Below are 55,710 nucleotides of genomic sequence, written 5' to 3'. Positions count from 1 at the left end.
GCGTCATGTATACCACAAAAAATATACTGAATAAAATGGGAATTCCGGTTCAGGGAACCACGGTAGCCATTCAGGGAATGGGAAATGTGGGCAGCATCACAGCCAAGCTGCTTCACAGGGAAGGAATGAAGATCATAGCGGTCAGCGATGTATCCGGTGGAATCTGTAATCCGGAAGGACTTAACGTACCGGCTATCCTGGAATACCTCTCCCTTAACAGAAAGAATCTGTTAAAGGATTACAATGAAGAGGGAATGAGCCGCATTACCAATGAGGAACTGCTGGAGATGGATGCCAGGGTACTGGTGCCAGCGGCCCTTGAAAATCAGATTAACGCTTCCAATGCACATAAAATCCGTGCGGAAATCATCGTGGAGGCTGCAAACGGCCCGGTGGCCGCAGACGCTGACGGGATACTCCAGGAAAGAGGCATTACTGTTGTGCCTGATATCCTGGCTAATGCAGGCGGCGTAGTAGTTTCTTATTTTGAATGGGTTCAGAATATACAATCCGTGAGCTGGACCGAGGAAGAAGTCAACGAGAAGCTGAAGGATATCATGGATCCTGCGTTTGAAGCAGTATGGGATATTGCAAAGAGACAGAATGCCACACTGCGCACCGGCGCTTACCTGATTGCCGTGAAGCGGGTAGTGGAGGCCAAGGCGGCAAGGGCAATCTGGCCATAAAGCGAATCACAGAAAAAATCATAGAATTTCCGAATAGCAGCAGTTACACAAAGACCAGGCACTGGGGATGCCTGGTCTTTTACTGTGTATAAAGGGGGATAAAATGTGTGAAAGGGGGAGGGCCCTTTCGGTTTCTGCAACAATTTATTTGCTGTGTTTTTCTTGCTTACAGGACACATTATAATACAGGTATATTGCAAAAACCATTGTCAGAAGACAAAGAAATATTGCAATTAGCACAAGCTGTGTTAGAATAGGGTTAAACGCACCTGCGGCTTGCGGCCGCGCAGGGCAGGGACGGCTGGGGACAGCCGGTATTTTTAAGGAGGAGATCCATGTACCAGGAAGAAAGTTTTAAGACGCAGAGGGTGGTATATGCCCATACGCGCAGCGATGAAGGGGATATGGAGTATAAAATGCACTGCCATGATGTATATGAGGTTTATTACATGATTTCAGGCAACGCAGAGTATCTGCTGGAGGGCAGGACCTACACACCCAGGCCCGGAAGCCTGATTATCATACCGCCGGGCTGTTTTCACGGGTTAAGGGTGCTGGATTCGGATGAATATAACCGGATACGTCTGCACTTTGCCGCCGAACTTCTGCAGGAAGAGGAACAGGCTCTTTTGCTGGAGCCTTTTGGAACCGGATGGTGCTGCTATGAGGAACAGTTTCAGCTGGAGTGGTATTTTCACTCCCTGGAGGAGTGTGGAAATTATGGAAAAGATTTACAGGATATTGCAATCCGCACACGGGTTCTGTCTCTTTTGACCAAGATTTTTGCAATATATAGGGAGGCTTCAGGAACTTCCAGGGGAAAGGAAGGACAGGTCCAGGAAATCATCCGCTATATCAACCAGAATCTGTCCGCTCCGCTGAGCCTGGAAGGGCTGGCACAGACCTTCTATATGAGCAAAAATCATCTCACAGCTGTATTTAAGAGGGCCACGGGAACCACGGTGGCCCGGTACATCCTATATAAGCGCATGGCCATTGTGAGAAAAGAGCTGTCAATGGGGGTGCCGGCAGCAGAGGCAGCGTCCAGAGCGGGATTTGGAGACTACTCCAGTTTTTTCAGGGCTTACAAAAAAATGTTTGGATGCGCGCCCTCTGATAAAAGCGCGCCGGGAATGCCTGAGATGGATAAGGGAAGTATGGTTTGAGAATGCGCGGGGACTCAAAAATAAGGTTTAAGAATGTACGTAAATAAATTCTTGACAGGAAAAAAATACCATGATATTATCAATTAAACCTATAGAAATAGTAGGAATTAAGAGACGGAGGACAATATCATGGGAGAGAAGCGTAAGAGATCAGACAGACATTTTAAATTTGAGACAACCCAGCTTCACGGAGGTCAGGAGCAGCCCGACCCTTCAACAGGGGCAAGGTCGGTACCGATTTACCAGACATCATCGTATGTATTTGATAACTGCGACCACGCGGCGGCACGATTCAATCTCAGCGACCCGGGAAATATATACAGCCGTCTTACCAATCCTACCCTGGATGTATTTGAACAGAGAATGGCGCAGCTGGAAGGCGGCGTGGCAGCCCTGGCCACGGCTTCCGGGGCTGCGGCCCTGTCCTATACCTTCCAGAACCTGACACGGGCAGGGGATCATATTGTGTCTTCCGGCCATATATACGGCGGCACCTACAATTACCTGGCCCACACCTTTCCGGAATACGGGGTGGAGACTACATTTGTGGATCCGGCTGATTTAGAGGCGGTAGAGGCAGCTATCAGGGATAATACAAAGGCTGTCTTTATAGAGACACTGGGAAACCCTAATTCCGATATCGCTGATATAGAAAAAATTGCTTCTATTGCACACCGGCATCAGATTCCTTTGGTAATAGATAATACCTTTGCAACGCCGTATCTTGTCCGTCCCATTGAGTACGGTGCTGACATCGTGGTACATTCAGCCACAAAGTTCATCGGCGGTCATGGAACTGCGGTGGGCGGCGTGATTGTGGACGGCGGAAGGTTTGACTGGGCTGCTTCCAAAAAATTCCCGGGACTTTCAGAGCCAAATGCCAGCTACCACGGAATCCGTTTTGCCCAGGATGTGGGAGCGGCTGCCTTTGTCACCCGGATACGGGCCATTCTTCTAAGGGATACAGGGGCGACCCTCTCACCCTTCCACGGCTTTTTGTTTTTACAGGGGCTGGAGACACTTTCCCTGCGGGTGGAACGCCATGTGGAAAACGCGCTTAAGGTGGTGGAATATCTGAATGCGCATCCCCAGGTGGAGGCGGTCCATCATCCCAGTGTGAGCCGGGATCCGATCCAGCAGCAGCTTTACAAAACGTATTTCCCCAGGGGAGGCGGCTCTATTTTTACGTTTGAAATAAGGGGCGGGGCTGAGAATGCCAGGAAATTCATCGACAACCTGGAACTGTTCTCCCTTCTTGCCAATGTGGCGGATGTAAAGTCACTGGTGATCCACCCGGCCTCCACCACCCATTCCCAGATGCATGAGAAGGAGCTTCTGGAACAGGGAATCCGTCCCGGTACCATCCGGCTGTCCATCGGGACAGAACACATTGACGATATTTTGGAGGATTTGGAGGAAGCGTTCCGGTCCGTATAGCATTCCGGTTCATTTCGTATTCCGGTCCATTTCGTACTCCGATCCGTTTAGCAAAGGTGGTTCAGATTAAATCCATGGGTACGGCCGGGGCTGCGTGCAGGGAAAAAATCAGCAGGTGAAAAACAGCAATACAGATTGAAACGCCGCGGGAATAAGGCTATAATGGATAGAAAATACACCGCTAAGGAGAAGGACATGGATTACAGGACATATTTGAAAAATTATCCGGATAAGGACGGCCGTTTCGGCGCTTACGGAGGCGCTTATCTTACAGAGGAGCTGATACCGGCTTTTGAGGAGATCGCGGATGCATACCAGACCATCTGCCATTCTTCCCAGTTTATCAATGAGCTGAGACGGATTCGCAAGGAATTCCAGGGAAGGCCCACTCCTGTTTACCACTGCGAACGCCTGTCCGGGAAAATAGGAAATTGCCAGATATATCTGAAACGGGAGGATTTAAACCACACAGGAGCCCACAAGCTGAATCACTGTATGGGGGAAGGACTTCTTGCAAAATTCATGGGTAAGAAACGCCTCATTGCAGAAACCGGAGCAGGGCAGCACGGGGTGGCCCTGGCCACGGCAGCCGCGTTTTTCGGTCTGGAGTGCGAGATTCATATGGGCGAGGTGGACATAGCAAAACAGGCGCCCAATGTCACCAGGATGAAGATTCTGGGGGCAAAGGTAGTGCCGGTTACCCATGGCCTTAAGACACTGAAGGAGGCAGTTGACTCAGCCTTTGAGTCCTATGCCAGAAATTACAAGGATTCCATCTACTGTATCGGATCTGCCCTGGGCCCCCATCCCTTCCCGCTTATGGTCAGGGATTTCCAGTCTGTTGTGGGATATGAGGCAAGGGAACAGTTCCTTGAAATGACAGGCATGATGCCGGACGAGGTCTGCGCCTGCGTGGGCGGAGGCAGCAATTCCATCGGTATGTTCATACCTTTCCTGGATGACCCGGTGGATATCACAGGGGTGGAGCCGTTGGGAAGAGGCGAGACGCTGGGAGATCATGCAGCTTCCATGAAATTCGGTGAAAAGGGAATTATGCATGGATTTGAGAGCATTATGCTGAAGGATGAAAAGGGAGAGCCTGCTCCTGTATACTCCATTGCCAGCGGACTGGATTATCCGTCTGTGGGGCCGGAGCATGCATTCCTTCACGATCTGGGCCGGGTTAAATACGATACGGTAAGCGACGAGGAGGCTATGGAGGCATTTTTCAAACTTTCCAGATATGAGGGAATCATACCGGCAGTGGAAAGCTCCCACGCGGTGGCATATGCCATGCGCAGGGCAAAGGAGATGCGGCAGGGATCCATTTTGGTGTGCTTAAGCGGCAGAGGCGATAAGGATATCGACTATGTGGTGGAGCACTATGGTTATGGGGATCAGTTTATGGATTAATTTGGCGGGGAGGCCGGAGGGCCTCCTGTCTGATTCGGAGAAGATGGAGAGCAGAGCCAGAAGGCGGTGGGGGTTCATGATGGTCTTGCTTTCAGGGCAGTATGGATTGAAATAAGGGCATCCGGACCAGCGGAATCATTCCGTGGACCGGATGCCCTTTAGACAATATAGTTTGTTTTACAGCCTCTTAGCAACAGCCTTAATAAAGTCCCCGCTGTTAAGTACAACTGGATTTGGAATGGTGGTAATCAGAGCCAGGTCTTTTGTCATCTCGCCGTTCTCAATGGTGTCAATGGTGGCCTTTTCCAGCCTGTCAGCAAATTCCATCAGCTCGTTGTTGCCGTCCAGCTCGCCGCGCTTGCGCAGTGCGCCGGTCCAGGCAAAGATGGTTGCCACGGAGTTGGTGGAAGTCTCCTCGCCCTTTAAGTGCTTGTAGTAGTGGCGCTGTACGGTTCCGTGGGCTGCCTCGTATTCATAGTTGCCGTCCGGGGATACCAGGACAGAGGTCATCATGGCCAGGGAGCCGAAAGCAGAGGATATCATGTCGCTCATGACGTCGCCGTCGTAGTTCTTGCAGGCCCAGATGTAACCGCCCTCGGATTTCATGACACGGGCTACGGCGTCGTCAATCAGGGTGTAGAAATAGGTGATGCCGGCAGCCTTAAATTTTTCAGCATACTCGCTGTCGAAAATTTCCTGGAAAATATCCTTGAAGGTATGGTCGTATTTTTTGGAAATGGTATCCTTGGTGGCGAACCAGAGGTCCTGTTTTGTATCCAGGGCATAGTTGAAGCAGCTTCTGGCAAAGCTTTCAATGGATTGATTGATATTGTGCATGCCCTGTACGATGCCCGGACAGGTGAAGTCGTGAACCAGTTCCCGGCTCTCGGAACCATCCCCGGCCGTGTAAACCAGCTCCACCTTTCCCGGACCCGGTATCTTCATCTCAGAACCCTTGTAGACATCGCCGTAGGCATGTCTGGCAATGGTGATGGGTTTCTTCCAGTTCTTAACACATGGTTCGATTCCCTTTACTACAATAGGGGCGCGGAACACGGTTCCGTCCAGGATGGCGCGGATGGTTCCGTTGGGGCTCTTCCACATTTCCTTCAGGTGGTATTCCTCCACGCGGGCGGCGTTGGGGGTGATGGTGGCACATTTAACAGCCACGCCGTACTTTTTGGTGGCATTGGCGGAATCAACGGTTACCTGGTCGTTGGTCTCATCCCTGTATTCCAGTCCAAGGTCATAGTACTCTGTCTTTAAATCTATGTATGGCAGCAGCAGGTCGTCTTTGATCATCTGCCAGAGAATTCGAGTCATCTCATCGCCGTCCATCTCAACAATCGGGGTGGTCATCTTAATCTTGTCCATACTGTATCCTCCTGAATTTTCGCATTATTTTATAGTATACGACGAATTGGGGTTTCGCACAAGAGAAAACTGTGTATCATCTGCCTGCAAACTGTGTATCATCCGCCTGCAAAACCATGTATTATCTGCTGGATAAAATGTAATATCAGGCAAAGGTTTCATCCGCCGGAAACACAATTCCCATCTGCTTTCTGGCCTCGTCCATGACCTGAAGGGCCATCAGGGAATACCGGTTATGTATATTGCTGCCGGGTCCCGCTGATATAAGGCGGAGCCATTCCGCTATCTCACCGGACATGTCCGCCTTGGCAGGACCCTGGTACAGGACCTGTCTGCCGCCTGCTCTGTCATAAAAAATAAGCTGGTGGGGGTGGTCGATTCCTTCGGTGGTAATGGTGCCGTTTTCACCCTGAATCTGGCTGGGAATACGGCTGCTGCTGATTTTGGAATACACCAGTTCAGCCTGCATATCCTTGTACACGCCAAGGATTGTCCCGGATCCGTCAATGCCGTTTTCCAGGAGGACGGCGTCTGTTTTGATTTTTTCCGGCATTCCAAACAGGCGCACAAGAGGATGTACGCAGTAAACGCCTATATCCATAAGCGCACCGTTGGAAAAGATGGGGTTAAATGCGTTTTCCACAATTCCGGATTTGAACTTGTCATAGCGCGAAGAATACTGGCAGAAATGGAAGCTGGCCCTGCGGATGGTTCCCAGTTTGGGAAGATGTTTTGCCAGGGCCTGGTAGCCGGGCGTAAAGATGCTGCGGATGGCTTCCAATAAAATCACGTTGTTTTGGCCGGCCAGCTGAATCAGGTGTTCCAGTTCCCTGGCATTGGAGGTAATAGGCTTTTCGCACAGAACATGCTTTCCATGGGATAATAAAAGTGCGGCCTGTTCATAGTGGAAGCTGTTTGGGCTGGCAATATAGACAGCGTCCAGGTCATCAGCGCAGGCAAAGGCATTCAGATCCGTGTATGTTGTTTCAACCCCGTATTTTGCTGCGAAGTTTCCGGCTGTTTCCTGATTTCTGGAATAGACAGCACTGTAATGAAGGCTGGGATTTTCCATTGCGGCTTCCTGGAAACGGTCCACGATAAAGTTGGTTCCTATGGTTCCATAGCGTATCATTGGCAGGTTTTCCTTTCTGTATGGCTCTGTGTCCTGTACTATTTTATCACAAACAGAGCCGTAAACACAGGATTTCATCCGAAATTAAGGTGGTAAATAAGAGGAAAATAAGGAGGGAGCCGCATTAATTTATGCTGCTCCCTCATGATCACTGACTAACTTCTCCGGTCTTCTACCAGAAGTGTCTGGATGGTATCCGCGGAGGGATTCCAGTTTAACACATACAGGGTATAAATCCGGGATGGATTTAATGTTACCGGCGTGGTAACCAGGGTGTTTTCTGGGCGGGCGGAGCGGGCCACACGCAGGGTATAGTTACCGGAGCTGAGCCGGCTGAAGCTGGCTGCATCGGCAAAGTTTACTGAGTTAAAATAGATATTGCCCAGGGAGGCATTGACTGGTCCGCTGTAATAGGCTAAATTGCAGACCCGGAAGCAGGAAGAGGTCCAGTCCGTGGGGCATGCCGTATCACGGATGGATACCAGGTCCAGGCCCGTGGAGGAGTTGACAATGGCGATGGTGGCCATTCCGTCACCCACATACATGGATTTGCGGAGATATACGTAACCGTTGGAGCCCATAATGGAGAATGTATGATAGCCCTGGGACAGCTGGCGGTACTGGGTCACTTCAGAAAAATCCAGTCCGGAGAAAACAGCCTGGTTATCTATATACACGGTAAATGGGTTATATCCGGTGGCGGCGTTTAACAGGCGTATTCCGCCGCGAATCCACTGGTTATTGTTGCAGAACACGCAGGGGATGGGATAATTGGGCCGTACAGGATAATTAGGGCGTACAGGATAATTAGGGCGTACAGGATAGTCCGGACGTACAGGGTAGTCCGGGTAGTAGGGTGGCATAACGGAAAAATCAGGGTCGATTTCATCGTCAGGAGATGGAATTACTACATCGGTATCAGGATATGTGAAACCTGGATCAATCGGGTCTTCTACCTGGGTCATCTTAAGTGATGGTACAGAGTAGGGATTATTGTTATTCATATACAATGGTCCTCGGTTAATGCTTTTATGATAATATATGTCTGATATGCCGAAGGGGTACGGTAAAAAGCAAAAAAAGCCGGGAGCAAGGTCAATTCATGGATGCAATTATAATTGTTCCGGCAATGGATCAGGCCAATATGGTATACTTATATCAGCCGCAAAAGAAAGGCAGTTGGGGAGGCCGTTATACGATGCAGCAGTAACAGGATGTCATTCTCCCTCGCTTTTTGCGGCGACAACCTTAGCGGCAGCGGCCTCTACCATATTGGTTATCTTTTTTTCGCTTCCGTCCATGCCCAAGGTCTGGATTTTTTAAGATTTAAAAACCCGATTGACATTTTCTTTTATATAAGGTATCATACCTCATGTTCATCGGAGGACTTATAATCGTAGTATAAGGCCGGATAAGATGTCGGATATAGTGGTTTTTTCGGAGGGCTGCGGTCACGTATGGCACAGCCGGATAAGAAAACTGTCTATGTTCGGTCTCTTATCCGGCTATTTTTATGCTTAAAGGAGGAAACATAAATGAATTTGTTAACTGGAAAAATTAAGCCGCTCTACCTGAAATATCTTGGCGCTGCTTTTGGCAGCGCGTGTATATCTTCTGTTTATGGACTTGTGGATATGGCTATGGTCGGCCAATATCACGGGCCGTCAGGAACAGCGGCCATGTCTGTTGTAATGCCAATCTTTAATATTATTTACAGTCTGGGGCTGTTTATGGGAATCGGCGGATCTGTCCTTTATAGTTCAGAAAAAGGACGGCGGGAAAATGGCTGCTATAACGAGTTTTTTTCCACGGCGCTCCTGGGCACAGCCGCCCTTGCCGCGATTGCTTGGACTGGTATTGTTTTCTTTGGAGAGCCTTTGCTTCGGCTGTTTGGCGCGGAACAAACACTTCTGCCATTGACAAAAGCCTATTTGTTCCCGATTAAGATCGTTATTCCTGTCTTTGTTTTCAACCAGATGCTGGCGGCGTTTCTTCGGAATGACAACGCACCCGGCCTTGCAACCGCGGCGGTCCTTGGCGGTGGTATTTTTAATGTTTTTGGTGACTATTTCTTTGTCTTTGCCATGGACATGGGGATTTTGGGGGCTGGCCTTGCAACCGCGGCGGGCGCGTGTATTACGCTGCTGATTATGCTGACTCACTTTTTCTCAAAACGCTGCACACTTAAATTTGTGAGTATTCACTATTTATTTATTAAAGTAAAGGGCATCTTGACAACAGGATTTTCAACATTTTTTGTTGACTTGGCAGTGGGAATCATGACAATGCTGTTTAACCGGCAAATTGTCCGGTATCTGGGAACAGACGCCCTTTCCGTTTATGGTCTGATCGTGAATATCAGTATGTTTGTCCAGTGCTGCGCATACAGTGTGGGGCAGGCTTCCCAGCCTATTTTTTCCATTAATTACGGGGCAGAACACTGGGGGCGTATGAAAGAAACACTGAAGTATGCTTTGGGTACGGTAGCCTTTTTTGGGATCTTCTGGACAACATTGGTGGTGCTGGTTCCAAATGGCTTTGTCCGTATTTTTATGAAACCGACAGAAGCGGTGCTGCAGATAGCTCCTTCCATCATGCGGTGTTATGGTATTTCGTTTCTGCTGCTCCCGCTTAATATATTTTCAACTTATTATTTTCAATCCCTGATGAAGCCGGCTGCGTCGTTTGTTGTTTCCGTCGGCCGCGGGCTGGTGATTAGCGGAGCGCTGATTATGCTGCTGCCAACGGTGGCCAAGGCTGATTTTATTTGGTTTTCTATGCCGGTAACAGAGATTGTGATTGCAGTTTTTGTGATATACATGATGGTTCGGTACACGAAAAGACTTGCAAAATAGCTTCCTGTATAATTTAAGTATAAGGAACCACGGGGAATGTGGCTGATAAAAAGATGCTAATCGTTCGACAAAAACAAAAAAGCCGAAAACCCAGTAAAACCAGGCTTTCGGCTCTGTATCCAGTGTTCCTGAGCGGATTCGAACCGCTGGCCTTCCGCTTAGGAGATGGACCCAGTGCATATATTCCCTATCAACGGAGATAAAGAAAATGCAGTTATATCAAGGCATTTCTCCACATTCACTGTAAACCTCGTACAAGCAAAATCAAGCAAAAACAAAGGATTTTAGCCCCCTATTGTTTGCACTCTGTTTGCAAAGGCGCGAATTTTAGCGTTAGCCAAAAGTTCAATTCCCGTCGGGACTTAATTATATTTATGGTCTCGTGGACATAGTCTACCATACATAGAGGCTCATTACAAGAGGTATTGAGCCAGTAAAAGTGCCTGTTTTATCTTTCCCAGGAAAGGTAGAGCAGGCACTTTTTTCATATCTAAACTTAGAAAGAAATGAGGTGAAATCATGAATACACAGATTATTGCCATAGCCAACCAAAAAGGTGGTGTCGGCAAAACAACCACTTGTGCCAATCTTGGAATTGGTCTGGCTCAGTCTGGGAAGAAAGTCCTTCTGATTGACGGAGACCCACAGGGAAGCCTGACCATCAGCTTGGGCAATCCCCAACCTGACAAGCTGCCCTTTACACTGTCAGACGCTATGGGCCGTATTTTGATGGATGAACCAATTCGTCCCGGCGAGGGTATCCTGCACCACCCTGAGGGCGTAGACCTGATGCCTGCGGACATCCAGCTATCTGGTATGGAGGTATCTCTGGTAAACGCTATGAGCCGAGAAACCATTCTGCGACAATATCTGGACACGCTGAAGGGGCAATACTCTCATATCCTTATTGATTGCCAGCCCTCCCTGGGTATGCTTACGGTCAATGCACTGGCTGCCGCTAATAGGGTTATAATCCCCGTCCAGGCAGAGTATCTTCCCGCTAAAGGTTTGGAGCAGCTTTTGCAAACTATCAATAAGGTTCGCAGACAAATCAATCCCAAGCTGCAAATTGATGGGATTCTGCTGACGATGGTAGACAGCCGAACCAATTTTGCCAAAGAAATCTCCGCTCTCCTGCGCGAAACCTATGGCAGTAAGATCAAGGTGTTTACATCAGAAATTCCTCATTCTGTCAGGGCTAAAGAAATCAGTGCTGAAGGAAAAAGCATTTATGCCCATGATCCTAATGGCAAAGTGGCTGAGGGCTACAAAAATCTGACGAAGGAGGTATTGAAACTTGAAAAGCAGCGCGAAAAAAATAGAGCTGGCCTCAGTAGATGACCTGTTTTCTACTGAAGAAAGTCGGCAAGACGAGCAACTGGAAAAAATTCAGGAAATTCCCCTATCTGAACTGCATCCGTTCAAGGATCACCCCTTCAAGGTCAAGGATGATGATGCAATGATAGAAACCGCAGACAGTATCAAAAAGTATGGAGTTTTGGTTCCTGCGATTGCCAGATCACTGCCTGATGGCGGTTATGAGCTGGTAGCCGGTCACAGACGCCGCAGAGCCAGCGAATTGGCCGGAAAAGAAACCATGCCTGTCATTGTGCGCGACTTGGATGACGATGCTGCCACAATTATTATGGTTGACAGCAATTTGCAGCGAGAAAATCTGCTCCCCAGTGAAAGGGCCTTTGCCTACAAAATGAAGCTGGAAGCCATTAAACATCAAGGAGCAAGAACAGACCTGACTTCTGTTCAAGTTGAACAGAAGTTGAGCGCCAGAGACCAGGTGGCAAAAGAAGCCGGTGAACGAAGCGGTATCCAGGTAATGCGATATGTTCGTTTGACTGAGCTGATTCCAGAGCTTTTGGATATGGTGGATGAAAAGAAAATCGCATTTAATCCAGCCTACGAACTCTCTTTTTTGAAACCGGACGAACAGCAAATGCTGGTGGAAACAATGGACTATGAGCAGGCTACCCCTTCTCTCTCTCAGGCTCAGCGAATGAAAAAGTTCAGCCAGGATGGGAAATTGTCAGAAGATGTGATGCTTGCCATCATGTCAGAGGAAAAAAAGAGTGATCTGGATAAAGTGACCTTGAGCAGCGATACCTTGCGAAAGTATTTCCCCAAAAGCTATACACCGGCCAAAATGCAGGAAACCATTATTAAACTGCTGGAACAATGGCAGAAAAAACGCCAACGAGATCAGGAACGATGAAGGGAGAGCCTATGAAAGATATTGCAGCAAGGGAGCTGAAAGGCCACAACATTCTTGCAGTGGAGCGATTTTGGGACAGCACTTGCTGGATGATTGAGTTTACTGTCTTGCGCCCTACTGCTTATGGAGAACCCGGTGACGAAATGAGGCTTTTTCTCACAGAGGACGGGTATCAGTCAGCTCTGCAAAGCCAGCAGCGTCGAGAAATCAAAATTAAGAGATATGCTCATGTTATTGAGGGGCATATCATCGACTTCAAGCCTAAAAAACACCGTCGTTCATAACCGATACAACGAAAGGAAAGGAATGAATATGTGTACTGTAAGAGAAATCCGAGAAGCTATTCAAGAAGATTGCCGCTCACAGCGTGATATGGAATCCACCGAGATTGACCGTGTTTTTCAAACCTTACCATTTTCTCAGGAAAGGGATCTGTTTGATAAACCACCAATGCCAAAACGCCCCTACCGACGCAAGAAAAAAGATACAGACAGACCCTAACCGCTGCCACAATTCTCTTATGAATTGCGGCTTTTTTCATACCTGAGAAATGAAAGGAGTGAAGTAAATGGCTGTTTTTCGTGTAGAACGCACTGGCGATTACACGGTTATGAGCAATTTCCATCTAAAGGATAAACGGCTTTCTTTGAAGGCAAAGGGTCTCTTGTCGCAGATGTTATCTCTGCCAGATGACTGGGATTATACGCTGTCAGGACTCAGCTATATCAATCGAGAAAGCAAAGATGCAATCCGCTCTGCTGTCAATGAGCTTGAAACAGCCGGATACATTCGGCGCAGACAGACAACTGATGCTTCTGGTAAATTCGCAGCCAATGAGTATACCATTTTTGAGCGTCCCATCGAGGGAGAACCGATGTTGGATAAGCCGTCGTCGGAAAACCCGATAACGGTAAACCCGTCAGCGGTAAATCCGTTACCGGAAAATCCAACACAATTAAATACTAAGAAATCAAATACCCAAAAACAAAATACTCATGGATCAAATACCGATTCCATTCCCTTCCGGGAAACAGCGGCGGCAATACCGCCGGAACGGAAAGGAAGGGATGCGATGTCTGTCACAGAGATAGAAAATTATCGGGAATTGATTTTGGAGAATATCGAGTATGACTGTCTGAAGCAGCGTTATCCTCTCTACCTGGATGACCTGAATGAGATTGTAGAGCTGTTGGTAGAAACGGTCTGTGCCAAACGAAAGACCACCCGGATCTCTGGCGCGGACTTTCCTCACGAGATTGTACGCTCCCGCTTTTTGAAGCTGGACAGCTCTCACATCGAGTTTGTCATGGACTGTCTGCAAAAGAACACCACCCAGGTACGCAACATCAAGCAGTACCTGCTTGCAGTGCTGTTCAACGCTCCTACCACCATGAATAACCACTACACTTCACTGGTAAATCACGATATGCACGCAGGCGGCTGGTAATCAGCCGCTTTTGTATTACACCAAAGGAGGCACAGCATGAATCAGATTGAAATTTTCAATAGTCCAGAGTTTGGAAGCATTCGAATAGTCGAGGAAAATGGGAAATACCTGTTCTGCGGCGCTGATGTTGCAAAATCGCTGGGATACAAAGATACAGTAAACGCCCTAAAGACACATTGCAGAGAAGATGGGGTGGCGTTTTACCACCTCACCGATAATTTGGGGCGTGAACAGAAAGCTAAATTCATCAGTGAAGGAAATCTGTATCGTTTGATTGTCCACAGTAAATTGCCATCAGCAGAACGATTTGAGCAATGGGTCTTTGACGAGGTTCTTCCTACCATTCGCAAGCATGGGGCCTATCTCACAAAAGAAAAGCTATGGGAAGTAGCTACTTCACCGGAGGCGCTGCTCAAGCTCTGCTCGGATCTTCTGGCTGAGCGAGAGGAGAATGTATCTCTGCGCATAGCAAACGCACAGCTGGAGGGTAAAGCCGCTTTCTATGACCTGTTCATTGATTTGGAGCATAGCACCAATCTCAGAACTACTGCCAAAGAGCTTGATGTACCGGAACGCCGCTTTGTCCGATTTCTTCTGGAAAAGCGTTTTGTGTACCGCACTGCGTCCGGCAATGTACTGCCCTATGCAAAGCCAGCCAATGAAGGGCTGTTTTGTGTAAAGGACTACTGCAATCACGGACATACCGGTTCTTATACGCTGATAACACCGCAAGGCAAGCTGTATTTTGCCGAACTGCGAGACAGTATCCTGATGGTGATATGATAAATCACTATTTTCTCCGGCGGCTGGTGGTCCCGCCTTAGAAAGAAGTGCACCACCCCTGCACATTTTGTGGAAAGGAGGCGATGAAAATGCAGGAAGAAGTGGAAAACAGGACTTTAACGCTGGTTGTCAGCGGAACAAAGTTCACCGGTCGGCTGCTCAAAGCCGCCATCAGCAAGTACATGGCCCACTGCAAGGAAAAGAAGCTGCAAAAGAAAAGAAGCCGTGATGCTCCTGTGACACCCCACGGAAAACAGACCGTCAAGCAGCTCATTGGTCAGAATCAGGGGATCTCCAATATCGAGATCACAGACCCTTCCATCAAGGAATTTGAGAAGATCGCCCGGAAATATGGTGTGGATTATGCGGTGAAGAAAGACCGCAGCAGCTCCCCACCCAAGTACCTGATCTTTTTCAAAGGCCGTGACGCCGATGCGCTGACCGCTGCATTTACCGAGTACACCAGCAAAAAGGTCAAGAAGGCCGAGAAAACGGAACGCCCGTCTGTGCTGGCAAAACTCAGTCAGTTCAAAGAGATGGTCAAAAATGCCGTGGTGGACCGCACCAAGCGAAAGGAGCTGGAACGATGAAAAAGCAGTTTGACACCAAAAAGCTCGTTTTGCTGAACCTGCCCTATCTCCTGATGGGGCTGTTTGCTACCAACTTCGGGGAGGCATGGCGATTGGCTCAGGGGGCAAATGCTTCAGAGAAATTCCTTTCTCTGTTTGCTGTCCTGCCTGGGGCGCTGCAAAGCTTCTGGCCCAGCCTGCACCCGTTGGATCTGCTGGTGGGGCTGTGCTGCGGTGCTGGCCTGCGTCTGGCGGTGTACCTCAAAAGTAAAAACGCCAAGAAGTACCGTCACGGTATGGAGTATGGCTCTGCCCGTTGGGGGACCCGTGAGGATATTGCTCCCTACATCGACCCGGTGTTCCAGAACAATGTCATTCTCACAAAAACCGAAAGCCTGACCATGAACAGCCGACCCAAGGACCCAAAGACCGCCAGAAACAAAAATGTGCTGGTGATCGGCGGCTCCGGTTCCGGTAAGACCCGCTTCTGGCTCAAACCGAGTGCGCCCGTAAGGGCGGTATAAATCCTACCTTGAGCAAGTAGTAGGTAAAAGTATCAAGCGGCATTGTGCCGCAACCTATCATTCCCCGTCTTACCCCAAAAGGGAAACCGGAGGGCGACCATAGCATGACGGAGGACACGGGGCGCTGAAGCCTCAGAAGCGCCGGCGTGACGGAATGAAAATCCACGTATGAGGATGGAAGCTAGACTGCTTGAATGACAGCCTGAAATCGGGACCAAGAGCGTACCCCTGACGTAGAGAGGTTGTACTCGTCAGTGTTCCTGACAGTCGCATTGTTTGGCTATGCGGCTGCTGATACTCGGAGCAGGTTCAGCCACGGGAAAGTGGAAAAAGGCGAACGTCACATACCGACAACGTGGAACGCTTGTTTATACCGTACTAAACGGGGATTGCCTAAAGTGAAATGCCGAAAGGCTATGAAAACGCTGAAATGCGGGGTTCTGAATATTCACCATGGCAACAGAGTTCCCATAGTAGTCTGCGGACGGGAAAGCCGTCTACATGGCAAAGGGGAACAGTGAATCATTTTCAAAACAGAAAGGATGGTGTGTGAGACACTATGAGAAATCCGATTCATGTCTTGAAAAGCCTTGAAGAAAAGGCAAGTGTAAGTAACAACAAATATGAAAGATTATATCGCAACCTATACAATCCAGAGTTCTATCTCCTTGCATATGCGAACATTGCGAAATCGCAGGGGAGCATGACGCAGGGGGTAGACGGGCAGACGCTGGACAACATGAGCCTGCCGAGAATTAACCGGATTATTGAATCCATACGCAACAGGACATATCAGCCAAAGCCTGCAAAAAGAAAGTACATTCCTAAAAAGAACGGGAAACTTCGCCCGTTGGGAATCACTTCTACTGATGATAAGTTAGTGCAGGAAGTGGTCAGAATGATTCTTGAAGCAATCTATGAGCCGACATTCAGCAACAATTCACACGGTTTCAGACCAAAAAGAAGCTGTCACACGGCACTTACGCAAGTGAAGAAAAACTTCACAGGTGTTACATGGATTGTCGAGGGAGACATTAAGGCGTGCTTTGATAACTTCGACCATCATGTGTTGGTTGAATTACTGCGGAAAAGGATTTCAGACGAGGCTTTTATCGGTCTAATCTGGAAGTTCCTGAAAGCCGGATATATGGAACAATGGCAGTACAACTGCACCTACTCCGGTGTTCCGCAGGGCAGCGGTATCAGTCCGATATGTGCAAACATCTACCTCAGCGAACTGGACAACTATATGCAGGAATACAAAGAAAAGTATGATTGCGAGCCAGAACGCAGAAGGACGACCAGAGAATACGAGCGGGCGTCCCGGAGATACAGAAAGGCACGTAAAGCGTTAATGGGCGCAGAAAAATCAACTCCTGAACTGGTAAAAGAATTTAAGGATTCCAGAAGGAAGAAGATGGATCAGCACTATTACAATCCGTTTGAGGAGGGCTTCAAGAAAATCCAGTACAACCGTTACGCCGATGATTTTGTAATTGGCGTTATCGGCTCCAAAAAGGACGCAGAAAAAATCAAGGAAGATGTAAAAATCTTTCTCCAAGAAAAACTGCATTTGGAAATGTCCGAGGAAAAGACGAAAGTCACCCATTCCAGTAAGCCGGTACGCTATCTGGGGTACGATTTCAAAGTAATCCATTCCAAGAACATGAAGCGTTGTAAAAACGGCGACATGAAACGGGTGTGGTATGGAAAAGTATTCCTGTATATGCCGAAAGAAAAATGGATTAAAAAAGCGATGGAACGGGGAGCGATACAGGTGAAACGCAACAATGACACAGGCAAAGAAATGTGGCGGCCTATGCCAAGGAAAGACCTGATGAACCGCAGCGATGCAGAGATTGTGTCTACTTTCAATTCCGAAATTCGAGGGTTATATAACTTCTATCGGATAGCAGAAAACGTAGGCGCATTGCACAAGTATTACTACATGGTGCGGTACAGCATGTTAAAAACTCTGGCAGGAAAGCACAGAACGAATGTCAGTGTTATTAAGAAGCGGCACATGGTAAACGGAGTACTGAGAATCCCATACGATACAACTAAGGGACGTAAATACTGCGAATTTTACCATGATGGATTCAGAAAGCACAGCGACGGCTATGACAATGTGGCAGACGTTATGCCGAGTTATAGGAAATATGACAGCAGGCACACGATAGTAAACCGCATAAAGGCCGGAGTATGCGAGATTTGCGGGGAACATGCAGACTATTTATGTATGCACCACGTAAGAACGCTGAAATCGCTGAAAGGCAGGGATATATTTGAGCAGAAAATGCTGAAAATAAGAAGAAAATCTCTGGCTCTCTGCCCTGACTGCTTTGAACTCTTACACGAAACCAAAGAATCAAGGTGATTCATGGAAAGCCGGATACGCTGAGAGGTGTACGTCCGGTTTGGGAGGCGGCTCCCTGAAACCTACTGATGAAAGTCAGCAAGGCGCAGGGTGCCTACCTCATATTTGATGCAGATGCACAGTTCTTATGTGGTCACAGACCCGAAGGGAACCATTTTGGTGGAGTGCGGGAAAATGCTCCAAAGGGGCGCACCCAAACTGGGAAAGGACGGAAAGCCCATGAAGGATAAGCACGGCAAGGTCATTTATGAGCCATACCGCATCAAGGTCCTAAATACCATCAACTTCCGAAAATCAATGCACTATAACCCTTTCGCCTATATCCATAGCGAAAAGGACATCTTGAAGCTGGTCACAACGCTGATCGCCAATACCAAAGGCGAAGGCAAGGCCGGAGACGATTTTTGGGTAAAAGCAGAAACGCTGTTGTACTGCGCGCTTATTGGCTATATCCACTATGAGGCTCCGGTGGAGGAGCAGAACTTCTCCACCCTCATTGAGTTCATCAACGCCATGGAAGTCCGGGAGGATGACGAGGAGTTCAAAAACCCCGTAGACCTGATGTTTGACGCATTGGAAGCCGAGAAGCCAAACCACTTTGCGGTGCGCCAGTATAAGAAATATAAGCTGGCCGCTGGTGATATATGCTCTAAGTGACTTCTTAATCATGATTTTGTCATGGTTAGTGAAGCAATCACTTAGAGCATTTTTGTTTCAGGAGGTACAGCCATGAGAAATGAAAAAATTACCCCACTGTACGAGCGCCTGAGCCGGGACGACGAGTTACAGGGCGAGAGCAATTCCATATCCAACCAAAAACAGATGTTAGAGGATTTTGCCCGCCGGAATGGGCTGCCAAACCCTACGCACTTTACAGATGATGGTATCTCAGGCACCCGTTTTGACCGCCCCGGATTTTTGGCGATGATGGAGGAAGTGGAGGCAGGGCGTGTAGAGGCAATCGTCATCAAGGACATGAGCCGGTTGGGGCGCGACTATCTGAAGGTCGGTCAGGTCATGGAGGTTTTGCGGCAACGCGGTGTTCGTCTGATCGCCATCAACGACGGTGTGGACAGTCTGAAAGGCGATGACGATTTTACCCCATTCCGCAACATCATGAATGAATTTTACGCCCGTGATACCAGCAGGAAAATCCGTTCTGTGTTTAAGGCAAAAGGTATGAGCGGCAAGCACCTGACCGGCACTGTGATTTACGGCTACTTATGGGACGAAAAACGGGAGCATTGGCTGGTAGATGAGGAAGCCGCCGAAGTGGTACGCCGTATCTTCTCCCTCACGCTGGAGGGATATGGGCCTTATCAGATTGCCTGCAAATTATCCGCAGATCGGATTGAAATTCCCGTCGTACACCTTGCCCGCTTCAACGAGGGTGTGAACCGTTCAAAGCCGGTCAAAGACCCCTATGGATGGGGATCATCTACCATCGTGAACATTTTGAAAAAACGAGAGTATTTGGGGCACACCATCAATTTCAAGACCCGCAAGCACTTTAAGGACAAGAAAAGCCACTATGTTTCTGAGGACGAGTGGACGATCTTTGAGAATACCCATGAAGCCATTATCGACCAGCAGACCTTTGATCTGGTGCAGAAAATCCGCAGCAATGTACGGCGTTATCCAAACGGCTGGGGCGAAGCAGCTCCCCTCACAGGCTTACTCTATTGTGCCGATTGTGGCGGCAAGATGTATGTCCACCGCACCAACAATGGCAAGCGGATTTCTCAATATACCTGTTCCAATTATACCAAAGTTCCGTGTGGGACACTATGCCTTACACAACACCGTATCAATGAGAGTGCTGTTCTGACATTGGTTTCCGACACACTCCGGGCTATCGCTGAATATTCGAGAAATGACCGGACGGAATTTATTCACACTGTTCAGGAGACGCAGGTTGCTCAACAGAGTGCCGATATATCGAAAAAGCGCAGGCATCTGGCTACTGCCCAAAAGAGAGCCGGAGAACTGGAAAAACTGATTTGCAAAATCTATGAGGATAACGCCCTCGGCAAGCTGCCGGATACACGATATAAGGCGCTTGATGCACAGTATGCCAAAGAGCAGGACGCACTTGAGATTGAAATTGCGGAGTTGGAAAAGGCTGTTACCGGCTATGAGCAGAGCCAGAAATCAGCAGAGAAATTTATAGCCCTGATTGATAAGTACGAGAATTTTGACACGCTGACAAATACCATGCTCAACGAGTTTGTAGAGAAAATCCTTGTCCATGAACGCTCCCGAAAAGGCAGTCAGGATACCACGCAGGAAATTGAAATCTACTTTAATTTTTTAGGACGCTATATTCCACCATCCTTACAGCCGGTTCCTTTAACCCCAGAGGAACAGGAAGAATTGCGGAAAAGAGAAGAACGCAAGGACAGGCTCCATCAGAACTATTTGAAGCGGAAAGCCAGCGGCGCACAGAAACGGTATGAGGACAAAATCAAGGCGAAGAAAAAAGCGGAAATGGACGCTAAGAAAGCCCTGATCCGGGCTGAGGATATGAAAAAAGGTGTTTTTTCTACTATCGGGCAGCTACCAAAAGAAGAACCGCGCAAAGGCAGCATAGCAGCCAGCGCAGCAGTCTAATCATCACGGAGCAAAGGAGCATGAATATGAGTAAGTTGACTTACATTCGTTGTGGAGATTATGATATACCCAACCTAAAACTTTCTGAACAGCCGGAAACTTCTATCGGCAAGTACGGCAGGATGCGAAAGTCCTACCTGAAGGAACACCGTCCTATTCTCTACAACCAACTGCTGATGAGCGAGAAACTGTATCCGCACCTGTTAGAGATTGATTGGACAGCGCAGGAGCGCGTGGACACCATGTTGCCTCACATGATGGAGGCTGCGGGTGTCACTGAGGAACTGAAAGCCTGTGATCCTATGCGCTGGGTAGGACTGATGAACACATTAACGGCACAGATTGAGGAAATTTTAATCAGGGAACTGATTTGCAGCTGAATGGGAGGTGCGGGAAATGCTGACCTTTGAAAAGGTTTTGAAAGTGTTTCAGGCATATCTGGATGATGATCCTCTGTATGAGGTGGTGCAGACCAGCCACGGTTATACATTGATGGCATGGGAACCTCACCGGAATGACTGGTACAGCGCCGAAATACAGAAAACTCCGGAGGATTTGCGAAACGCCTTGCTGGATACATACGCCAACTTTCTGGAAGATAAGATTACCGGAAATGACCGCGATCTGACTGTGACAGAAACCGGAGAAATCCAGCAGAGGTGCCGGGAACTTTGGGAAAAGTGCCGGGAAACTTGATATAGAAACGCCAGAAGGAGGCCGCGATTATGCGTCCTCCTTCTGCTTCGCAGTCTGTTCCATTTTGAGCGCCCCGTCTATGGCACCTTCGATAATCGGCAGGTATTCTTCAGGGCAAAGCTTCAGCTTGTGGCTGACTCGTTGCCGCTGTTCGCTTTCTTCCCGCATGATCTCCGGGTTAAAATACCGTTCCACGGGAAGTCCGCAGACCTTAATCAACTGGATCATCACAGGCAGGCTCGGAATCGCACCTTGATTCTCAATGTTGGCAAGATACCGCCATTCAATCCCAACCATTTCTGCCAATGTTTTTCGTGCCAGACGCTTTGCCTCTCGTGCGGCTTTGACATCTGCGCCGAAGGTTTCAAAACCGGGACAATCTTCAACTTTCGCCATATAACATCACCCAGTTACATTGTATAATTCATACTTTGCCTGTGGAATGTTGCTATATGCAGGTTGGTTGAAGTTTATAATTCACATTCCGTTTCTTGCATTGTTCGAGAAAGAGAACTATAATGTACTCTGTGGAGGTGCGAAATGGACTATATGACATTGAAAGAGGCCGCCGAGAAATGGGGCGTGACACCTCGTAGGGTAAATTATTATTGTGCCGGTGGGCGTATCCCCGGCGCTGTGAAAATGGCCGGTGTTTGGCTGCTCCCTAAAACTGCGGAGAAGCCGCTTGATGGCCGGACAAAACAAGGAAAGGAACTACGCCATGAATAAAATTTTGATTATAGATGATGACAGAGAACTGTGCGCTTTGATTAAACGCAGCGTACAATCGGAACATATAGAAGCCGATTTTTGTAATACCGGAAAAGAGGGCTTGCAGAAATTAAAAGAGCAGGAGTATCAGCTTGTGGTGCTGGATGTGATGATGCCCGGTATGGATGGCTTTGAAACGCTGGAAGAAATCCGCAAAGAGAACAGCCTGCCGATTTTGATGTTTACATCCAAAAATGACAGCATTTCTAAAGTGCGGGGCTTACGGGCCGGGGCGGACGATTATCTGACAAAACCGTTTGATATGGACGAACTGATTGCCCGTATTGCGTCCCTCATTCGCCGCTACACCCGCTTTAATCATCAAGCCGGAGCTGTGCAAAAACTGGATTTTGATGGATTGCAAATTGACCTTGAAAATCGTTCTGTTACGACGGAAAATGGCACTTTTGAACTTCCACCAAAGGAATTTGATCTGCTCCTGTACTGCGCAAAGCATCAAGGAAAAATTTTGACAAAACAGCAGATTTATGAGGAAGTTTGGGGCGAAGAATATTTCTATGATGACAGTAACATTATGGCGATTATCAGCCGGCTTCGTAAAAAATTAGAAGTCAATCCTTCAAGCCCAAAGTATATCCAAACGGTCAAAGGGATTGGCTACCGCTTTAATAAGGAGGTATAGCCAATATGGAAATCATCGTTTTCTTGTCCATTGTGATTGCTGTTGTGGCTGTGCTGACTTCCATCGTTCTCGTTCGGCGCGTAAAAAAACAAATCGCAGAAATGACCGATGTGCTGGTTGATGTGAAAAACGGAAATGGCAACCGGCGTATTCTGTCTGCAACAAATGAATTGACAGCACCTCTTGCCTATGAAATCAATGAGATTGTTGTGTCCTATGAAAGCAGACTTTCAACTGTACGGCAGACAGAAGAAACCAACCGCCAGCTTATGACGAGCCTTTCCCATGATGTTCGGACACCCCTTACCACTCTGATTGGGTATCTTGACGCTGCACACAAAGGACTGGTCACAGGAAAAGACCGGGATGATTATATTGAAACCGCCCGACGGAAAGCCCATGATCTGAAAGAATATATTGATGTGCTCTTTGACTGGTTCAAGTTAAATTCCAATGAGTTTGCTTTGGAAATCCAGAGCGTTGAGGCCGCAGAGCTGACAAGAAATATCCTGATTGACTGGATACCGATTTTTGAGGATAAACAGGTTGATTATGACATTGATATTCCCGAACAGCCTGTCCGGGTAAGATTGGATATGGACAGCTATATGAGGATCGTCAACAATCTCATTCAAAATGTAATCGCTCACAGCCATGCAGACAAAATCAAAATTGTCCTGTCAAAGAAGGAAAATAACATGGAGCTGCTGCTGGCGGATAATGGAGTAGGAATTGAGAAAGACGATTTGAAACACATATTTGAACGGCTTTATAAGTGTGATAAAGGACGCTCCGAAAAAGGAAGCGGACTTGGTCTTTCTATTGTCCATCAGCTTGTAGAAAAGATGGGTGGAAGCATAACAGTTGAAAGCTTTCCGGGAGAAGGAACTGAATTTATGTTGCTTTTTCCTTTGGAGATTTAAGCGGGTTCCCGTCTTTATGGCGGGAACCTTTGTCATTTTTGCCGGATTTCAAATTGCAAGGTTAATGCAAGGTTGCGGCAAGGTTAATGCAAGGTTGGCGTGATAGAATACCTTACAGAACAGGAGGTTTTGAATATGGATACAAATTACATCATTGAAACAAAAAATCTGACGAAGCAATATGGCTCACAAAAGAGTGTGGCTGACTTAAATATCCATGTGAAGCGTGGGAGAATTTATGGTCTGCTGGGCAGAAACGGAGCCGGAAAAACCACTACCATGAAAATGCTGTTGGGCTTAACGAAGCCGACTTCCGGGGAGGTCAAAATCTGGGGGAAACCCTTGCAGGGGAATGAAAAGAAATTGCTGCCCCGTATTGGTAGCTTGATTGAGTCTCCCGGCTTTTATCCCAATCTGACCGGCACAGAGAACCTGCGTATCTTTGCTACCCTGCGGGGCGTACCAAACAATCATGCCATCAAAGATGCTCTGGATCTGGTAGGACTGCCTTACAAAGATAAAAAGCTCTTTTCACAGTATTCTCTTGGTATGAAGCAGCGGCTTGCCATCGCCCTTGCCGTTATGCACGATCCAGAACTTTTAATTTTGGATGAGCCGATCAACGGTCTCGATCCTATCGGTATTGCAGAAGTACGCTCCTTTATTCGGGAGCTTTGCGACGCAAGAGGAAAAACCATTTTGATTTCCAGTCACATTCTTTCGGAGATTTCCTTGCTGGCTGACGATATTGGAATTATCGACCACGGCGCATTGCTGGAAGAAGAAAGCCTTGCTGAACTGGAGCAAAAAAGCAGTAAGCATATCCGGTTTACACTCTCTGATACTGCACAGGCGGCAAGAATTTTGGAACGCAATTTCCATGAAAACCATTTTTCCATACAGGACGACCACAATCTGCGCCTGCACAACCTTGATCTGCCTGTGGGGAAAATTGTAACTGCCTTTGTAGAAAACGGATTGGAGGTATCGGAGGCGCATACCTGTGAAGAAAGTCTTGAAGATTACTTCAAGCGTGTGACAGGGGGCGAAGGAATTGCTTAAACTAATCAAATGCGAATTTTTGAAATTAAAACGGAAGCCCTTGGTATTTATTTCTCTGCTGCTTTCTGTTTTCATGCCATTGGCTTATGCTTTCTTTCTGGCAGATGTAAACACTGATGTGGATGCTGTAAATGGAGTGATGTCCAGCCTGTTCCAGCTCAGTGCTTATTTGCTTTTGATGCCGCTCCTTGTGATACTGGCTTCCAATCTGCTGTTTGAGGAGCTGGACAATGACACACTAAAAAACCTTGTTACCATACCGATAAACAGAACCAAGTTGGTGCTGTCCAAGATGCTGGTTTTGCTATTGTTTGCCGTTGGCTTTATGGCAGTTGGAGGATTGGTAAATCTTGCGGTTTTGCTGTTTCAGGGCTGGGAGCCGGTTGGGTTTTGGACCTTGTTTGGCGTTGGGATAGAAGAAGGGCTGATTATGTGGGTAGGCGCACTTCCATGTATCCTGCTCGTTGTTCTTCTTAATAAAAACTATATCGTGTCGGTCGTGATTACCTTTTTCTATACGACTGCAAATTATATCCTTTCGATGAGCGATGCGTTCCTCACACAGCCTTTTGGTTTGAATATCGGAACCCTGTTTCCGGGACCGCTGGCTTTCCGCTGGACCTTCCAATTTTATGACCAAAGCCAGACCAGTGCGGAATTGGCAGACTTGTTGGAACGGATCAGTCCGTATTTTCTGAATGGTGTTCAGGTGTTCGGTGTGATTGTTGGGGAAGCCGTTGTATTTCTTGCGCTGATTGCGTTGGTTTACCGGCGCCAGGAAATCTAAGGGGGTGTAATTATGTGGAATTTATTAAAAGCAGAATTGCTCAAGCTACGCCGGTGCCAAATACTTTGGGTGGGGCTGGTGGCGCTTGCACTCTGTCCGTTGGTGCAATATGGGAGCCAGCTGATTGTGGAGGCGGAGTACCGAAATCCAAACTATGATTTTTCCACTCTGTTTGAGAATGTTGTCTGGGGCAATACGCAGATGTTTTTTCCGATTTCACTGGTGATGATTGGCAGCTGGCTGATTGACAGAGAATCCACCCATGATACGCTGAAAAACATCATGACAATTCCTGTTTCCATGCCGAAAATGCTGGGAGCTAAGCTCTTTTGGGTCGGGATTTTTGCAGTCCTGCTGGGAATATACAGCGTTGGCGTTACCTTGATTACTGGATTGACGGTTGGATTATCGGGACTGACAGTGGAAGTGTTTTTTCATGGAGGTACACAGATCGTGTTGGCAGCTCTGACGACCTATTTGGTCTGTATGCCGCTGATCTTGATTTTTGGGCAGATCCGAGGGGCATATCTGGGAGGTTCCATTCTGGCGTTTTTCCTTGGATATAGCATGCTGTTCTTCAAAGGCGGTATCCTTGCCAGCATCTATCCGTTTTCTGCTGCGCTGATTTTAGTGGGCTTTGACATGAGTGGATATGCCGGAACAACCACAGCCCCGAATCCTTTGCTGGCAGTCATTGGGGTTGGCATCATGGTTCTCTGGGCGGTGCTGTTGTTACTGATGTCCAGTAACAAAAAAGAAATAAAATCCCGTAAACAGGCAAATTCCAAGGGAAAAGGAAAGCGTGCTGTACGCAGGAAAGGAAGGTGATACCTGTGAAGAAAATAGTTCTATCATTATGCTTGATACTGTTGGGCGCTTCTGTGCTTTCCGGTTGTACAAAAGATGAAGTTCTCGATCAGTATAACAATATTGTTCAGTCTGCTGGTTCCATAGCACTTACCGGAAATTCATCCTTACAAGGTACGAAAGAAAAAGGAATTGATGATTATACAGGAAGCTATACAGCCAACTATGAGGATTTTTCAGATACAGAGTATTTGTTCGGCGGAACTTCCATAAAGCGTGAAGCGGGTAAGGATCTGTCTATTGACTGCGCGCTGGAGGTTACGGATGGAACTGCAAAAGTATTTTGGATTTCTGGAGCTGATGAAGAAGTCACTTTGCTTGAAACAACCGGAACATATAGTGATACAATTACACTCCCTGAAGGTGGAAACTATATCGGCATTGAATGTGAAAATTTCACTGGAAGCATTGAATTGAATATGGAGTAACATTCTGCCGGACGACGGCAAAAGAAAAAAAGCCGTCGTAAAGCAGACACATTTCCACGCGCCTATGAAGCGGTGGCTTTGATTTCAGAGCCGCCGTTTCTTTTCGTTTATCCTAAACCAACGACGACCTAACACCGTGTAAATCCACGGCGGCACATAGGAGGATGCCGCCGTGTCTATGTTTGCCTTTTTTCACAGTACCCATGACCTGCACCAGCTAAAAAAAGCCTGTTCCCAGCAGCGGAGCAATGCGGTCAGAAGTATGCACTATACCATGTAATTAAACAGCAAAATATATTCCATGACGCTCGTATGGCTTTATGCCGTCCGGGCGCTTTTTTGTCCCTATGGAGCCGGAACATCGGGTCAGCATGGCCCGAACTTTATCCCCGGTGCCGCGCCCCACCACCCCATTCAGATTTTCCCAAAAAAGTCTGAATGGAGGAAGGACAGATGGAAGTTACCATCAATTATAACGGACAAGCTGTGGCCGTGGAGGTCACGCTGGAAGTCTATGAATTTCTTGATCGGGCAGATCACAAAACGGAGAACCTGTTCCATGAACAGCGGCGGCATTGGGATGGCCGGGAGTTTGACGAGTACATCATTACCACCGAGGGTGTAGGAGCCTACGGCGAAACGCCGGAAGAATACCTTTGCCGCATGGAAACGCTACATGAGCTGATGGCAGTTCTGGACACCTGTACCGAGGCCCAGCGCCGCCGGTTCCTGCTCTATGCGCTTGACGGGCTGAGCCTTGCAGAGATCGGTGTGCTGTGCGGCTGCTCCAAAGTGGCTGTGTATCAAAGTGTGGAGGCGGTCAGAAAAAAATTTATAAATTTCTTTGAGAGCAGGCTTAACGAATGACCTGTTTTCTGGCTACCAAGTGAAAGGGATCATTTCCCTTATCTCAGCGAGGGGCGGACAGCGGACGAGCTGCCCGCCTCTCCGATTTTCAGGAGGTAAGCCTATGAAAACAATCAATCTGCGGTGGATGTATCCCCACTACCGGCATGACGAGTTTGTGGATGTTACGGACGAGGTATGGGCAGCGATGTATCAGGCCCAGCGGGAGATGGAGAACTATGAGCGTCGGAAAGTCTACCACCGCGCCTACTACTCTCTGGAGGCATACAGCTGGCTGGAAAATTACGCACTGGAACACAGCAGATCGCCGGAAGATATTTTGCTGGAACGAGAAGAAATGACCACCCGCCTGCACCTGATAGCAGCTCTGCCGGTGGCTCTGGCTCATGCCACTCCGACACAGGCCCGCCGTGTTCACGCCTACTACATTGCCGGTATCAAGCAGCCGGAAATCTCCCGGAGAGAGGGCGTCCACAGCAGCAAGGTCAGCGTTTCCATCCGTCGGGGTCTGCGGAATATGCGCCGCTGCTATGATGACCTTTTTCAAACAGAGTGAGGGCGTGCCTATGCAGACCATCAATCTCAAACAATATTATCCATTTTGCAAAGAGGACATTTTTGTGGAGGTGTCCGATGAGATCGTCGAAGCGTTTCTTCTGGATAAGAGAGCCGAGGCCGCCAGAGAACGCAAGATGTTCCGGTATAAGGCGTTTTACTCCCTCGATTGTAACGATGGAATCGAAAATGCTGCAATCGGCTGGGCGCAGCCATCGCCGGAGGATCATCTGATAGAAAAAGAAGAATTAGCCGAATACGAAGAACTGATACGGCGATTGTATGAAGCCATTTCTTCCCTGCCGCCTATGCAGGCTCGCCGTGTCCACGCCCGCTATATGCTGGGTATGAAAGTGAAAGATATTGCCGCAATGGAGGGTATCACACCATCACAGGCGGGAAAATCCATCCACGCTGCACTGCGGAGGCTGCGCCGGTACTTTGCGCGTCAGAAATGGACGGTCAATCTATAAGCGTTTCCAAAGAAAAGAGGTGCATGACATGAACGAAAAAATTACAGCCCAACCCCCAAAAGAAGAACGGCAGGAAGTCCTGAAGGAGATCCGGCAGCTTGAAAACCGCAAGAAGATTTTGGAGAACAAGCAACGAAACGAAGAACGCAGGGTTCGCACCCGCCGCCTGATTGAGCGCGGAGCCATTTTGGAGGGGATTTTCCCGCTGGCTTCCAGCCTTTCCGGCGCAGAGGTCAAAGCATTTCTGATTGCCCTGTCCTATCTTCCGGGGGCTGCGGAATTGACTGCAAACCTGCCAAAATCCGGGGATATGCCATAAGTCCCTTGTTTACAAGGGCGCACTTATACACCGTTGCCGGTGCTGTGCGCCCTGCCGGGGGCGTTGCGTACTTCGTCCGCGATGGGAAGCTACGCTCCCCAAACCCCTTGTGTGCTCTGCGCAGCCAAACACCCGCTTTGCGTTTGTCCGGCTCCACAGAGCCTGTTATCCCCTCACTGAAAGGAGGTGTTCCCCATAGATTTCTGTCATATCCCCGTCAGTATCATCAAGCGCAGCGCAGGCCGTTCAGCCGTTGCCGCAGCTGCTTACCGCAGTGGAACCAAGCTGACAAATGAATGGGACGGAATGATCCACGACTACACCCGGAAAGGCGGCATTGTCCATGCGGAGATCATGCTGCCTGCCCACGCCCCGCCGGAATTTGCAGACCGTTCTATCCTCTGGAACAGCGTGGAGCAAATCGAGAAAGCAAGAGACAGCCAGCTTGCCCGCGAGATTGAGGCAGCTTTACCCCGTGAACTGTCCGGCGAACAACAGCTTGCCCTTGTGCGTGCCTATGTGAAGGACAACTTTGTAGACAAAGGAATGTGCGCCGACTTTGCTATCCATGACAAGGGAACCGGCAACCCTCATGTCCATATCATGCTGACGCTCCGGCCGTTGAAAGAAAATGGACAGTGGGGCGCAAAGTGCCGCAAGGCATACGATCTGGACGAGAATGGACAGCGTATCCCGGATGGGAAAGGCGGCTGGAAAAATCATCGGGAGGATACGACCGACTGGAACGATAAAGGAAATGTGGAGATTTGGCGGGCAGCGTGGGCAGCCTACACCAACCGGGCACTGGAATCTGCCGGTAGACCGGAGCGTATTGACCACCGCAGCTACAAGCGGCAGGGCATTGATAAAATTCCCTCTGTCCATCTGGGGCCAGCTGCCAGCCAAATGGAAAAGCGCGGTATCCGCACCGACAAGGGGGAAGTAAACCGACAGATCGTCGCCGACAACAAGCTGCTGAAAGAAATCAAAGCTCGCATTACCCGTCTTTATCGCTGGTCGAAAGCGGAAGCGGAAAAACCACAAACGCAGCAAAGCAGCTTGACCGCCTTGTGGGAAGCCCAACAGCAGTTGAACGCTCCCCGCACCCGCACCGGCAAAATCCGGGCTTTGCAGGAAAGCGCTGCACTATTCAGCTTTTTGCAGGTAAACGGCATCCAGTCTATGCAGCAGCTTCATGAAAAAATCGCTGATATGAACAGCTGTTACTATGACCTGCGGGGAAAGATCGTCAAGGCTGAGCGCCGGATCGCCATTCTTACCGAACGCGGGGAGATGTGGGAACAGTACAACCAGTACAAGTCCATCCACAAGCAGCTTGCCAAAGTAAAACCGGAAAAACGGGAACAGTTTGAGCAGCGCCACAGCCGGGAACTGATCCTGTATGATGCAGCAGCCCGGTATCTGAAAGAACTGAAAGACAGCGGCGAGGGGATCACCCCGAAGGCATGGCAGCGGGAAATCGACCAGCTGGCCGCCGGAAAGCAGACGGACACGCTTGCCATGAAATCCATGCGGGAGGAGTTGAAAGCAGTGGAACGGCTCCGCAAAACCGCCGAGCAGCTGTCCCGACAGGAAAGGGACAAGTCTCACGACCGTGGGCCGGAGCGGTAAAGGCTACCGCGTTTTGGCGTACCCCTGTCAAGTGCGTCGCGTTTCACGACATACTTTTGCATACAGAAAAACCGTCGTACAGGTTTCCCCATACGGCGGCAGACTGTTTATTTGCCGAACAAGTCGCTGTGTGTGCCGGTGCGGGCCAGCGTCAGCACCAGAACATCATCCTCTATGCGATAGACAAGCAGCCAGTCCGGGAGAATATGACATTCCCGATGACCTGCCCAATCGCCGGACAGGTCATGGTCACGGTTCTTATCCGGCAGCGGTTCGCCCATTGCCAGCAATGCTACGACCTGCTCCAGCAGCTCAATCTTCAAGCCACGCTTGATGGCTCGTTTGTAGTCCTTTTTGAAACTGGTCGTGTACTTGACGGTATATTTGGTTTCTTTCATCTTTTCAGGTCAGCAAATAACTCGTCAAGGTCATTGTAGCCCTTTACAGACGGGTCTTTTGCAATCCTTTCCGCTTCCAGCATGGCAGCAACCGTTTCTTTGTTCGGCTGTTCCAGCCTTACTTCAAAGGGAATGCCGCCTTCACGAAGCGACTGGCGCACAAAGATGTTAAACGCCGTAGTCAGGTTCATGCCAAGTTCCGTAAACAGTGCGTCCGCCTGCGCTTTCAAATCTGCGTCCATGCGGATACTGATGTTTGTGGTATTTCCAGCCATACGATCAACCCCTTTCTGCTGGCAATTATAGTATATGCCATTTGCACGAAGAAAACAATACTTTGCACGAATATTTAACAATAAATTCATTCAAGGAGGTTACCTGCTTTATGAAAGAAATCATTTATGAAGAACAACAAGACTGAACCTATCCCTGTCATGGATTACCGCCAGTACCGCAGAGCGCGGAAACTGGTGCATGAGTGCTGCAACTACATTGCCGGAAACTGTATCGCCCTGGACGATGGGGAGGAATGTATCTGTGTCCAGTCCATTTCCTACTCCCTGTTGTGCAGGTGGTTTCGGGCGGCGGTATTGCCGCAGGATAAGGAACTGGAAACGGCGCTGTTCCACCGGCTGAATGCTAAGAAATGCGCCGTATGCGGGGCGCTGTTTACCCCCGGTTCTAACCGGGCTAAATACTGCCCGGAATGTGCCGCACGCATGAAGCGGATTAACGCCGCAAAGCGCAAGCGGAAACAACGGGAGAAATGTCACGCTTTAGGGGCTGAAAAACCCTTGTAAATCAAGGCTTTTTTTGAGGGTGTCAAAGGCAGTCTGATAGATTTATCCTCTGACCCCTAAAATAGCCTTAAAATGCGTACAGAATCCCAAAAGAACCCCTAAGGAGGAACCCTATGTCAGACAATCGAAAATATTATTACCTGAAACTCAAAGAAAACTATTTTGATGATGATTCCATCGTGCTGCTGGAAAGTATGCAGGACGGTGTGCTGTATTCCAACATTCTGCTCAAGCTGTACCTGAAATCGCTGAAACATGGCGGGCGGCTCCAGCTTGACGAGGACATCCCTTACACAGCGCAGATGATCGCTACCATTACCCGCCAGCAGATCGGCACTGTGGAGAGAGCCTTGCAGATCTTTTTGAAGCTGGGTCTTGTGGAAGTGCTGGACAGCGGCACATTCTACATGAGCAACATCGAACTTTTAATAGGCCAGTCCTCTACCGAGGCCGAGCGAAAGCGGGCTGCAAGGCTTCAAAATAAGGCTCTTTCTGCGCTCCGGACAAGTGGCGGACATTTGTCCGACATTCGTCCACCAGAGATAGAGATAGAGTTAGAGAAAGAGATAGAGATAAAGAGAGAGATAGAGAAGGTACGCCCTGAAACGGGGCACCCTTCCCACACCTATGGCCGTTACCAGAATGTTTTCCTGACGGATGAAGAACTGGCAGACTTGCAGGTCAGCTTTCCTGCTGTATGGGAACAGTACATCGAAAAGCTGTCCGAGTACATGGCTTCTACTGGCAAGCGTTATCAGAGCCATGCAGCGACCATCCGGCGTTGGGCCGGTGAGGACGCTAAAAAAACGGTCACACCCTCACGCAACCGGGATTACAGCGTAAAGGAGGATGAAACTGTATGATTGAGATTACCGCAGAAATCCGGGCATTCATCGACAAGGCAGCTGCCGGTGTGGAATTGGCTGAGGACGAGTATATAGACCCGTCAGACGGGCTCATTCACTGTAAGAAATGCGGCGGCCAGAGGCAGACCGTTGTGCCATGCTTCGGGAAATCCGGCTACTTTATGCCGCACTGCATCTGCCAGTGCCAGCGGGAGGCTGAGGAGCAGCGCAAGGCTGCTGAAGAACGGCAGCGCCGCATGGAGCGTATCAAACGCCGAAAGGCACAGGGCCTGCAAGACCGTTATCTGTACGACTACACATTTTCCAATGATAACAGGCAAAACCCATTGATGGACAAGGCTCATGCCTATGTGGAGAACTGGAAAGAGGCATATAAGAGCAATATCGGGCTTTTACTGTTTGGAGATGTGGGAACCGGCAAGTCTTTTTTCGCCGGATGTATTGCCAACGCTCTACTTGACCAGGATGTGCCGGTGCTGATGACGAACTTCCCCACCATTCTGAACCGCCTGACAGGGATGTTCTCTGAGGACAGGTCAGAGTTTATTGCCAGCTTTGACGAATATGACCTGCTTATCATTGACGATCTGGGTGTAGAGCGCAGTACCGAATATGCTATGGAGCAGATGTTTTTCGTCATCGACAGCCGCTATCGCAGCCGAAGACCCATGATTATCACAACAAACTTGAAACTGTCCGAGCTGAAAAATCCGCCTGATCTGGCCCACGCCCGTATCTATGACCGTATTTTGGAACGGTGTGCGCCGATCCTCTTTGACGGGAAGAATTTCCGGGAAGAAAATGCCGGTGTCACCCGACAGGCAGCAAAAGACATTGTAAACAGTAAGCACGATTGATTTTTTACCGGGCGGCACAGACCCGTTCGGAGAAAGGAGCGCTATGAACAAAGAACCCCGTACTATGCAGATGGCAGACGCCGCTGCTGCGGCCAGAGCGCCGGAAAACACGCCAGCGATGGTAAAGAAAATCGGCAAGACGACCTACAAGGTTCATGTCCATTTCAGCAATACCAGCACAGAAACCATGAGCGATAAAATCAAGCGTATGCTCAAAAATGAAATTCAGCAGATGTGACAGACTGATAAACTAAGCCGCCTTGTGCTAAACTGATGATGGTACGCACCAAAATTTTTGTCAAGGAGGACATGAAAATGCTTTACACAGAAAAAGAGAAACATGAAATTGAGCGAGTAAAGGAAGTCTTTGCGGAACATCTGCGGCAAAGCCCTGATTTTGAATTGCTCTGGTCGGACAAGGTGGGCTATGTCTGGCTGACGATTGGCGTAAATCCAGTCTATGTGGATACCGGTATCAGGATAGAATCTGCCGCCGATCTCTGCGGCAAGTGTTTGGATGATGTTGCTACGGATGTTTTATATATGACTGGCAACGATCATGCACTGGAAGCAGCCGACCCGCTGGAGTTAGCCGAAATCAAGCGGCTCTGGGAGCCATATATCAACCAGCTGCCAGACTATGCGTATCTCTGCAAAGACCTGCTGAACGGAAAAATGTAATCTGTTAAATGAGGTGTCAGGAGCCATACAGTGCTTCTGGCACCTTTTGTGAGTTTTCTGTGAATTTGATTAAAAAGTCCTTGACAATTTGTCTCTGGAAAAACAGCCAAGTCGATCCTGATTTCCTGTGGTGCGCGCCTTGCGGTATTCGACATTGCAGAGCTGCGTGAGGTCACGGCCTATGATGAGCTGGAGCTGGACACTCTGGGAGACCGGAAAACTGCCCTGTTCCTCATCATGAGTGATACTGACGATAGCTTCAACTTCCTTATTTCCATGTGCTATACCCAACTTTTCAACCTGCTCTGCGAAAAAGCCGACGATGTGTATGGCGGCAGGCTCCCAGTCCATGTGCGCTGTCTCATTGATGAAGCCGCCAATATCGGGCAGATTCCTCGTCTGGAAAAACTGGTGGCCACTATCCGAAGCCGTGAGATCTCCGCCTGTCTGGTGTTGCAGGCGCAGAGTCAGCTCAAGGCGCTCTATAAGGATAATGCGGATACCATCATCGGCAACATGGATACTTCCATCTTCCTGGGCGGTAAGGAGCCAACCACCCTCAAGGAGCTGGCTGCCGTGCTGGGCAAGGAAACCATCGACACCTACAACACCGGAGAGAGCCGTGGCCGGGAAACCTCCCACTCTCTCAACTATCAAAAATTGGGGAAAGAGCTGATGAGCCAGGATGAGCTTGCGACGATGGACGGAAACAAGTGCATCCTCCAGCTGCGTGGCGTGCGTCCTTTCCTTTCGGATAAGTACGACATTACCAAGCACCCCAATTTCAAGTACACTGCCGACGCCGATGACAAGAACGCTTTTGACATTGAAGCATTCCTGTCCGCAAGGCTGAAACTCAAGCCCAATGAGGTCTGCGATGTATATGAAGTAGACACAAAGGGCGCTTAACTTCGTTCCGCTTTTGAAAGGAGTGATCTTATCTATTCGCCGCACCTGCCCTCTACGGGCCATTGGCGTACAAAGCGGACAATCGCAAGAAAAATAATGAAAAAGGAGGACAGCCGGAATCATGCCCCCAGAAACCGGGCGGCAGATTGTTCCGGCTTTTGTATGCCTATGAAACATGACAAACCTATTTTTTAATCAGATTCCGGCTAACAAACTATATGGCATTTTTTGAACAGGCAATCACCGTTCTTCAGACCCTCGTTATCGCGCTCGGTGCCGGTCTCGGTATCTGGGGCGTTATCAACCTGCTGGAAGGTTACGGCAACGACAACCCTGGTGCAAATGCTCATGTGCGGTAAAGTAATAAAAAGATTTAGGTAGCCGCCTTAACTATTCCTAAATAAGATAATATGCACAGTATTTTCTCGTAAATAGAAAATAAATTATTGCATTTTACCAATTATTATGTTAAAATGACAATGTAACAAAGAGCTATGTATTTTTAAGGAAAGGGAGGAACTTATGAATTTAAGAAAATCTATTTTAGCACTTTCAGTAGTAGCTGGAATTGTAGCTGCTCCAATGACTGTATTTGCCGCTCATACTCATAGTTGGGGTTCTCCCCAGTACTATGGATATGAAGATGAAATGCCTGGTATATATGATGACTGGGATAAATGTGCGACACGTCATGTATATAATTACAAACAATGTTTAATTTGTGGAGAAGTAAGCATTTATGAAGTTGAGACGATTGAAATGTCTCACAAATGGGTGAATGGTGCATGTGTATATTGCAACAAAGGTTACGCGAAAGAGATAAATTAACATAGTATCATTACCGGCAAGTTTATAATCAAAAAATAGAAAGCATTGAGAATATTTCAAAATTTCTTGAAAGTACTCTCAGTGCTTTCTTTGATAATATGAAAGGAGAAATAAATGCAAAAAAAACAACTTTCTGTATTAGTACTAATTATTTTATGCTTTTTATTAGGATGTAACAGAGAAACACCAAAAGATGAATCTCAACAAAATTATGAAGATGAATCTAATATTTCTAAAACAAATGGAGAAGAACTTGTAAATATAAACAGTGAATTGTTAGGTTCGACTCCTTTTGATATCCAAATCGATAAAACAGCATTGCAGACTAGAAAAGAAACAGAAACAGAAGTTACAATAAAGACAAATTTAACAGACTGGGGTTATACTGTTTCTTCTGAAAAAGGGAAAATATCTGATATAAATAAAAATTCATTCATATATATAGCACCTAAAGATGAGAGGGATGATACTATAAAAATACAATTATCGGACTATGAAAATGGCATATCATATGAATATACAATTCCACTTATTTTTGCGGGAAACAATGAACATTCTTTAGATAAATTCAAGGAAAATCTTTCAAGATTACCTAATAGTTAGTAAAGAGTCGATAGACTAAAGTACCACCATCCTCTTTTATTTCAACTGAATATCCATCCCGCCGCACCGCAGCGGCACATGAAGCAGTAAATCCGAAAAAGATTTGCTGCTTTTTTTGCGTCCATTTTTGGCAAATTTCCAAAAGTTCCGTATTAGACAGTGAAACCAAAAAAGGCTGCCATTTTTTTCAGACAGCGGGCAAAACGCAGCTTCCGAAACGCCTTATTGTCGGGAAAGACCGAGCCGCCGGAAAAGTTCTTGCCGGAAAGTCCGTCCATTCTGCTCTTTTGTGGTTTGTAGGGAGTAAGGGAAAAACGCCAGCCCGCAGCCTTTTATAAAAAAAGCTGGTTATAGATTTTCTGAAAAAGTGGCAGTAGCAAGTGAACGGCAGGCCGGCAGTTTCTTAGAGCAAGATTCTACCGAGGTGCCAAAATTCGCTTATCGCTCATTTTGCCCCTGCGGGAATCTTGTTGGGGAGTGCCTTCCCCAAACCCTGCTTATGCGGCTTGCGCCGCTGAAAAACCCCTCAAAATATTTTTCGGATTTTTCAAAAACAGTTCCGCTTCACACCCTGTTTTTCTCCTATTAGTGAGAGGACACCACGCACAGAAAGGAGGTCAACCACCTATGAAACGATACAACACGCCGCACCGCAGCCGGGTAGTCAAAACACGCATGACCGAGGAAGAATACGCCGAGTTTGCCCAGCGGCTTTCTGCTTACCACATGAGCCAAGCCGAGTTTATCCGGCAAGCCATAACCGGGGCAGCCATACGCCCCATCATAACCGTTTCCCCCATCAATGACGAGCTGCTTGCCGCTGTCGGGAAGCTGACCGCCGAATACGGGAGGATCGGCGGCAACTTAAACCAGATAGCCCGGACGCTGAACGAGTGGCACAGCCCCTATCCGCAGCTTGCCGGGGAGGTACGGGCGGCGGTTTCCGACCTTGCTGCCCTAAAGTTTGAAGTCTTGCAGAAAGTGGGTGACGCTGTTGGCAACATTCAAACATATCAGCTCTAAAAACGCCGACTATGGCGCAGCGGAAGCCTATCTCACATTTGAGCATGACGAGTTTACCATGAAAGCCACCCTTGATGAAAACGGGCGGCTGATACCGAGGGAGGATTACCGCATTTCTTCCCTCAACTGCGGGGGCGAGGATTTCGCTGTTGCCTGTATGCGAGCCAATCTCCGCTATGAGAAAAACCAAAAACGGGAAGATGTGAAAAGCCACCACTATATCATCAGCTTTGACCCACGGGACGGGACAGACAACGGCTTGACCGTAGACCGGGCGCAGGAGCTGGGCGAGCAGTTCTGCAAGGAGCATTTCCCCGGACACCAAGCCCTAATCTGCACCCACCCGGACGGGCATAACCACAGCGGGAATATCCATGTGCATATCGTCATCAACTCCCTGCGGATTTACGAAGTCCCGCTTCTGCCCTACATGGACAGACCAGCCGACACACGGGAGGGCTGCAAGCACCGCTGCACCAACGCCGCTATGGAATATTTCAAGAGCGAAGTCATGGAAATGTGCCACCGGGAGGGGCTTTACCAAATCGACCTCTTGAACGGCAGCAAGGAACGGATAACCGAACGGGAATACTGGGCGGCAAAGAAAGGGCAGCTTGCCCTTGACAAAGAGAACGCCGCCAGAGAAGCCGCCGGACAGCCGACCAAGCCCACCAAGTTTGAAACGGACAAGGCGAAGCTGCGCCGGACGATACGGCAGGCACTTTCCCAAGCTGGCAGCTTTGACGAGTTTTCTTCCCTTTTGCTGCGGGAGGGTGTGACCGTCAAGGAGAGCCGGGGGCGGCTTTCCTACCTCACGCCGGACAGGACAAAGCCTATCACAGCCCGAAAGCTGGGGGACGATTTTGACAAGGCTGCTGTCCTTGCCCTGCTCACGCAGAACGCCCACAGAGCTGCCGAACAGACCAAAGCCATACCCGAATACCCTGCCGCAGTTAAAAAGCCGTTACAAGGGGAAAAAGCTGCAAAAACCACCCCGGCAGACAACACCTTGCAGCGCATGGTTGACCGGGAAGCCAAGCGAGCCGAGGGCAAGGGCGTGGGCTATGACCGCTGGGCGGCAAAGCACAACCTAAAGCAAATGGCAGCTACCGTTACCGCCTATCAGCAGTACGGCTTTTCCTCCCCGGAGGAACTGGACGAAGCCTGTTCTGCCGCCTATGCCGCCATGCAGGAAAGCCTTGCGTGGTTGAAGCAGGTGGAAAAGACGCTGAACGGGAAAAAGGAGCTGCAACGGCAGGTGCTTGCCTATTCCAAGACCCGCCCTGTCCGGGACGGGCTGAAACAGCAGAAAAACGCCAAAGCAAAAGCAGCCTACCGTCAGAAGCATGAAAGTGACTTTATCATAGCAGACGCAGCCGCCCGCTATTTCAGGGAGAACGGCATTTCCAAGCTGCCGAGCTATAAATCCCTGCAAGCAGAGATTGAAAGCCTTATCAAAGAGAAAAACAGCGGCTACAACGATTACCGGGCAAAATGGGAGGAGTACCGCCGCTTGCAGACTGTCAAGGGCAATATCGACCAGATTTTACGCCGGAGCGAGCCGCAGCGCAGAAAGGAGCAGAGCCATGAACGGTAATATCCCCCGCATGGACTACCGCCAGTACCGGGCAGCCCGCCGCCTTGTGCATGAGTGCTGCAACTATGACAGCGGGAACTGCCTGCTGTTGGAGGACGGCGAGCCTTGCGTGTGTGTACAGAGTATCAGCTATTCGCTGCTCTGCCGCTGGTTTACCGCCGCTGTCCTGCCCCTTGATGAAGCACTGGAAGCCGCCCTCTTGCGCCGGGGAAGCCGGAAACGCTGCGCTGTCTGCGGGGCGTTCTTCTTCCCAAAATCCAACCGGGGGAAATACTGCCCGGACTGCGCCGGACGCATGAAGCGGATAAACGCCGCCAAACGGAAGCGGAAACAAAGGGAGAAATGTCACGCTTTAGGGCATTTCAAACCCGCATAAATCAAGGCTTTTTTGGAGGGTGTCAAAGGGTGCGTGATACATTTATCCTTTTCCCTTAAAAACGCCCCCTAAAAGCGTAACAGAACCCACAGACAGACACCACAAGGAGGTGAACCCTATCGCTGATTATATGACCGCAGGAACGGAGCTGCCCGCTTACCTGCCTTACCCCCGTTTCCTGCTGGAAACAGACCTATCCCACACCGCAAGAGAGTTATATGCGCTGCTGTTAGACCGTTCCACCCTTTCGCAGAAGAACGGCTGGCAGGACAGCGAGGGACGGACATACATTGTCTACCCCATAGCAGAGATAGCGGAAATGCTGGATAAAGGCTGCACCACCATAAAGGGCGCACTGAACGAACTGGACGCTGCCGGGCTGCTGGAACGCAGACGGACGGGCTTTTCTGCCGCCAACCGTCTGTATGTGAAAGTGCCGCCTATCCCAGTGGTACAGTTTTCCGACCAACTGACGGACGGAAAACCGCCCCTCATAAGGGCGGGAAACCGACCAACTGACAGCCGGAAAACTGACCTTATGACGGTCGGAAAACCGTCCCCTAACCAAACTAATATAAACAACCTAATAGAGAGCCAAACAAAAGGAGCGAGTGAGGGGCAGCCCCCCGCCGCTTATGGCAGATATAAAAATGTATTTCTTTCTGACACAGAACTTTTGGAGCTGGAACAGGACTTCCCCGGCAAGTGGGAGTATTACCTTGACCGCCTTTCCTGCCACATCGCTTCCACCGGGAAGCAGTACCAGAGCCATGCAGCCACCATTTACAAGTGGGCGCAGGAGGACGCTGCCAAAGAGAAGCCAAAGAAAGGCATACCGGACTATTCATTCAAGGAGGGAGAAAGCCTATGACCGATACAATCCACAACACCATACTGCCTATGACCGACACCACAGCCGAGCCGGAGGATTACACCGGGGAGGACGGGCTTTTATACTGCGGCAAATGCCGGAAACCCAAAGAAGCCTATTTCCCGGAGGGCAAGACCTTTTTCGGGCGTGACCGCCACCCGTCAGAGTGCGACTGCCAGCGGGCAGCCCGTAAGGAACGGGAAGCCGCCGAGAAGCGGCGCAGCCACCTTGAAACGGTGGAACGGCTGAAACGGCAGGGCTTTACAGACAAGACCATGCAGGACTGGACATTTGCCAACGATAACGGCAGCTGCCCGCAGATGAAGAACGCCGCCGGATATGTGGCACGCTGGGAACAGATAAAGGACGGGAACTACGGGCTGCTCTTGTGGGGCAGGGTAGGCACTGGGAAAAGCTATTTTGCCGGGTGTATTGCAAACGCCCTCATGGAGCAGGAAGTCCCGGTGCGCATGACAAACTTTGCAGCAATATTAAACGACCTTGCCGCCAGCTTTGCGGGCAGGAACGAATATATTTCCCGCCTTTGCAGCTTCCCCCTGCTCATCATTGACGATTTTGGAATGGAGCGTGGCACAGAATACGGTCTGGAACAGGTCTACAATGTGATTGACAGCCGCTACCGGAGCAGGAAGCCGCTGATTGTGACGACCAACCTCACGCTGGAGGAATTGCAGCACCCGGAGGACACCGCCCACGCCCGGATTTATGACCGCCTGCTTGAAATGTGTTCCCCTCTCTGCTTTACCGGGGAGAATTTGAGGAAAGCCGCCGCACAGGGAAAAATGGAACAGCTGAAACGGCTGCTTGCCGGAAAGGAGATTTGCCTATGACCGACACCCAGAGAAACAAACGCCCTGCCCGCCGCCCGGACTGCGTGACCGAAACGAGGATAGGCAACACAATCCTTGTGGTGTCTGGCTTTTTCAAGGAGGGGGCGACCGACACCGCCGCTGACAAGATGATGAAAGTGCTGGAAGCAGAAGCCGCCGCCGGATATTTGACCTGTGATAAGCCTGATTGAAAAACCGTCATTTTTACCGACCGTAAAGAAGCAGATTTGACGCTTTTGCCGCTATACAGACAGCCGCCCCATGTGGTACAATCAAGGTACGGAATAGTGGGGCTGGCTGTCGGAAACGGAGGAATTTATGTTAAGACAGACCACCCAGCAACTCATTACCGCCCTTTACCCAAGACTGTCCCATGAGGACGAGCTGCAAGGCGAGAGCAATTCCATTTCCAACCATGATGTAATGTATAGAGGGTGGATTACACCAAAAAACATTACATCATGACTGGCGGCTCATTTGTGGCGAATGAAAAGACAGTTATGATAAAGGAGGGATGCCCTCAAACCTACCGTAACTGTCAACCACATTCCCACGAAAGGAGCCTTGTATGGAACTGACTTACACCAAATGCGGCGACTATCTCATTCCCAACCTTGTGTTATCGGACACCAAAGAGTACCATATCGGGAAATATGGCCGGTTGCGCCGTGCCTACTTAAAAGAACACCGGCCCATTCTGTATACCGATCTTATTGTCACTGAAAAGCTGTTTCCCCATTTGGAGGAAATCGACACCGCCTGCCGGGAGCGGCTGGAAATTATCGAAAAAGCCATGATGCAGCAAGAGGGCTTCACAGAAGCCCTGAAATCTGCCGACCAGATGGCATGGGTGCGCTCCATGAACTCCATCCACAACAGGGCCGAGGAAATCGTCCTGGCGGAGTTGGTCTACTGTTGAGGGAGGGAACGCAATGATTTTGGAAGCCATGTATAACGGGGAGTTTTATCCCTGTGAAACCGTTGTTCCCACATCCCCGGAATACCGCAAGGCGATCCAAACCTGTGCGGCGTTGATGGAGCAGTTATCCCAGCGGCTCAGCAAAGAGGACTATGCTCTGGTGGAGGAACTCCGGGCGCAGAACGCTATCGCTCAGTGCGAAGAAAGTGAGAGCCATTTCAAGTATGGCTTTTCGGCGGGGCTGATTGTCCAGCAGGAGGCCCATGAACAGCTGCAAAACAAGAAATAAGCGATGGCCGAAAAAGCCCACGCAGCCGGAAAGACCGGTGGCGTGGGCTTTCTGTATATATGGTTATTCTGTCAGATCATCCGAAGTTTCCGCAACCAGCCGGTCAAAGTCGCTCTGATAGGTCCGATCCTGCAATACCCGGAACTTTTCAAACTCTTTCTCAGCAAAGGCTTTGGCGATGGCGGCGTTCACCTTGCCTTTATCATGCAGAATATCTTCCTCGTTGAACTGTAAAAATGCGTCAAGCCGCTTGACCCAATCGGCCATATACATGACATTTCCCCGGCGGGCCTGCCGTTCCGCATAGTCAAGGTACATGGTGACGATCTCGTTCAGGTTTCGCATTTCCGTTTCGTTCAGATAGTTTTTGGCGACGGTGACATCCGATTTGCGGATACGGCCTTTGGGGGCGTTTTTCCATGTGGTAAGCCCCATGTTGGGCTTAGTGCTGTCGGCACGGCCATATACGATCTCGGCGGCGGTATGATGGGTGACCGCATAGTGGAGCTTATTCTGCACCGTGGCGAAAAACTCCTTTGTAATAGGGCTTTCCACATCGTAGTCGGCACTGCACTGGGAATAGATGTCCGTGATTTTCTGGTAAAATCTTCTCTCGCTGGCCCGGATGTCCCGGATACGCTCCAGCTGTTCCTCGAAATAATCCTTGCCGAAAAAGTTCTCCGGCTCCCGCAGCCGTGCGTCATCCATCACATAACCTTTGATGATGAACTCTTTCAACACTCTGTTTGCCCAAATGCGGAACATGGTCGCCTTTTTGGAGTTCACACGATACCCCACAGCGATAATGGCATCCAGATTGTAATAGTTGGTCTGATACCGTTTCCCGTCCGCCGCAGTTGTTTCCATTTTGGAAACAACTGAATCCTCGCTCAGTTCGCCGGATTCAAAGATATTTTTCAGATGCTTGGAAATGGCCGCTTTCTGTACCTCGAACAGCTCTGCCATTTTTGCCTGTGTTAGCCAGAGGTTTTCCTGAAAGAGCAGGATTTCCACCCGCACTTCTCCATTTTCGGTCTTGTAAAAGAGGATTTCTCTGGTTTCATACGGGGTCAGTCCCTGTTCCTCACTCATTCTTCGTCACCTCCATCCGTCCGGTTCTTTCCCCGGCTCTTGTAGACATTGTACTGATTCTTGCACCGTGGACTGCAAAAGGCGGCGTTGGACCGGTTGCCCAGGAACACCTTCTGGCAGTGCTTGCACAGGCGCAGGGGCTGGTCACTGTCCACCAACATGAAGCTGAACATCATCTGGATGCCCAACAGTAGGGAGTGAAAATCCCAGTAAATGGTGGGCTTATCCAGCAGCTCAATGTGGTAGCTGGGGGCGATCCCGCCAAATGCGGCCATGGCCTTGCGGTGCAGCCCCCGTTCGTCCTCGCCCATGAAATCATAGTCATTGTAGTAGAAAAAGGCGGTGGTCAGCGTAAAGGCCCAGTCCTTGAACTGTTGAGCAACCCACTCGTAGGGTTCCGCATATTCCCGCTGGAAACTCATGTTTTTCGCCATCGGCTCGTCCATGAAGGTCATGGTCAGGGCAATCATCGTCCGGTCACCGGACACATTCCACGTGGATTCTATGCCTTTCTTCACCAAGTCCAGCTGGTCAAAAGGATAAAACAGGGACAGGTATTTGTCTGTCGCCATGGATTCTTCCTTAATGAAGTGGTTTTTGGGCAGGTATACCGCCTCATAGTCCATAAAGGACGGCGTGGTGGGCAGGGCGGTCATCAGCCCCAGCAGGCCGTACCGAGTGATAAACTCCATTATCGCCTTTTCCACTTCTGCTTCCGGCTTGCGCCCCATCATCAGCATCCCCACATTCAGCGCATCCAGCACAATATTGGGGACCTCTTTCAGCGGATTGTAGACATCCGGCTTTGCACTCTTGCCGGGGGTGATGTACCGCTTTCCATCTTCCGCTGTTTTCAGCTCGTAATGATCGTACCGCACCCAATGGGAACGGGACTGTTCAAATAAATTTTTCATCATACACGCCCTTTCTCCTTAATCGTCCCAATTATCAGGGGCGGTTTTTCTTTTTTCTGCGCTTGGACTTGTTCTCCCGCCGGATCACGGCATCCTTGCCCTGTTTCCTTGCGATTTTCGAGTATTCCTCCAAAAACTGGCGTTCCCGCAAGGTCAAGCTGCCGCCATGCTCCTGTTTGCCGCACATATGGTCATACATCTGGCGCTGCAATTTCTTGTGGATGGTTTTCCGCAGCTTGCGGATGTTGCGGTCAGACTGCCCACGCACAGCGGCAAGCCGGGTGGTGCTGTACAGCCGCAAAGAGAGAAAATATAGAACTTCCTTGTGCTCCTCGCTCAGTTCCTCCACCATGCGGGAAACAAAGGCATCGGCGGTCAGGTTGTGCATCTCATAGGGGCAGTCAAACAGGATGTCCAGAAAGTTTCCGGCCATCAGCTGCCGGTATGCGGGATTGTTCATCCAGCGGGGAATGAGCTTCGGTTCCGGCACCGCCTGATATTCCAGCGGCACATCCCCACGAAGGTTTTCGTGGTCTCGTTCCCGGCGCTCCCGGTTCCGGTCCAGCTTGTTCCATTCCTCCACCACGGCCCGGAAATCCTTTTCGGTGCGGGCCGCTTCCTCCAGCCGCCGTATGGCCTCAGCCCGCATCTCCCGTTTGAGCCGTTTATCACTGACCGGGGCGGCTTCTTCTTCCTCGTCCTCCAGCTCCGCTTCATAGTTGATGGGATGCTCGTCCTGCTCCAGCTCACTTTCCAGCTCGGCCAGACGTTCTTCCGCAAGCGCCTGTTCCAGCGTTTCTTCCGCCCCAGCGTCCCATCCGGTGAAGCCACCCTCGGTATCCAGAAGCTCGTCATCAGACAGATACGCCATGACCCCACCTCTTTTCAAAAAAATATTTTACGATTTTTCAAAAATGGTTCCGTTTTGCACCCCGGATTTCTCCTATTAGTGAAAGAGTAATCTAATAACAAGTTACTTGGGTTACATTCGCTCGTTCACGCAGGAGAAAGGGGGCTTTCGCCATGTTCAGGCTTGACACAAAAAATGAGTAACACAATCGCAGGTTACAAACAACGGAACTATAACAACAGTATACACCGGATGCGCCGAAAGCGCAAGAAAGAGAGGTTCTATGGCAGATAAAAACGCCGTGTTTCTGACCCGGCACATTGGCAAGACCACCTATAAAGTTCGTGTCTACCTCAGCGAAACCGCCGAGGAAACGATGGAAGATAAAATTCTGCGGCTGATCCGCAATGACGGGCTGGCAAACCAGCCGGAATGTGGTATAATGGAACTGCCACAAATGAGCCGTCCGTCTGAAAGGAGCGCCTGATATGGCAAACAGACAGACGGAAGAAAAAATCACTGCGCTCTATGAGCGCCTGTCCCGTGACGATGACCTCACGGGCGACTCGAACTCCATTCTGAACCAGAAACGTTATCTCGAAAGCTATGCAGTACAGCGGGGCTACACCAATATCGTCCACTACACAGACGATGGGTGGTCCGGCGGCAACTTTGACCGTCCCGCATGGAAGCGCCTTGTGGCGGACATCGAGGCGGGAAAGGTAGCCCATCTGCTGTGTAAGGACCTAAGTCGGATCGGCAGAAACTACCTGCAAACCGGCTTTTATACCGAGGTAATGTTCCGGCAGAATGGGGTTCATTTTGTTGCTGTCGCCAATAATATTGATAGCGAGGAACAGGACAGCGGCGAGTTTGCGCCCTTTCTCAATATCATGAACGAATGGTATCTGCGTGACCAGTCCAAAAAGGTTTCGGCAGCATACCGTGTCAAAGGCAAGGCGGGCAAGCCAACCACCAACAACGCCATCTATGGCTACAAAAAAGACCCGGAGGACAAGGACCACTGGCTGGTAGACGAGGAAGCCGCCGCCGTGGTGCGGCGGATCTTCCGGCTTGCGGTGGAGGGGCACGGTCCCCATGAGATCGCCAAGATACTCACACAGGAAAAGGTGGAGTGCCCCGCTTATTATCTGGCACGAAACGGTAGGGGCTGCCGAAAAAACACCGTGGACACCAGCCGCCCCTATGACTGGTACGGCTTCACGGTCAACTCCATGCTGACCAAGCCGGAGTATATGGGGCACACCGTTAATTTCCGTTCCTCTAAAAAGTCCTATCGGGATAAGCGGGTAAAAAATGACCCGTCCGACTGGCTGATCTTTGAGAACACCCACGAGGCCATTGTTGACCCGGAAACCTGGCAGCTGGCCCAGCAGGTGAAACGGACGGTGCGCCGAACAGATACCACTGGCGTCGCCAATCCCCTGACCGGCCTTGTGTTCTGTGCCGACTGCGGAGCCAAGATGTATAACCACCGGGGCAAGCGCAAAAAGGACAGGCGAGAGTATGGAACCGACTTCTATAACTGCTCCACCTATACCCTGACTTTTGAGCGTGAAACCCAGATGTGTTTTTCCCACACCGTCAGCACCAAGGCCCTGAACGCCCTGATTCTGGAAACCATCCGCACCACAGCCAGCTATGCCATCCAGAACAAGGAGGAATTTATTCAGAAAGTTCGCAGTATTTCACAGGTTCGCCAGCAGGAAGCGGCAAAGGAGCTGAAACGCAAGGTTGCCAAGGAGCGCAGGCGCAGCGCCGAGTTGGACGTGCTGATTAAAAAGTTGTATGAAACCTATGCCATGGGCAAGTTGGAAGAAAAAAGGTTCGAGCTGCTGTGTGCAGAATATGAAAAGGAACAGGCCGAACTGGAACAGCTGCTTGCCTCCGAGCAGGCACAGCTGGACCAGTTCCATGAGGACACGGACCGTGCCAGCCACTTTCTGGCGCTGGCACAGAAATATACGGATTTCACCGAGCTGACCGCCCCCATGCTCCATGAATTTGTGGAGAAAATTCTGGTTCATGCCCCGGACAGAAGCACCGGGGAGCGGGTGCAGGAAATTGAGATTTATCTGAATTTCATCGGGAAGTTTGAAGTGCCCATGCCCGGACCCACCGAGGAAGAACTGGCTGCGGAGGAAAAGCGCCGCCAGAAGCGCATCCGTGACCATGAAAAGTATCTGCGCCAGAAGGAGCGCAAACAAAAGATTGCTGAGGGGCTGATTGTTCCGGGTGAACCGTACCAGCTGGTATGCCAGTGCTGCGGAGAGCCGTTCCAGTCTGTCCGCCCTAACGCTAAATTTTGCAAACCCGCCTGCCGGGAGAAGTTCTACCGGCAGGAAAAGCGGAAAGCCAAAGAAACGGAAACATCACAAACTGCATAAAGACTGCGGCCTGCCCCAACAAACCGGGCAGGCCGCTTTTTTTATGCCCTGAAACGGAGGGATTTTCATGACACTCTTTGAACTGGTAAAACAGAATATTTGTGTGCCGGATGCAGCGAAACACTATGGGCTGCAAGTCAACCGAAATGGGATGTGCAGTTGTCCGTTCCATGAGGACCAACACCCCAGCATGAAGCTGAACGAACGGTATTTTTACTGTTTCGGTTGTGGAGCCACCGGCGATGTGATTGACTTTGTGGCAAGGCTGTTTGGCCTGAACAGTTACGAAGCAGCGCAGAAACTGGCACAGGATTTCGGGATTGACCCGGACAAGCCCCCGGCGGCAATCGCCTTACCAAAACCGGAGCGTCCTCTGCTGAAAGCATACCGGCAGGAAGAAGTGCGCTGTCTGCAGGTGCTGTGTGATTATCTGCATCTTCTGGAAAGCTGGAAGGTGCAGTACGCACCCAAGACACCGGAAGATGTTCTGGATGACCGGTTTGTGGAAGCCTGCCAGATGCTGGACTATGTGGAGTATCTGGCGGATTTGCTCATTGCCGCCGAACTGGAACATCGGGTGAAAATCGTGGAAATGCTGAACAAGGATGGCCTGATTGCCGGTTTGGAGGAACGGCTGGACAGACTGAAAAAGGAGGACGGTGCCTATGAAAAACAAAACGCAGCTTGACGGGATGCCCGTCTGGTTCGATGGCAAAAGCATCAACGAAGCCCTGTTTTGTGAGGAGTTCTTGCAGACGCACAAGATCATCTTCACAAACGGGGCTTTTTTCACGCCCGAAGGCCGTGTGACAGACGAACTACCCCTGCGGGGAGAAATTTTTGAGGAGCTGAAATGCTGTGCGGTCAGCAACATTCCCCGCAAAATCAGCAACATTGTGGAGCTGATGAAGCTGGCCGCACTGGTGGAGGATTTTCCCCCGGAGCCGGATCGGATTCATCTTTCCAACGGCACGCTTTTTCTGGACGGAACTTTTGCGAAAGGAAAGCCGAAAATCGTCCGCAACCGTTTCCCCGTGTCCTACAAGCCCAACGCCCCAAAACCTGTTCTCTGGCTGCAATTTCTGGATGGTCTGCTCTACCCGGAGGACATCCCCACCTTGCAGGAATATATCGGCTACTGCCTGATTCCCAGCAACAAGGGGCAGCGGATGATGGTCATTAAGGGCAGCGGCGGCGAAGGAAAGTCGCAGATCGGCGCTGTGCTGGGAACTTTGTTCGGTTTCAACATGAAGGATGGCAGCATCGGGAAAATATCCGAGAACCGGTTTGCCCGTGCCGATTTGGAACATATCCTCCTGTGCGTGGATGACGATATGCGAATGGAGGCCCTGCGCCAGACCAACTATGTGAAATCCATCGTCACTGCCCAGGGCAAGATGGATTTGGAGCGCAAGGGCAAGCAGAGCTATCAGGGATGGATGTGCGCCCGGCTGCTGGCCTTCTCCAACGGAGATTTGCAGGCGCTGTTTGACCGGAGCGACGGATTTTATCGCCGCCAGCTGGTGCTAACCACGAAAGAAAAACCGGCTGGCCGTGTGGATGATCCTGACCTTGCCGAGAAGATGAAAGCCGAGGTGGAGGGTATTCTGCTGTGGGCTTTTGAGGGATTGCAGCGGCTGGCCGCAAACAACTTCAAGTTCACCGAGAGCCAGCGCACCAAAGACAACCGGGAAGCAGTCAAACGGGACAACAACAATGTCTATGATTTTCTGGATTCTGACGGGTATGTTCGCCGGAAAGCCGATCTATCTGCCAGCTCCAAAGAACTGTACGAGGCATACCAGATTTACTGCACCGAAAACAACCTGCCTGCCCTGAAGCCACGCAGCTTCAGCGAAGCCCTGATCGCCTGCCAGAGCCGCTACAATCTGGAATACTGCAACAATGTGACCAACGCAGCCGGACGGCGGGTGCGTGGATTTCTGGGGATTGAGGTACTGGTGAGAAATCATATATCAGTGTTTTCCGGTGATTCGATGCGTACGTACGTACCGGAAGATGTGCCGGAGGAATGGCGGCGCTGAACCGTGTACGTACGTACGCTTTGATTGACCCTTGTTCTCCCTTTTATAGCAATTCGGCGGCTATGGCAGTCAGAATCACTGGTCAAATCCCCATGCTAAATCAAGGCAAGTGGAAATCGAAAAGTATTTGCCTATTGGAAGAAATCATTTTGCGAAACCGTGCTTCTCGCCCCGGTGAACCGGGTGCATGGAATCATGGGGAAATGCACGGTTTCAAGCCAAGTCACACGTAACGGAAAAGTCGGAAGGTGCGACCTATGGGCAGGACATCACACCGGCAATTCTGAACGGATTTGGTGACAAGGAGATTTTTCACCACACAGCGAAGCGGTTATGCCAGAGGGCGTACCAGCTTCGCTTTTTTATCAAGTAAATTTAGGAGGATTTTGATGATGACGGTACGCAACGAGATTAATGCACAGATCGTCCGGGCCGGATATACCATGCAGGAGGTAGTTGACCGGCTCCATGAGGAATACGGCTGGTCGGACAGTGTTTCCAACCTGTCGGCCAAGCTCCAGCGGGAATCTATCCGCTATAAGGAGGTTGTGGAACTGGCTGATGTGCTGGGCTATGACCTGATCTGGCAGAAACGGAGGTAAATCTATGACAAGTGAAGAAAAGAAACTGTTGCAGGCAAAGCACCGCTTGGAGGAAGCCCAGGCACGGGACCAGGTGAAGGAACGAAAAGCACGGACAAGGCGGCTCATTCAGGAGGGTGCTGTGCTGGAAAAAGTGCTGCCGGAAGTACAGGCGGTAGGGCTTGATAATCTGGAAGAATACCTGCGGCGAAAGCTGGCAGGACACGATTGAAAACGGCTGGGAGGTCTCCGGGAAACCGGGGGCCTTCCTCTTTTTTATCCCGAAGGGCGCACTTACTCACCACCTGCTAAAGCAGGCGGTGGTAGCCCTCCCGTTGGTCGGGCACGTGCGCTCTCCGAGGGGGATTGCGACTCCTGCGGGAGCCGCTGGACAAGGCTGCATTTCTGCCAAACTGCCAGCCTTGCCCATGCAGTCGGCGCAGGGGTTTCCGTTTTGGAAGCCCCTGTTCATGGGGTGGTATATTGCCACCCCATCCCGCCGCCTGCCTGCATCAACCTGCCGCCGGCAGCTTGACACAGATACAGGGGGGAACGAATCGTTCCGCCCCTGCTGGTGGTGCGTCGTATTTCACGACGCACTGAGCGAAAACAAGGGTGCCCTGTTTCGGGGCACCCCTTTCAGAAAGGACAAGGTGATTTATGGCGATTTATCATTTGGAGGCTAAGATAGTCAGCCGTGGAGCCGGACGCTCCGCCGTAGCTGCTGCGGCCTATCTGAGCTGTTCTCGGATGCTCAACGAGTATGACGGGGTGCAGCACGACTACACCCGCAAACAGGGCCTTGGGTGGCGGCAGGTTTTTCTGCCAGCCACCGCCCCCGTAAAGTGGCAGGATCGAGAAATCCTGTGGAACGCTGTGGAGGAAACCGAAACCGCAAAGGACAGTCGCCTTGCCCGTGAATTTGTGGCGGCGCTGCCCATAGAACTGAGCCGGGAGAAACAAATCCAGCTTCTGCAAGATTTCATCAAGGAACAGTTTGTGGCAGACGGAATGTGCGCTGATGCTGCTATCCATGACCCGTATCCTCCCGGACACAATCCCCATGCCCATATCCTGCTGACGGTGCGCCCGCTGGATGAAAAGGGAAAATGGCAGTACAAGACCGAGAAAGAATATCTCTGCGTCAAAGACGGCGAAGAACGGGGCTTTACCGCCGCTGAGTTCAAACAGGCACAGGCCGACGGCTGGGAGAAACAGTACCAGTACAAAGTGGGAAAAAAGAAGGTGTATATGGCCCCGTCCGCAGCGCAGGCGCAGGGCTATGAACGGGTATCCAAATATCCTAAAAGCACCAAATATGGCAGGCAAAATCCCATCACAGAACGCTGGAACAGCGACGAGCAGCTTGTTTTGTGGCGGGCTGCATGGGCGGATGTGGCAAACCACTATCTGGAGCGCACCGGGCACGAAGAACGCATCGACCACCGCAGCCATGCCGAACGTGGCCTGCTGGAGCGGCCTACGGTCCATGAGGGGGTGGTTGCCAGAGCCATGGAGAAAAAGGGCATTATCTCTGACCGGTGCGAACTGAACCGGCAGATCAAGGCCGACAATGCCCTGCTCCGGGAGCTGAGAGGACAGGTCAAAAAGCTGGCGCAGGCAGTTAAAAGCACCCTACCGGCGCTTGCTGAGGCCATGGAGAATCTGCGTAAAAATCTACTGCTGTTCTGCTATCAGCTGGGGTATCTCCGCAAAGGCAAGGAACGCCTGAACACTTCGCTGAATACACTGCGCCCTGCCCTCGCACAGTACAATCAGCTTGCAAAGGACATTCGGGATAAGACGAAGGAGCGCCGCAGTCTGCTTTCCGAAAAAAAGGCACTCTCTGCGGTTCATGTATTCCGGCACCGGGAACTGGCGGCTAAGATTGCGGCTCTGACGGAGGATTTGGAGGAACTGCGTTCGGAGAAAAATCTGCTTCTGGCATCGCTGGCATATACCGAGGAAGATGCCGCCGATAAATTTCCCAAAGACATTGTAGCTATGGAACAGAGCCTAGAACGGTTGGAAGAACAGGAACAGAAATATTCTGCCGAGTTGGACGCTGCCCTGAACGAGTATGCCGGGCTTCGGGAGCAGGCACAGAGCGTTGATCCGGTGCAGCTGTATGAAGCAAGGCAGGCTATCCGCCCCGGTAAGGAGCAGGAAGCGGAGAGCCGGGCACAGCAGGTCTACGGCGAGAAGTACAACCCGCTGCTGATGTTTGACAGCAAAAAGGCGGTTTCCCGTATGCTTCATGAGGATATGGAGCGACAGGCGGTACGGAGAATGATGCGACAGGCGCAGAAGGAGCAGCAGACTCTTCAAAAGAAAAAGAGTGAGCAGGAACGGTAACCCACCGTTCCTGCTCACCCAAGATGACCTTATAAAAGATCATTTAACAAATTCATACACTTTACCTTTTGCTGCAAGTTGGCACTGCCATATACATTGAGAGTAAAAGACACATTTTTATGTCCGAGAATTTCAGAGAGAGATTTCACATCAAACTCTGGTATTTCAATGGCTCTTACGGCAAATGTATGCCGTATCTCGTGGAACTTTACCTTTTGCAGCCCATTTCGTTTCAAAAAACGGGAAAAGAACTGCCTGTAAGTTCGAGGCTCTGTCGGCTTTGTTTTGCCAGTCAAGAAGTAATGGTTGGGATTTTCCGTATAAAACTTCTTGATAATGTTCATGAGCAAAGACGGTACGGGAATTGTTCGAGCTGATGTCTTGGTCTTCGGCGGCCCTATGTGCAGATAGGACTCTCCCTTTTTCTTGTCATAGATGCGTTGAACGGTTTTGTTGATGCTGATGGTTTTATCTGTCAACGAAATGTCCTTCATCTGTAAGCCGCAGAGTTCACCAATCCGCACACCAGTAAACAGTGCAATGAGTATGCCGGCGGTCTTCCGGTTCAGGTTCATGTATATACACTGAATTAAAGCCTGCTCTTGATCCTTGGACAGAGAAACCACCTTTTTTATTCCCAACTCTTTGGGGTATTCTATCAAGTCCCAGTTGAGCAGTGGTATTGCTCTTTCCTTGTAGGCATATTCCATAGCAAGCCGCAGCACGAGAATCACATCTCGTATGGTCTTCACAGTGAGACCGCCGGACTTATCCAGCCGCCCGGACTCGTAAAGATACGATATGTAGCTCTGAATGTCCGGCTCGGTAATGCTGCCGATCTTCCGCTTACCGAAGTGAGGTATTAAGTGATTTTCGGCTATCAGCGTAAAACTGGCATGGGTTGACGGTGTGATCATCGGCTTCTTTTGATTTAGCCAAGTGTTCAATAGCGTCTTGAATTGTGTATTGTTAGTCATGTTGACCACCTCCACGATTATTATCACGTGGAGGACGAAGATGTGCATTTCCATCCTCAAGTAACGGTCTCGAAAAGCGTCCGAAACTCCGCTTCCCTGGCTTTGATGAGCCGTATGTGCTGCATCGCATAGGAGACATCTATGCCGAGCGCAGTGAGCGTGGGGCAGCTGATATGGAGCTACTTTCTGTAACGATGAATGATGGGGTTATGCAGCGTTCCGAAATTGAGGGAAAAGATAACTCAAGCGAGGATAAAAGCAGCTACAAAGTTGTTCGCAAGGGCGATATGGTCTATAACTCCATGCGTATGTGGCAAGGAGCAAATGGTGTTTCCCCTTATGACGGCATTGTCAGTCCTGCATATACCGTTCTTACAGCTAAGTTACCTATCTGCAATGATTATTTTGCTGCACTCTTCAAAAACTATAAGCTGATCAATGAGTTCAGAAAAAACTCGCAGGGAATGACCTCAGATACATGGAACTTGAAATACCCGCAGATAGAAACAATAAAGGTGTATTTGCCGGTAATTGAAGAGCAGGAGAAAATCGCCTCTATCCTCGTTACCCTCGATAAAAGAATCGCTGCACAGGCAGCACTCATTGAACAGCTCAAGAAGTATAAAAGAGGTGTCATATCTGCACTTCTAAGTTCAAAGACTAATCCTTATTATTCATCCGAAACATGGAAAGAAGTAGCTTTATGTGATGTAGCAAGCGGCTTTGAGTATGGCATGAATGCCGCTGCCACGGTCTACGATGGTTCTCATAAGTACATTAGGATTACAGATATTGATGATAATTCCCATCTTTATAGCCAAGATGTACCGGTCTCACCAGAAGGGCAAGTAGATGAAAAGTATCGAGTTCGAGAAAACGACATCTTATTTGCTCGTACAGGGGCATCTGTGGGTAAAAGCTATCGCTACCAGCGTAGTGACGGTGATCTTTATTATGCTGGCTTTCTTATTCGCATTCATGTAAATTCAGATGTGAATTGCGGTTATGTTTTTCAGAATACATTAACTGAGGCATATAGGCGTTGGGTTCTCCTTGAATCTGCTCGATCTGGCCAGCCAGGAATTAACGCTGAGCAATATAAACAATATCGCTTTCTGCTTCCGCCCTTAGAGCTACAAAATAAAATCTCCACCTTGGCTACTAATCTCGACAATCTAATCTGCAAAGAGGGAAATCTTCTATCACAAATCGAACAAGTAAAAATAGCTTTATTGCAGCGGCTTTTTATATAAAGAGCCGCTGCATAAGCCCCGTTCTTTCGTTTATAAGCGTGTCCAGCATATTTTCGTGAGCGGTTATTGTGAAGTCAAGTTTTGAGAAAAAACGGGCGATTTTCTTTTGTTCATGTAAAGGCGGCAGAAAAACAGTTTGATTCAAAACCGTTCCACGATCTATGCCTTCAATTAGTCCTGTGGCGTTCCGCTTGATCCTATCCGACAAGAAACCCGTCAGGTAATAGCAGAAGTCGCTTGTCATTTTTTCATTTGCACGCAAAGACATAAACTGTCTCGCTATGTGTGCCTTTTCCTGTGTTAATCTCACAACTGCTCCTGAACCAGAGCCTTTACAGACAAGTAGGGTGTCACCCTTATACGCATAACACCGGGGTATCTGCGTCCATCTACTGACCACTGTTTCTCCTTTCACAATACAACTGGCTCCTGTCATATAAGGAACACCTATTTCTTGATCATTGTATTCAGCAGGCGCAAAGTCTTGTCCTGATTGTAGCGAGATGAGGTCTCCCATTTTGTATTTATCCCATTTTTGAGGCTTAGCCGAAAAAGAAACTTGTTGAGTGAATACTGCTTTTAACGCACCTCTTTTATACTTCTGACTAAGTACGCAGAAAAGCTATATGAAAGACGAAAATCCCTTGCAATAGCGGAAATTCTCTGCTACTGCAAGGGATTTTGCTTCAAGTTCTTGCTACTGTTCAGTTAAAAAATAGACCTCAAGTAACGGTCTCGAAAAGC

General features: G+C 49.5%; 64 protein-coding genes and 4 pseudogenes (1 of these 68 cut by a window edge). 57 read left to right on the top strand and 11 right to left on the bottom strand.

The window, feature by feature from the left end; all coding sequences use genetic code 11:
* From CGC65_RS30385 to trpB, 4 genes are all read left to right on the top strand, one after another.
* Positions 1–686, top strand: the 3' portion of a protein-coding gene (locus tag CGC65_RS30385; protein ID WP_002569257.1) for a Glu/Leu/Phe/Val family dehydrogenase. It extends 577 nt beyond the left edge of the window; 686 of the gene's 1,263 nt are visible here — the last part of the coding sequence; its start codon lies beyond the left edge, outside the window; it ends in the stop codon at positions 684–686.
* 335 nt (positions 687–1,021) lie between these two features.
* A complete protein-coding gene (locus CGC65_RS30380; protein WP_002569256.1) occupies positions 1,022–1,852 on the top strand; it encodes an AraC family transcriptional regulator in 831 nt (276 codons plus the stop codon).
* A gap of 129 nt (positions 1,853–1,981) precedes the next feature.
* The gene (locus tag CGC65_RS30375) at positions 1,982–3,289 is read left to right on the top strand and encodes an O-acetylhomoserine aminocarboxypropyltransferase/cysteine synthase family protein (protein ID WP_002569255.1); all 1,308 of its coding nucleotides are present in this window, start codon (positions 1,982–1,984) and stop codon (positions 3,287–3,289) included.
* Positions 3,290–3,484: 195 nt separating this feature from the next.
* Positions 3,485–4,702 carry a tryptophan synthase subunit beta gene (gene trpB, locus CGC65_RS30370; protein WP_002569254.1) on the top strand — a complete coding sequence of 406 codons (1,218 nt, stop codon included), beginning with the start codon at positions 3,485–3,487 and terminating at the stop codon, positions 4,700–4,702.
* Between the two features lie 177 nt (positions 4,703–4,879).
* Here the strand turns inward: trpB and CGC65_RS30365 are convergent, their stop codons facing one another.
* From CGC65_RS30365 to CGC65_RS30355, 3 genes are all read right to left on the bottom strand, one after another.
* Positions 4,880–6,076 (bottom strand): NADP-dependent isocitrate dehydrogenase, encoded by a 1,197-nt coding sequence (locus CGC65_RS30365; protein WP_002569253.1) that lies wholly within the window; start codon positions 6,074–6,076, stop codon positions 4,880–4,882.
* Positions 6,077–6,221: 145 nt separating this feature from the next.
* Positions 6,222–7,208: a Gfo/Idh/MocA family protein gene (locus CGC65_RS30360; RefSeq protein WP_002569252.1), complete on the bottom strand. Its 987-nt coding sequence runs from the start codon at positions 7,206–7,208 to the stop codon at positions 6,222–6,224.
* A 155-nt stretch (positions 7,209–7,363) separates the two neighbouring features.
* On the bottom strand, positions 7,364–8,212 hold the full coding sequence (locus tag CGC65_RS30355) for a DUF4397 domain-containing protein (RefSeq protein ID WP_002569251.1): 849 nt from the start codon (positions 8,210–8,212) through the stop codon (positions 7,364–7,366).
* A 531-nt stretch (positions 8,213–8,743) separates the two neighbouring features.
* Here CGC65_RS30355 and CGC65_RS30350 point away from each other — a divergent pair.
* The 14 genes and pseudogenes from CGC65_RS30350 to CGC65_RS30280 all read left to right on the top strand — a co-directional run bounded on the left by CGC65_RS30350 (position 8,744) and on the right by CGC65_RS30280 (position 21,296).
* Positions 8,744–10,063: an MATE family efflux transporter gene (locus tag CGC65_RS30350; RefSeq protein ID WP_002569250.1), complete on the top strand. Its 1,320-nt coding sequence runs from the start codon at positions 8,744–8,746 to the stop codon at positions 10,061–10,063.
* Positions 10,064–10,582: 519 nt separating this feature from the next.
* Complete coding sequence (locus CGC65_RS30345) at positions 10,583–11,404, top strand: ParA family protein (RefSeq protein WP_002569249.1); 822 nt, start codon at positions 10,583–10,585, stop codon at positions 11,402–11,404.
* Complete coding sequence (locus CGC65_RS30340) at positions 11,361–12,290, top strand: ParB/RepB/Spo0J family partition protein (RefSeq protein WP_002569248.1); 930 nt, start codon at positions 11,361–11,363, stop codon at positions 12,288–12,290. The genes CGC65_RS30345 and CGC65_RS30340 overlap by 44 nt, the downstream gene beginning before the upstream one ends.
* 11 nt (positions 12,291–12,301) lie before the next feature.
* Positions 12,302–12,574, top strand: coding sequence for a DUF5720 family protein (locus CGC65_RS30335; protein ID WP_002569247.1), 273 nt, complete (start codon positions 12,302–12,304; stop codon positions 12,572–12,574).
* 22 nt (positions 12,575–12,596) lie between these two features.
* Positions 12,597–12,791, top strand: a complete 195-nt coding sequence (locus CGC65_RS32015) for a hypothetical protein (RefSeq protein ID WP_008818008.1) — start codon at positions 12,597–12,599, stop codon at positions 12,789–12,791.
* 67 nt (positions 12,792–12,858) lie between these two features.
* On the top strand, positions 12,859–13,737 hold the full coding sequence (locus tag CGC65_RS30325) for a DUF6017 domain-containing protein (RefSeq protein WP_002569246.1): 879 nt from the start codon (positions 12,859–12,861) through the stop codon (positions 13,735–13,737).
* A 36-nt stretch (positions 13,738–13,773) separates the two neighbouring features.
* Complete coding sequence (locus tag CGC65_RS30320) at positions 13,774–14,520, top strand: BRO family protein (protein ID WP_002569245.1); 747 nt, start codon at positions 13,774–13,776, stop codon at positions 14,518–14,520.
* Between the two features lie 89 nt (positions 14,521–14,609).
* A complete protein-coding gene (locus tag CGC65_RS30315) occupies positions 14,610–15,110 on the top strand; it encodes a PcfB family protein (RefSeq protein WP_002569244.1) in 501 nt (166 codons plus the stop codon).
* Positions 15,107–15,592, top strand: a pseudogene (locus CGC65_RS30310) (VirD4-like conjugal transfer protein, CD1115 family); the annotation flags it as partial. The gene CGC65_RS30315 and the pseudogene CGC65_RS30310, both read left to right, overlap by 4 nt.
* Before the next feature lie 580 nt (positions 15,593–16,172).
* The gene (locus tag CGC65_RS30300) at positions 16,173–17,990 is read left to right on the top strand and encodes a reverse transcriptase domain-containing protein (RefSeq protein WP_002569242.1); all 1,818 of its coding nucleotides are present in this window, start codon (positions 16,173–16,175) and stop codon (positions 17,988–17,990) included.
* 105 nt (positions 17,991–18,095) lie between these two features.
* A pseudogene (locus CGC65_RS32010) lies at positions 18,096–18,629 on the top strand (type IV secretory system conjugative DNA transfer family protein); the annotation flags it as partial.
* A gap of 90 nt (positions 18,630–18,719) precedes the next feature.
* Positions 18,720–20,600, top strand: coding sequence for a recombinase family protein (locus CGC65_RS30290; protein ID WP_005933672.1), 1,881 nt, complete (start codon positions 18,720–18,722; stop codon positions 20,598–20,600).
* A gap of 26 nt (positions 20,601–20,626) precedes the next feature.
* Positions 20,627–20,980 carry a TnpV protein gene (locus CGC65_RS30285; RefSeq protein WP_035394338.1) on the top strand — a complete coding sequence of 118 codons (354 nt, stop codon included), beginning with the start codon at positions 20,627–20,629 and terminating at the stop codon, positions 20,978–20,980.
* A 16-nt stretch (positions 20,981–20,996) separates the two neighbouring features.
* Complete coding sequence (locus CGC65_RS30280) at positions 20,997–21,296, top strand: hypothetical protein (RefSeq protein ID WP_007037411.1); 300 nt, start codon at positions 20,997–20,999, stop codon at positions 21,294–21,296.
* Positions 21,297–21,323: 27 nt separating this feature from the next.
* On the opposite strand, the gene CGC65_RS30275 is transcribed toward CGC65_RS30280, so the two are convergent.
* Positions 21,324–21,692 carry a helix-turn-helix transcriptional regulator gene (locus CGC65_RS30275; RefSeq protein WP_005933665.1) on the bottom strand — a complete coding sequence of 123 codons (369 nt, stop codon included), beginning with the start codon at positions 21,690–21,692 and terminating at the stop codon, positions 21,324–21,326.
* Positions 21,693–21,836: 144 nt separating this feature from the next.
* On the opposite strand from CGC65_RS30275, the gene CGC65_RS30270 reads away from it, so the two are divergent.
* The 12 genes from CGC65_RS30270 to mobQ (CGC65_RS30215) all read left to right on the top strand — a co-directional run bounded on the left by CGC65_RS30270 (position 21,837) and on the right by mobQ (CGC65_RS30215) (position 30,623).
* A complete protein-coding gene (locus CGC65_RS30270; protein ID WP_005933662.1) occupies positions 21,837–22,025 on the top strand; it encodes a helix-turn-helix domain-containing protein in 189 nt (62 codons plus the stop codon).
* Positions 22,018–22,710, top strand: a complete 693-nt coding sequence (locus CGC65_RS30265; RefSeq protein WP_007037412.1) for a response regulator transcription factor — start codon at positions 22,018–22,020, stop codon at positions 22,708–22,710. Before CGC65_RS30270 ends, CGC65_RS30265 begins: the two co-directional genes overlap by 8 nt.
* Before the next feature lie 5 nt (positions 22,711–22,715).
* Positions 22,716–23,633 carry a sensor histidine kinase gene (locus CGC65_RS30260; RefSeq protein WP_002596319.1) on the top strand — a complete coding sequence of 306 codons (918 nt, stop codon included), beginning with the start codon at positions 22,716–22,718 and terminating at the stop codon, positions 23,631–23,633.
* Positions 23,634–23,768: 135 nt separating this feature from the next.
* Positions 23,769–24,695 carry an ABC transporter ATP-binding protein gene (locus CGC65_RS30255; RefSeq protein ID WP_002594743.1) on the top strand — a complete coding sequence of 309 codons (927 nt, stop codon included), beginning with the start codon at positions 23,769–23,771 and terminating at the stop codon, positions 24,693–24,695.
* Positions 24,688–25,482 carry an ABC transporter permease gene (locus tag CGC65_RS30250; protein WP_002596320.1) on the top strand — a complete coding sequence of 265 codons (795 nt, stop codon included), beginning with the start codon at positions 24,688–24,690 and terminating at the stop codon, positions 25,480–25,482. Before CGC65_RS30255 ends, CGC65_RS30250 begins: the two co-directional genes overlap by 8 nt.
* Positions 25,483–25,494: 12 nt before the next feature.
* Positions 25,495–26,310 (top strand): ABC transporter permease, encoded by an 816-nt coding sequence (locus CGC65_RS30245; protein WP_002596321.1) that lies wholly within the window; start codon positions 25,495–25,497, stop codon positions 26,308–26,310.
* Between the two features lie 5 nt (positions 26,311–26,315).
* On the top strand, positions 26,316–26,777 hold the full coding sequence (locus CGC65_RS30240) for a hypothetical protein (RefSeq protein WP_038259777.1): 462 nt from the start codon (positions 26,316–26,318) through the stop codon (positions 26,775–26,777).
* Positions 26,778–27,230: 453 nt separating this feature from the next.
* A complete protein-coding gene (locus CGC65_RS30235) occupies positions 27,231–27,644 on the top strand; it encodes an RNA polymerase sigma factor (RefSeq protein ID WP_035394329.1) in 414 nt (137 codons plus the stop codon).
* 103 nt (positions 27,645–27,747) lie between these two features.
* The gene (locus CGC65_RS30230; RefSeq protein ID WP_005933558.1) at positions 27,748–28,200 is read left to right on the top strand and encodes a hypothetical protein; all 453 of its coding nucleotides are present in this window, start codon (positions 27,748–27,750) and stop codon (positions 28,198–28,200) included.
* A gap of 10 nt (positions 28,201–28,210) precedes the next feature.
* The gene (locus CGC65_RS30225) at positions 28,211–28,672 is read left to right on the top strand and encodes an RNA polymerase sigma factor (protein WP_035394327.1); all 462 of its coding nucleotides are present in this window, start codon (positions 28,211–28,213) and stop codon (positions 28,670–28,672) included.
* A gap of 28 nt (positions 28,673–28,700) precedes the next feature.
* On the top strand, positions 28,701–28,991 hold the full coding sequence (locus CGC65_RS30220) for a DUF3847 domain-containing protein (protein WP_005933556.1): 291 nt from the start codon (positions 28,701–28,703) through the stop codon (positions 28,989–28,991).
* A gap of 186 nt (positions 28,992–29,177) precedes the next feature.
* Entirely contained in the window at positions 29,178–30,623 is a 1,446-nt protein-coding gene (gene mobQ, locus CGC65_RS30215) for a MobQ family relaxase (RefSeq protein WP_007037415.1), read from the top strand.
* 107 nt (positions 30,624–30,730) lie between these two features.
* Here the strand turns inward: mobQ (CGC65_RS30215) and CGC65_RS30210 are convergent, their stop codons facing one another.
* Positions 30,731–31,021 carry a type II toxin-antitoxin system YafQ family toxin gene (locus CGC65_RS30210; RefSeq protein ID WP_002596328.1) on the bottom strand — a complete coding sequence of 97 codons (291 nt, stop codon included), beginning with the start codon at positions 31,019–31,021 and terminating at the stop codon, positions 30,731–30,733.
* Complete coding sequence (locus CGC65_RS30205) at positions 31,018–31,296, bottom strand: type II toxin-antitoxin system RelB/DinJ family antitoxin (protein ID WP_005924829.1); 279 nt, start codon at positions 31,294–31,296, stop codon at positions 31,018–31,020. The genes CGC65_RS30210 and CGC65_RS30205 overlap by 4 nt, the downstream gene beginning before the upstream one ends.
* Positions 31,297–31,422: 126 nt before the next feature.
* Between CGC65_RS30205 and CGC65_RS30200 the strand changes: the two genes are divergently transcribed.
* From CGC65_RS30200 to CGC65_RS30115, 18 genes and pseudogenes are all read left to right on the top strand, one after another.
* Positions 31,423–31,821, top strand: coding sequence for a cysteine-rich VLP domain-containing protein (locus tag CGC65_RS30200; RefSeq protein ID WP_005933550.1), 399 nt, complete (start codon positions 31,423–31,425; stop codon positions 31,819–31,821).
* Between the two features lie 113 nt (positions 31,822–31,934).
* Complete coding sequence (locus CGC65_RS30195; protein ID WP_005933547.1) at positions 31,935–32,684, top strand: phage replisome organizer N-terminal domain-containing protein; 750 nt, start codon at positions 31,935–31,937, stop codon at positions 32,682–32,684.
* The gene (locus CGC65_RS30190) at positions 32,681–33,544 is read left to right on the top strand and encodes an ATP-binding protein (protein WP_005933545.1); all 864 of its coding nucleotides are present in this window, start codon (positions 32,681–32,683) and stop codon (positions 33,542–33,544) included. The genes CGC65_RS30195 and CGC65_RS30190 overlap by 4 nt, the downstream gene beginning before the upstream one ends.
* Before the next feature lie 43 nt (positions 33,545–33,587).
* Positions 33,588–33,782 carry a transposon-encoded TnpW family protein gene (locus tag CGC65_RS30185; protein WP_005933543.1) on the top strand — a complete coding sequence of 65 codons (195 nt, stop codon included), beginning with the start codon at positions 33,588–33,590 and terminating at the stop codon, positions 33,780–33,782.
* Between the two features lie 77 nt (positions 33,783–33,859).
* Complete coding sequence (locus CGC65_RS30180) at positions 33,860–34,225, top strand: hypothetical protein (protein ID WP_014080225.1); 366 nt, start codon at positions 33,860–33,862, stop codon at positions 34,223–34,225.
* 84 nt (positions 34,226–34,309) lie between these two features.
* Positions 34,310–35,134: pseudogene (locus tag CGC65_RS30175) on the top strand (VirD4-like conjugal transfer protein, CD1115 family); the annotation flags it as partial.
* Positions 35,135–35,352: 218 nt separating this feature from the next.
* Positions 35,353–35,493 carry a Maff2 family mobile element protein gene (locus tag CGC65_RS30170; protein ID WP_007037419.1) on the top strand — a complete coding sequence of 47 codons (141 nt, stop codon included), beginning with the start codon at positions 35,353–35,355 and terminating at the stop codon, positions 35,491–35,493.
* A 163-nt stretch (positions 35,494–35,656) separates the two neighbouring features.
* Entirely contained in the window at positions 35,657–35,962 is a 306-nt protein-coding gene (locus tag CGC65_RS30165; protein WP_002569240.1) for a hypothetical protein, read from the top strand.
* Between the two features lie 114 nt (positions 35,963–36,076).
* Complete coding sequence (locus tag CGC65_RS30160; RefSeq protein WP_002569239.1) at positions 36,077–36,565, top strand: hypothetical protein; 489 nt, start codon at positions 36,077–36,079, stop codon at positions 36,563–36,565.
* Positions 36,566–37,192: 627 nt separating this feature from the next.
* Positions 37,193–37,588 carry a plasmid mobilization protein gene (locus tag CGC65_RS30150; RefSeq protein ID WP_002594236.1) on the top strand — a complete coding sequence of 132 codons (396 nt, stop codon included), beginning with the start codon at positions 37,193–37,195 and terminating at the stop codon, positions 37,586–37,588.
* On the top strand, positions 37,560–39,185 hold the full coding sequence (locus tag CGC65_RS30145; RefSeq protein ID WP_007037423.1) for a relaxase/mobilization nuclease domain-containing protein: 1,626 nt from the start codon (positions 37,560–37,562) through the stop codon (positions 39,183–39,185). Before CGC65_RS30150 ends, CGC65_RS30145 begins: the two co-directional genes overlap by 29 nt.
* On the top strand, positions 39,175–39,561 hold the full coding sequence (locus CGC65_RS30140) for a cysteine-rich VLP domain-containing protein (protein WP_002594234.1): 387 nt from the start codon (positions 39,175–39,177) through the stop codon (positions 39,559–39,561). The genes CGC65_RS30145 and CGC65_RS30140 overlap by 11 nt, the downstream gene beginning before the upstream one ends.
* A 130-nt stretch (positions 39,562–39,691) precedes the next feature.
* Complete coding sequence (locus CGC65_RS30135) at positions 39,692–40,432, top strand: replication initiator protein A (protein WP_002594233.1); 741 nt, start codon at positions 39,692–39,694, stop codon at positions 40,430–40,432.
* Positions 40,429–41,283 (top strand): ATP-binding protein, encoded by an 855-nt coding sequence (locus CGC65_RS30130; RefSeq protein WP_007037424.1) that lies wholly within the window; start codon positions 40,429–40,431, stop codon positions 41,281–41,283. The genes CGC65_RS30135 and CGC65_RS30130 overlap by 4 nt, the downstream gene beginning before the upstream one ends.
* Positions 41,280–41,474: a transposon-encoded TnpW family protein gene (locus CGC65_RS30125; RefSeq protein ID WP_002594231.1), complete on the top strand. Its 195-nt coding sequence runs from the start codon at positions 41,280–41,282 to the stop codon at positions 41,472–41,474. Before CGC65_RS30130 ends, CGC65_RS30125 begins: the two co-directional genes overlap by 4 nt.
* Before the next feature lie 127 nt (positions 41,475–41,601).
* Positions 41,602–41,748, top strand: coding sequence for a hypothetical protein (locus CGC65_RS31495; protein WP_007037425.1), 147 nt, complete (start codon positions 41,602–41,604; stop codon positions 41,746–41,748).
* Positions 41,749–41,851: 103 nt separating this feature from the next.
* Positions 41,852–42,202 (top strand): TnpV protein, encoded by a 351-nt coding sequence (locus CGC65_RS30120; protein ID WP_007037426.1) that lies wholly within the window; start codon positions 41,852–41,854, stop codon positions 42,200–42,202.
* Between the two features lie 13 nt (positions 42,203–42,215).
* The gene (locus CGC65_RS30115; protein ID WP_002596150.1) at positions 42,216–42,491 is read left to right on the top strand and encodes a DUF6809 family protein; all 276 of its coding nucleotides are present in this window, start codon (positions 42,216–42,218) and stop codon (positions 42,489–42,491) included.
* Between the two features lie 63 nt (positions 42,492–42,554).
* Here the strand turns inward: CGC65_RS30115 and CGC65_RS30110 are convergent, their stop codons facing one another.
* From CGC65_RS30110 to CGC65_RS30100, 3 genes are read right to left on the bottom strand one after another with little or no spacing between them, the layout of a single operon-like run.
* Positions 42,555–43,583 carry a virulence RhuM family protein gene (locus CGC65_RS30110; RefSeq protein WP_007037427.1) on the bottom strand — a complete coding sequence of 343 codons (1,029 nt, stop codon included), beginning with the start codon at positions 43,581–43,583 and terminating at the stop codon, positions 42,555–42,557.
* Positions 43,580–44,500 carry a hypothetical protein gene (locus CGC65_RS30105; protein ID WP_007037428.1) on the bottom strand — a complete coding sequence of 307 codons (921 nt, stop codon included), beginning with the start codon at positions 44,498–44,500 and terminating at the stop codon, positions 43,580–43,582. The genes CGC65_RS30110 and CGC65_RS30105 overlap by 4 nt, the downstream gene beginning before the upstream one ends.
* A gap of 31 nt (positions 44,501–44,531) precedes the next feature.
* Positions 44,532–45,368, bottom strand: coding sequence for a hypothetical protein (locus tag CGC65_RS30100; RefSeq protein WP_007037429.1), 837 nt, complete (start codon positions 45,366–45,368; stop codon positions 44,532–44,534).
* Between the two features lie 262 nt (positions 45,369–45,630).
* On the opposite strand from CGC65_RS30100, the gene CGC65_RS30095 reads away from it, so the two are divergent.
* The 8 genes from CGC65_RS30095 to mobQ (CGC65_RS30055) all read left to right on the top strand — a co-directional run bounded on the left by CGC65_RS30095 (position 45,631) and on the right by mobQ (CGC65_RS30055) (position 52,736).
* Positions 45,631–45,834, top strand: coding sequence for a transposon-encoded TnpW family protein (locus tag CGC65_RS30095; RefSeq protein ID WP_002595096.1), 204 nt, complete (start codon positions 45,631–45,633; stop codon positions 45,832–45,834).
* Between the two features lies 1 nt (position 45,835).
* Complete coding sequence (locus CGC65_RS30090; RefSeq protein ID WP_007037430.1) at positions 45,836–47,755, top strand: recombinase family protein; 1,920 nt, start codon at positions 45,836–45,838, stop codon at positions 47,753–47,755.
* Positions 47,756–47,822: 67 nt separating this feature from the next.
* A complete protein-coding gene (locus CGC65_RS30085; RefSeq protein WP_007037431.1) occupies positions 47,823–48,443 on the top strand; it encodes a CHC2 zinc finger domain-containing protein in 621 nt (206 codons plus the stop codon).
* On the top strand, positions 48,421–49,800 hold the full coding sequence (locus tag CGC65_RS30080) for a DNA primase family protein (RefSeq protein WP_007037432.1): 1,380 nt from the start codon (positions 48,421–48,423) through the stop codon (positions 49,798–49,800). Before CGC65_RS30085 ends, CGC65_RS30080 begins: the two co-directional genes overlap by 23 nt.
* A gap of 389 nt (positions 49,801–50,189) precedes the next feature.
* Entirely contained in the window at positions 50,190–50,402 is a 213-nt protein-coding gene (locus CGC65_RS30070) for a hypothetical protein (protein ID WP_007037434.1), read from the top strand.
* 4 nt (positions 50,403–50,406) lie between these two features.
* Complete coding sequence (locus CGC65_RS30065; protein ID WP_007037435.1) at positions 50,407–50,613, top strand: hypothetical protein; 207 nt, start codon at positions 50,407–50,409, stop codon at positions 50,611–50,613.
* A 238-nt stretch (positions 50,614–50,851) separates the two neighbouring features.
* The gene (locus CGC65_RS30060) at positions 50,852–51,067 is read left to right on the top strand and encodes a hypothetical protein (protein ID WP_007037436.1); all 216 of its coding nucleotides are present in this window, start codon (positions 50,852–50,854) and stop codon (positions 51,065–51,067) included.
* Positions 51,042–52,736 carry a MobQ family relaxase gene (gene mobQ, locus CGC65_RS30055; protein WP_007037437.1) on the top strand — a complete coding sequence of 565 codons (1,695 nt, stop codon included), beginning with the start codon at positions 51,042–51,044 and terminating at the stop codon, positions 52,734–52,736. The genes CGC65_RS30060 and mobQ (CGC65_RS30055) overlap by 26 nt, the downstream gene beginning before the upstream one ends.
* Before the next feature lie 29 nt (positions 52,737–52,765).
* Here the strand turns inward: mobQ (CGC65_RS30055) and CGC65_RS30050 are convergent, their stop codons facing one another.
* A complete protein-coding gene (locus CGC65_RS30050) occupies positions 52,766–53,713 on the bottom strand; it encodes a tyrosine-type recombinase/integrase (protein ID WP_039897369.1) in 948 nt (315 codons plus the stop codon).
* Between the two features lie 116 nt (positions 53,714–53,829).
* On the opposite strand from CGC65_RS30050, the gene CGC65_RS30045 reads away from it, so the two are divergent.
* The gene (locus CGC65_RS30045; RefSeq protein ID WP_007037439.1) at positions 53,830–54,966 is read left to right on the top strand and encodes a restriction endonuclease subunit S; all 1,137 of its coding nucleotides are present in this window, start codon (positions 53,830–53,832) and stop codon (positions 54,964–54,966) included.
* Here CGC65_RS30045 and CGC65_RS30040 read toward each other — a convergent pair.
* Positions 54,959–55,495 (bottom strand): annotated as a pseudogene (locus tag CGC65_RS30040) (restriction endonuclease subunit S); the annotation flags it as partial. The gene CGC65_RS30045 and the pseudogene CGC65_RS30040 overlap by 8 nt on opposite strands.
* Positions 55,496–55,710 lie beyond the last annotated feature (215 nt).

The sequence above is a fragment of the Enterocloster bolteae genome (assembly GCF_002234575.2).
GTDB lineage: Bacteria > Bacillota > Clostridia > Lachnospirales > Lachnospiraceae > Enterocloster > Enterocloster bolteae.
This window is presented reverse-complemented; position numbering and strand designations above follow the sequence as displayed.

Coding starts and splice junctions, on each gene's coding strand:
- CGC65_RS30380 (WP_002569256.1), top strand. CDS start 1,022: ATGTACCAGGAAGAAAGTTTTAAGACGCAGAGGGTGGTATATGCCCAT.
- CGC65_RS30375 (WP_002569255.1), top strand. CDS start 1,982: ATGGGAGAGAAGCGTAAGAGATCAGACAGACATTTTAAATTTGAGACA.
- trpB (WP_002569254.1), top strand. CDS start 3,485: ATGGATTACAGGACATATTTGAAAAATTATCCGGATAAGGACGGCCGT.
- CGC65_RS30365 (WP_002569253.1), bottom strand. CDS start 6,076: ATGGACAAGATTAAGATGACCACCCCGATTGTTGAGATGGACGGCGAT.
- CGC65_RS30360 (WP_002569252.1), bottom strand. CDS start 7,208: ATGATACGCTATGGAACCATAGGAACCAACTTTATCGTGGACCGTTTC.
- CGC65_RS30355 (WP_002569251.1), bottom strand. CDS start 8,212: ATGAATAACAATAATCCCTACTCTGTACCATCACTTAAGATGACCCAG.
- CGC65_RS30350 (WP_002569250.1), top strand. CDS start 8,744: ATGAATTTGTTAACTGGAAAAATTAAGCCGCTCTACCTGAAATATCTT.
- CGC65_RS30345 (WP_002569249.1), top strand. CDS start 10,583: ATGAATACACAGATTATTGCCATAGCCAACCAAAAAGGTGGTGTCGGC.
- CGC65_RS30335 (WP_002569247.1), top strand. CDS start 12,302: ATGAAAGATATTGCAGCAAGGGAGCTGAAAGGCCACAACATTCTTGCA.
- CGC65_RS32015 (WP_008818008.1), top strand. CDS start 12,597: ATGAATATGTGTACTGTAAGAGAAATCCGAGAAGCTATTCAAGAAGAT.
- CGC65_RS30325 (WP_002569246.1), top strand. CDS start 12,859: ATGGCTGTTTTTCGTGTAGAACGCACTGGCGATTACACGGTTATGAGC.
- CGC65_RS30320 (WP_002569245.1), top strand. CDS start 13,774: ATGAATCAGATTGAAATTTTCAATAGTCCAGAGTTTGGAAGCATTCGA.
- CGC65_RS30315 (WP_002569244.1), top strand. CDS start 14,610: ATGCAGGAAGAAGTGGAAAACAGGACTTTAACGCTGGTTGTCAGCGGA.
- CGC65_RS30300 (WP_002569242.1), top strand. CDS start 16,173: ATGAGAAATCCGATTCATGTCTTGAAAAGCCTTGAAGAAAAGGCAAGT.
- CGC65_RS30290 (WP_005933672.1), top strand. CDS start 18,720: ATGAGAAATGAAAAAATTACCCCACTGTACGAGCGCCTGAGCCGGGAC.
- CGC65_RS30285 (WP_035394338.1), top strand. CDS start 20,627: ATGAGTAAGTTGACTTACATTCGTTGTGGAGATTATGATATACCCAAC.
- CGC65_RS30280 (WP_007037411.1), top strand. CDS start 20,997: ATGCTGACCTTTGAAAAGGTTTTGAAAGTGTTTCAGGCATATCTGGAT.
- CGC65_RS30275 (WP_005933665.1), bottom strand. CDS start 21,692: ATGGCGAAAGTTGAAGATTGTCCCGGTTTTGAAACCTTCGGCGCAGAT.
- CGC65_RS30270 (WP_005933662.1), top strand. CDS start 21,837: ATGGACTATATGACATTGAAAGAGGCCGCCGAGAAATGGGGCGTGACA.
- CGC65_RS30265 (WP_007037412.1), top strand. CDS start 22,018: ATGAATAAAATTTTGATTATAGATGATGACAGAGAACTGTGCGCTTTG.
- CGC65_RS30260 (WP_002596319.1), top strand. CDS start 22,716: ATGGAAATCATCGTTTTCTTGTCCATTGTGATTGCTGTTGTGGCTGTG.
- CGC65_RS30255 (WP_002594743.1), top strand. CDS start 23,769: ATGGATACAAATTACATCATTGAAACAAAAAATCTGACGAAGCAATAT.
- CGC65_RS30245 (WP_002596321.1), top strand. CDS start 25,495: ATGTGGAATTTATTAAAAGCAGAATTGCTCAAGCTACGCCGGTGCCAA.
- CGC65_RS30235 (WP_035394329.1), top strand. CDS start 27,231: ATGGAAGTTACCATCAATTATAACGGACAAGCTGTGGCCGTGGAGGTC.
- CGC65_RS30230 (WP_005933558.1), top strand. CDS start 27,748: ATGAAAACAATCAATCTGCGGTGGATGTATCCCCACTACCGGCATGAC.
- CGC65_RS30225 (WP_035394327.1), top strand. CDS start 28,211: ATGCAGACCATCAATCTCAAACAATATTATCCATTTTGCAAAGAGGAC.
- CGC65_RS30220 (WP_005933556.1), top strand. CDS start 28,701: ATGAACGAAAAAATTACAGCCCAACCCCCAAAAGAAGAACGGCAGGAA.
- CGC65_RS30210 (WP_002596328.1), bottom strand. CDS start 31,021: ATGAAAGAAACCAAATATACCGTCAAGTACACGACCAGTTTCAAAAAG.
- CGC65_RS30205 (WP_005924829.1), bottom strand. CDS start 31,296: ATGGCTGGAAATACCACAAACATCAGTATCCGCATGGACGCAGATTTG.
- CGC65_RS30200 (WP_005933550.1), top strand. CDS start 31,423: ATGAAGAACAACAAGACTGAACCTATCCCTGTCATGGATTACCGCCAG.
- CGC65_RS30195 (WP_005933547.1), top strand. CDS start 31,935: ATGTCAGACAATCGAAAATATTATTACCTGAAACTCAAAGAAAACTAT.
- CGC65_RS30190 (WP_005933545.1), top strand. CDS start 32,681: ATGATTGAGATTACCGCAGAAATCCGGGCATTCATCGACAAGGCAGCT.
- CGC65_RS30185 (WP_005933543.1), top strand. CDS start 33,588: ATGAACAAAGAACCCCGTACTATGCAGATGGCAGACGCCGCTGCTGCG.
- CGC65_RS30180 (WP_014080225.1), top strand. CDS start 33,860: ATGCTTTACACAGAAAAAGAGAAACATGAAATTGAGCGAGTAAAGGAA.
- CGC65_RS30170 (WP_007037419.1), top strand. CDS start 35,353: ATGGCATTTTTTGAACAGGCAATCACCGTTCTTCAGACCCTCGTTATC.
- CGC65_RS30165 (WP_002569240.1), top strand. CDS start 35,657: ATGAATTTAAGAAAATCTATTTTAGCACTTTCAGTAGTAGCTGGAATT.
- CGC65_RS30160 (WP_002569239.1), top strand. CDS start 36,077: ATGCAAAAAAAACAACTTTCTGTATTAGTACTAATTATTTTATGCTTT.
- CGC65_RS30150 (WP_002594236.1), top strand. CDS start 37,193: ATGAAACGATACAACACGCCGCACCGCAGCCGGGTAGTCAAAACACGC.
- CGC65_RS30140 (WP_002594234.1), top strand. CDS start 39,175: ATGAACGGTAATATCCCCCGCATGGACTACCGCCAGTACCGGGCAGCC.
- CGC65_RS30135 (WP_002594233.1), top strand. CDS start 39,692: ATGACCGCAGGAACGGAGCTGCCCGCTTACCTGCCTTACCCCCGTTTC.
- CGC65_RS30130 (WP_007037424.1), top strand. CDS start 40,429: ATGACCGATACAATCCACAACACCATACTGCCTATGACCGACACCACA.
- CGC65_RS30125 (WP_002594231.1), top strand. CDS start 41,280: ATGACCGACACCCAGAGAAACAAACGCCCTGCCCGCCGCCCGGACTGC.
- CGC65_RS31495 (WP_007037425.1), top strand. CDS start 41,602: ATGTTAAGACAGACCACCCAGCAACTCATTACCGCCCTTTACCCAAGA.
- CGC65_RS30120 (WP_007037426.1), top strand. CDS start 41,852: ATGGAACTGACTTACACCAAATGCGGCGACTATCTCATTCCCAACCTT.
- CGC65_RS30115 (WP_002596150.1), top strand. CDS start 42,216: ATGATTTTGGAAGCCATGTATAACGGGGAGTTTTATCCCTGTGAAACC.
- CGC65_RS30110 (WP_007037427.1), bottom strand. CDS start 43,583: ATGAGTGAGGAACAGGGACTGACCCCGTATGAAACCAGAGAAATCCTC.
- CGC65_RS30105 (WP_007037428.1), bottom strand. CDS start 44,500: ATGATGAAAAATTTATTTGAACAGTCCCGTTCCCATTGGGTGCGGTAC.
- CGC65_RS30100 (WP_007037429.1), bottom strand. CDS start 45,368: ATGGCGTATCTGTCTGATGACGAGCTTCTGGATACCGAGGGTGGCTTC.
- CGC65_RS30095 (WP_002595096.1), top strand. CDS start 45,631: ATGGCAGATAAAAACGCCGTGTTTCTGACCCGGCACATTGGCAAGACC.
- CGC65_RS30090 (WP_007037430.1), top strand. CDS start 45,836: ATGGCAAACAGACAGACGGAAGAAAAAATCACTGCGCTCTATGAGCGC.
- CGC65_RS30085 (WP_007037431.1), top strand. CDS start 47,823: ATGACACTCTTTGAACTGGTAAAACAGAATATTTGTGTGCCGGATGCA.
- CGC65_RS30080 (WP_007037432.1), top strand. CDS start 48,421: ATGAAAAACAAAACGCAGCTTGACGGGATGCCCGTCTGGTTCGATGGC.
- CGC65_RS30070 (WP_007037434.1), top strand. CDS start 50,190: ATGATGACGGTACGCAACGAGATTAATGCACAGATCGTCCGGGCCGGA.
- CGC65_RS30065 (WP_007037435.1), top strand. CDS start 50,407: ATGACAAGTGAAGAAAAGAAACTGTTGCAGGCAAAGCACCGCTTGGAG.
- CGC65_RS30060 (WP_007037436.1), top strand. CDS start 50,852: ATGGGGTGGTATATTGCCACCCCATCCCGCCGCCTGCCTGCATCAACC.
- mobQ (WP_007037437.1), top strand. CDS start 51,042: ATGGCGATTTATCATTTGGAGGCTAAGATAGTCAGCCGTGGAGCCGGA.
- CGC65_RS30050 (WP_039897369.1), bottom strand. CDS start 53,713: ATGACTAACAATACACAATTCAAGACGCTATTGAACACTTGGCTAAAT.